Source organism: Aquitalea sp. ASV15 (assembly GCF_016429115.1).
GTDB classification, from domain to species: domain Bacteria; phylum Pseudomonadota; class Gammaproteobacteria; order Burkholderiales; family Chromobacteriaceae; genus Aquitalea; species Aquitalea magnusonii.
Genome location: NZ_JAELTZ010000016.1, coordinates 1 through 56,503, shown reverse-complemented (window position 1 = coordinate 56,503; position 56,503 = coordinate 1). Strand labels below are relative to the sequence as shown.

At 60.7% G+C, this 56,503-nt stretch carries 50 protein-coding genes (1 of these 50 cut by a window edge); 26 read left to right on the top strand and 24 right to left on the bottom strand.

Annotated features, from left to right (window positions below; all coding sequences use genetic code 11):
* Positions 1–2,276, bottom strand: partial view of an ATP-dependent Clp protease ATP-binding subunit ClpA gene (gene clpA, locus JHD64_RS09320; protein WP_059284673.1) — the 5' portion only. 4 nt of this gene lie to the left of the window's left edge; the window shows 2,276 of its 2,280 coding nt (coding positions 1–2,276); it begins with the start codon at positions 2,274–2,276; the stop codon falls past the left edge of the window.
* Complete coding sequence (clpS, locus tag JHD64_RS09315; RefSeq protein WP_059284672.1) at positions 2,276–2,584, bottom strand: ATP-dependent Clp protease adapter ClpS; 309 nt, start codon at positions 2,582–2,584, stop codon at positions 2,276–2,278. The genes clpA and clpS overlap by 1 nt, the downstream gene beginning before the upstream one ends.
* A 224-nt stretch (positions 2,585–2,808) precedes the next feature.
* Here clpS and JHD64_RS09310 point away from each other — a divergent pair, with 224 nt between their 5' ends.
* Complete coding sequence (locus JHD64_RS09310) at positions 2,809–3,012, top strand: cold-shock protein (RefSeq protein WP_045846595.1); 204 nt, start codon at positions 2,809–2,811, stop codon at positions 3,010–3,012.
* Positions 3,013–3,116: 104 nt separating this feature from the next.
* Here JHD64_RS09310 and mdtH read toward each other — a convergent pair whose 3' ends face one another.
* A complete protein-coding gene (mdtH, locus tag JHD64_RS09305) occupies positions 3,117–4,325 on the bottom strand; it encodes a multidrug efflux MFS transporter MdtH (protein ID WP_059284671.1) in 1,209 nt (402 codons plus the stop codon).
* Positions 4,326–4,413: 88 nt separating this feature from the next.
* Here mdtH and JHD64_RS09300 point away from each other — a divergent pair, with 88 nt between their 5' ends.
* The gene (locus JHD64_RS09300) at positions 4,414–5,298 is read left to right on the top strand and encodes a LysR family transcriptional regulator (RefSeq protein ID WP_199053068.1); all 885 of its coding nucleotides are present in this window, start codon (positions 4,414–4,416) and stop codon (positions 5,296–5,298) included.
* Positions 5,299–5,352: 54 nt separating this feature from the next.
* On the opposite strand, the gene icd is transcribed toward JHD64_RS09300, so the two are convergent.
* Both icd and JHD64_RS09290 read right to left on the bottom strand, forming a co-directional pair.
* Complete coding sequence (icd, locus tag JHD64_RS09295) at positions 5,353–6,597, bottom strand: NADP-dependent isocitrate dehydrogenase (RefSeq protein WP_059284669.1); 1,245 nt, start codon at positions 6,595–6,597, stop codon at positions 5,353–5,355.
* A gap of 212 nt (positions 6,598–6,809) precedes the next feature.
* On the bottom strand, positions 6,810–9,047 hold the full coding sequence (locus JHD64_RS09290; RefSeq protein ID WP_199053067.1) for an NADP-dependent isocitrate dehydrogenase: 2,238 nt from the start codon (positions 9,045–9,047) through the stop codon (positions 6,810–6,812).
* A 429-nt stretch (positions 9,048–9,476) separates the two neighbouring features.
* Here JHD64_RS09290 and JHD64_RS09285 point away from each other — a divergent pair, with 429 nt between their 5' ends.
* Together JHD64_RS09285 and aceK are read left to right on the top strand one after the other, a co-directional pair.
* On the top strand, positions 9,477–10,151 hold the full coding sequence (locus JHD64_RS09285) for a pseudouridine synthase (protein ID WP_199053066.1): 675 nt from the start codon (positions 9,477–9,479) through the stop codon (positions 10,149–10,151).
* Positions 10,152–10,201: 50 nt separating this feature from the next.
* Positions 10,202–11,971, top strand: coding sequence for a bifunctional isocitrate dehydrogenase kinase/phosphatase (aceK, locus tag JHD64_RS09280; protein ID WP_059284666.1), 1,770 nt, complete (start codon positions 10,202–10,204; stop codon positions 11,969–11,971).
* Between the two features lie 44 nt (positions 11,972–12,015).
* Here aceK and JHD64_RS09275 read toward each other — a convergent pair whose 3' ends face one another.
* From JHD64_RS09275 to mutS, 3 genes are all read right to left on the bottom strand, one after another.
* Positions 12,016–12,453: a hypothetical protein gene (locus JHD64_RS09275; RefSeq protein ID WP_199053065.1), complete on the bottom strand. Its 438-nt coding sequence runs from the start codon at positions 12,451–12,453 to the stop codon at positions 12,016–12,018.
* A 379-nt stretch (positions 12,454–12,832) separates the two neighbouring features.
* Positions 12,833–13,270, bottom strand: a complete 438-nt coding sequence (locus JHD64_RS09270; protein ID WP_110313113.1) for a hypothetical protein — start codon at positions 13,268–13,270, stop codon at positions 12,833–12,835.
* Positions 13,271–13,338: 68 nt separating this feature from the next.
* A complete protein-coding gene (gene mutS / locus JHD64_RS09265) occupies positions 13,339–15,888 on the bottom strand; it encodes a DNA mismatch repair protein MutS (RefSeq protein ID WP_199053064.1) in 2,550 nt (849 codons plus the stop codon).
* 265 nt (positions 15,889–16,153) lie between these two features.
* Between mutS and JHD64_RS09260 the strand changes: the two genes are divergently transcribed.
* The 4 genes from JHD64_RS09260 (at position 16,154) to ugpQ (ending at position 20,067) form a co-directional block, all read left to right on the top strand.
* A complete protein-coding gene (locus JHD64_RS09260) occupies positions 16,154–16,720 on the top strand; it encodes a GbsR/MarR family transcriptional regulator (protein ID WP_199053063.1) in 567 nt (188 codons plus the stop codon).
* Between the two features lie 6 nt (positions 16,721–16,726).
* Complete coding sequence (locus tag JHD64_RS09255) at positions 16,727–18,073, top strand: cytochrome ubiquinol oxidase subunit I (protein WP_199053062.1); 1,347 nt, start codon at positions 16,727–16,729, stop codon at positions 18,071–18,073.
* Positions 18,070–19,080 (top strand): cytochrome d ubiquinol oxidase subunit II, encoded by a 1,011-nt coding sequence (locus JHD64_RS09250; RefSeq protein ID WP_199053061.1) that lies wholly within the window; start codon positions 18,070–18,072, stop codon positions 19,078–19,080. The genes JHD64_RS09255 and JHD64_RS09250 overlap by 4 nt, the downstream gene beginning before the upstream one ends.
* 231 nt (positions 19,081–19,311) lie before the next feature.
* A complete protein-coding gene (gene ugpQ / locus JHD64_RS09245; protein ID WP_199053060.1) occupies positions 19,312–20,067 on the top strand; it encodes a glycerophosphodiester phosphodiesterase in 756 nt (251 codons plus the stop codon).
* A gap of 18 nt (positions 20,068–20,085) precedes the next feature.
* Here the strand turns inward: ugpQ and JHD64_RS09240 are convergent, their stop codons facing one another.
* Positions 20,086–20,871 carry an ABC transporter substrate-binding protein gene (locus tag JHD64_RS09240; RefSeq protein WP_199053059.1) on the bottom strand — a complete coding sequence of 262 codons (786 nt, stop codon included), beginning with the start codon at positions 20,869–20,871 and terminating at the stop codon, positions 20,086–20,088.
* Positions 20,872–21,040: 169 nt separating this feature from the next.
* On the opposite strand from JHD64_RS09240, the gene JHD64_RS09235 reads away from it, so the two are divergent.
* Both JHD64_RS09235 and JHD64_RS09230 read left to right on the top strand, forming a co-directional pair.
* On the top strand, positions 21,041–21,487 hold the full coding sequence (locus tag JHD64_RS09235) for a MarR family winged helix-turn-helix transcriptional regulator (protein WP_199053058.1): 447 nt from the start codon (positions 21,041–21,043) through the stop codon (positions 21,485–21,487).
* On the top strand, positions 21,484–22,998 hold the full coding sequence (locus tag JHD64_RS09230; protein ID WP_199053057.1) for a DHA2 family efflux MFS transporter permease subunit: 1,515 nt from the start codon (positions 21,484–21,486) through the stop codon (positions 22,996–22,998). Before JHD64_RS09235 ends, JHD64_RS09230 begins: the two co-directional genes overlap by 4 nt.
* 68 nt (positions 22,999–23,066) lie before the next feature.
* Here JHD64_RS09230 and JHD64_RS09225 read toward each other — a convergent pair whose 3' ends face one another.
* Positions 23,067–23,858: an inositol monophosphatase family protein gene (locus JHD64_RS09225; protein WP_059286612.1), complete on the bottom strand. Its 792-nt coding sequence runs from the start codon at positions 23,856–23,858 to the stop codon at positions 23,067–23,069.
* A 141-nt stretch (positions 23,859–23,999) separates the two neighbouring features.
* On the opposite strand from JHD64_RS09225, the gene JHD64_RS09220 reads away from it, so the two are divergent.
* The 3 genes from JHD64_RS09220 to JHD64_RS09210 are packed head-to-tail and all read left to right on the top strand — an operon-like array spanning position 24,000 to position 26,132.
* Positions 24,000–24,764 carry an RNA methyltransferase gene (locus JHD64_RS09220; RefSeq protein WP_059286625.1) on the top strand — a complete coding sequence of 255 codons (765 nt, stop codon included), beginning with the start codon at positions 24,000–24,002 and terminating at the stop codon, positions 24,762–24,764.
* Complete coding sequence (locus tag JHD64_RS09215; RefSeq protein WP_199053056.1) at positions 24,742–25,677, top strand: DUF1853 family protein; 936 nt, start codon at positions 24,742–24,744, stop codon at positions 25,675–25,677. The genes JHD64_RS09220 and JHD64_RS09215 overlap by 23 nt, the downstream gene beginning before the upstream one ends.
* Positions 25,674–26,132: a flavodoxin family protein gene (locus JHD64_RS09210; RefSeq protein WP_199053055.1), complete on the top strand. Its 459-nt coding sequence runs from the start codon at positions 25,674–25,676 to the stop codon at positions 26,130–26,132. The genes JHD64_RS09215 and JHD64_RS09210 overlap by 4 nt, the downstream gene beginning before the upstream one ends.
* A gap of 133 nt (positions 26,133–26,265) precedes the next feature.
* On the opposite strand, the gene fnr is transcribed toward JHD64_RS09210, so the two are convergent.
* The gene (fnr, locus tag JHD64_RS09205) at positions 26,266–27,012 is read right to left on the bottom strand and encodes a fumarate/nitrate reduction transcriptional regulator Fnr (RefSeq protein WP_059285224.1); all 747 of its coding nucleotides are present in this window, start codon (positions 27,010–27,012) and stop codon (positions 26,266–26,268) included.
* A 112-nt stretch (positions 27,013–27,124) separates the two neighbouring features.
* Here fnr and hemN point away from each other — a divergent pair, with 112 nt between their 5' ends.
* Positions 27,125–28,531 carry an oxygen-independent coproporphyrinogen III oxidase gene (hemN, locus tag JHD64_RS09200; RefSeq protein ID WP_199053054.1) on the top strand — a complete coding sequence of 469 codons (1,407 nt, stop codon included), beginning with the start codon at positions 27,125–27,127 and terminating at the stop codon, positions 28,529–28,531.
* A gap of 123 nt (positions 28,532–28,654) precedes the next feature.
* Here hemN and JHD64_RS09195 read toward each other — a convergent pair whose 3' ends face one another.
* Together JHD64_RS09195 and hmpA are read right to left on the bottom strand one after the other, a co-directional pair.
* On the bottom strand, positions 28,655–29,125 hold the full coding sequence (locus JHD64_RS09195; RefSeq protein WP_059285226.1) for an Rrf2 family transcriptional regulator: 471 nt from the start codon (positions 29,123–29,125) through the stop codon (positions 28,655–28,657).
* 89 nt (positions 29,126–29,214) lie between these two features.
* Positions 29,215–30,438 (bottom strand): NO-inducible flavohemoprotein, encoded by a 1,224-nt coding sequence (hmpA, locus tag JHD64_RS09190; protein ID WP_199053053.1) that lies wholly within the window; start codon positions 30,436–30,438, stop codon positions 29,215–29,217.
* A gap of 264 nt (positions 30,439–30,702) precedes the next feature.
* Here hmpA and JHD64_RS09185 point away from each other — a divergent pair, with 264 nt between their 5' ends.
* The gene (locus tag JHD64_RS09185) at positions 30,703–32,658 is read left to right on the top strand and encodes a methyl-accepting chemotaxis protein (RefSeq protein WP_199053052.1); all 1,956 of its coding nucleotides are present in this window, start codon (positions 30,703–30,705) and stop codon (positions 32,656–32,658) included.
* On the opposite strand, the gene JHD64_RS09180 is transcribed toward JHD64_RS09185, so the two are convergent.
* The 5 genes from JHD64_RS09180 to JHD64_RS09160 all read right to left on the bottom strand — a co-directional run bounded on the left by JHD64_RS09180 (position 32,659) and on the right by JHD64_RS09160 (position 39,139).
* A complete protein-coding gene (locus JHD64_RS09180) occupies positions 32,659–32,937 on the bottom strand; it encodes a hypothetical protein (RefSeq protein WP_199053051.1) in 279 nt (92 codons plus the stop codon).
* Positions 32,938–33,216: 279 nt separating this feature from the next.
* Positions 33,217–34,932, bottom strand: a complete 1,716-nt coding sequence (betA, locus tag JHD64_RS09175) for a choline dehydrogenase (RefSeq protein WP_199053050.1) — start codon at positions 34,930–34,932, stop codon at positions 33,217–33,219.
* Positions 34,933–35,132: 200 nt separating this feature from the next.
* Complete coding sequence (gene betB, locus JHD64_RS09170) at positions 35,133–36,596, bottom strand: betaine-aldehyde dehydrogenase (protein WP_199053049.1); 1,464 nt, start codon at positions 36,594–36,596, stop codon at positions 35,133–35,135.
* A 265-nt stretch (positions 36,597–36,861) separates the two neighbouring features.
* On the bottom strand, positions 36,862–37,563 hold the full coding sequence (locus JHD64_RS09165; RefSeq protein ID WP_199053048.1) for a hypothetical protein: 702 nt from the start codon (positions 37,561–37,563) through the stop codon (positions 36,862–36,864).
* Between the two features lie 1,147 nt (positions 37,564–38,710).
* The gene (locus JHD64_RS09160) at positions 38,711–39,139 is read right to left on the bottom strand and encodes a helix-turn-helix domain-containing protein (RefSeq protein ID WP_199053047.1); all 429 of its coding nucleotides are present in this window, start codon (positions 39,137–39,139) and stop codon (positions 38,711–38,713) included.
* 157 nt (positions 39,140–39,296) lie between these two features.
* On the opposite strand from JHD64_RS09160, the gene JHD64_RS09155 reads away from it, so the two are divergent.
* The 3 genes from JHD64_RS09155 (at position 39,297) to JHD64_RS09145 (ending at position 41,229) form a co-directional block, all read left to right on the top strand.
* Complete coding sequence (locus JHD64_RS09155; RefSeq protein WP_199053046.1) at positions 39,297–39,614, top strand: hypothetical protein; 318 nt, start codon at positions 39,297–39,299, stop codon at positions 39,612–39,614.
* A gap of 30 nt (positions 39,615–39,644) precedes the next feature.
* Positions 39,645–39,887, top strand: a complete 243-nt coding sequence (locus tag JHD64_RS09150) for a hypothetical protein (RefSeq protein WP_199053045.1) — start codon at positions 39,645–39,647, stop codon at positions 39,885–39,887.
* A gap of 187 nt (positions 39,888–40,074) precedes the next feature.
* Positions 40,075–41,229 carry a GTPase gene (locus JHD64_RS09145; RefSeq protein ID WP_199053044.1) on the top strand — a complete coding sequence of 385 codons (1,155 nt, stop codon included), beginning with the start codon at positions 40,075–40,077 and terminating at the stop codon, positions 41,227–41,229.
* 617 nt (positions 41,230–41,846) lie between these two features.
* On the opposite strand, the gene JHD64_RS09140 is transcribed toward JHD64_RS09145, so the two are convergent.
* The 5 genes from JHD64_RS09140 to purU all read right to left on the bottom strand — a co-directional run bounded on the left by JHD64_RS09140 (position 41,847) and on the right by purU (position 44,908).
* On the bottom strand, positions 41,847–42,323 hold the full coding sequence (locus JHD64_RS09140) for a peptidylprolyl isomerase (protein ID WP_059285238.1): 477 nt from the start codon (positions 42,321–42,323) through the stop codon (positions 41,847–41,849).
* 158 nt (positions 42,324–42,481) lie between these two features.
* The gene (locus tag JHD64_RS09135) at positions 42,482–42,913 is read right to left on the bottom strand and encodes a GFA family protein (protein WP_199053043.1); all 432 of its coding nucleotides are present in this window, start codon (positions 42,911–42,913) and stop codon (positions 42,482–42,484) included.
* A gap of 63 nt (positions 42,914–42,976) precedes the next feature.
* A complete protein-coding gene (locus tag JHD64_RS09130; protein WP_199053042.1) occupies positions 42,977–43,351 on the bottom strand; it encodes a cytochrome c in 375 nt (124 codons plus the stop codon).
* Positions 43,352–43,452: 101 nt separating this feature from the next.
* Positions 43,453–43,848, bottom strand: a complete 396-nt coding sequence (locus JHD64_RS09125; RefSeq protein ID WP_199053041.1) for a hypothetical protein — start codon at positions 43,846–43,848, stop codon at positions 43,453–43,455.
* Positions 43,849–44,041: 193 nt separating this feature from the next.
* A complete protein-coding gene (purU, locus tag JHD64_RS09120; RefSeq protein WP_059285243.1) occupies positions 44,042–44,908 on the bottom strand; it encodes a formyltetrahydrofolate deformylase in 867 nt (288 codons plus the stop codon).
* A gap of 227 nt (positions 44,909–45,135) precedes the next feature.
* Between purU and JHD64_RS09115 the strand changes: the two genes are divergently transcribed.
* The 6 genes from JHD64_RS09115 to JHD64_RS09090 all read left to right on the top strand — a co-directional run bounded on the left by JHD64_RS09115 (position 45,136) and on the right by JHD64_RS09090 (position 52,507).
* Positions 45,136–46,389 (top strand): sarcosine oxidase subunit beta family protein, encoded by a 1,254-nt coding sequence (locus JHD64_RS09115; protein WP_199053040.1) that lies wholly within the window; start codon positions 45,136–45,138, stop codon positions 46,387–46,389.
* 10 nt (positions 46,390–46,399) lie between these two features.
* Positions 46,400–46,693 carry a sarcosine oxidase subunit delta gene (locus JHD64_RS09110; RefSeq protein WP_059285245.1) on the top strand — a complete coding sequence of 98 codons (294 nt, stop codon included), beginning with the start codon at positions 46,400–46,402 and terminating at the stop codon, positions 46,691–46,693.
* A complete protein-coding gene (locus JHD64_RS09105; protein ID WP_199053039.1) occupies positions 46,690–49,707 on the top strand; it encodes a sarcosine oxidase subunit alpha family protein in 3,018 nt (1,005 codons plus the stop codon). Before JHD64_RS09110 ends, JHD64_RS09105 begins: the two co-directional genes overlap by 4 nt.
* 19 nt (positions 49,708–49,726) lie before the next feature.
* Positions 49,727–50,383 carry a sarcosine oxidase subunit gamma gene (locus JHD64_RS09100; RefSeq protein ID WP_199053038.1) on the top strand — a complete coding sequence of 219 codons (657 nt, stop codon included), beginning with the start codon at positions 49,727–49,729 and terminating at the stop codon, positions 50,381–50,383.
* A gap of 112 nt (positions 50,384–50,495) precedes the next feature.
* Positions 50,496–51,467: a dipeptidase gene (locus JHD64_RS09095; RefSeq protein ID WP_199053037.1), complete on the top strand. Its 972-nt coding sequence runs from the start codon at positions 50,496–50,498 to the stop codon at positions 51,465–51,467.
* Between the two features lie 194 nt (positions 51,468–51,661).
* Positions 51,662–52,507, top strand: coding sequence for a glycine betaine ABC transporter substrate-binding protein (locus tag JHD64_RS09090; protein WP_059285249.1), 846 nt, complete (start codon positions 51,662–51,664; stop codon positions 52,505–52,507).
* A 34-nt stretch (positions 52,508–52,541) separates the two neighbouring features.
* On the opposite strand, the gene JHD64_RS09085 is transcribed toward JHD64_RS09090, so the two are convergent.
* The gene (locus JHD64_RS09085) at positions 52,542–53,474 is read right to left on the bottom strand and encodes an alpha/beta hydrolase (protein WP_199053036.1); all 933 of its coding nucleotides are present in this window, start codon (positions 53,472–53,474) and stop codon (positions 52,542–52,544) included.
* 611 nt (positions 53,475–54,085) lie between these two features.
* Here JHD64_RS09085 and JHD64_RS09080 point away from each other — a divergent pair.
* Together JHD64_RS09080 and JHD64_RS09075 are read left to right on the top strand one after the other, a co-directional pair.
* On the top strand, positions 54,086–54,619 hold the full coding sequence (locus tag JHD64_RS09080; protein ID WP_199053035.1) for a DUF5943 domain-containing protein: 534 nt from the start codon (positions 54,086–54,088) through the stop codon (positions 54,617–54,619).
* 15 nt (positions 54,620–54,634) lie between these two features.
* On the top strand, positions 54,635–56,503 hold a 1,869-nt coding region (locus JHD64_RS09075), incomplete at its 3' end, for an NADH:flavin oxidoreductase (RefSeq protein WP_199053034.1).

The window sequence follows — 56,503 nt, the reverse complement described above, 5'->3', positions numbered from 1 at the left end:
GCTGGTTCGGCAGCCAGGGTTTCCTGGTCGAATTGCAGCTCGACGACATCCTGCTCGTTGACAGTGACTGTCACCTCTCCGCCGTTGGACAGGCGGCCAAACAGCAGCTCGTCGGCCAGTGCCTTGCGGATGGTGTCCTGAATCAGCCGCGCCATCGGGCGTGCCCCCATCAGCGGGTCAAAGCCACGTTTGGCCAGGAAGGCGCGCAGCGCATCGGTAAAGTGGATTTCCACCTTCTTGTCGCTGAGCTGGTGTTCCAGCTGCATCAGGAACTTGTCCACCACCTGCATGATGATCTGCTCATCCAGCATCTTGAAGGAGATGGTGGCATCCAGCCGGTTACGGAATTCCGGGCTGAACAGGCGCTTGATGTCGGCCATTTCATCACCGGCAGCCTTGGACTGGGTAAAGCCCAGTGTCGGCTTGGACATGGCTTCGGCACCGGCATTGGTGGTCATGATGATCACCACGTTGCGGAAGTCCGCCTTGCGGCCGTTGTTATCGGTCAGGGTGCCATGGTCCATCACCTGCAACAGTACGTTGTAGATGTCGGGATGGGCTTTTTCGATCTCGTCCAGCAGCAGTACGGCATAAGGATGCTTGCTGATGGCCTCGGTCAGTTGACCGCCCTGCTCGAAGCCGACATAGCCCGGAGGCGCACCGATCAGACGGCTGACCGCATGGCGCTCCATGTACTCCGACATGTCAAAGCGAATCAGCTCCACGCCCAGCACATAGGCCAGCTGCTTGGCCACTTCGGTCTTGCCCACCCCGGTTGGTCCGGAGAACAGGAAGGAGCCGATGGGTTTTTGCGGATTGCCCAGGCCGGAGCGCGTCATCTTGATGGCCGTGGCCAGGCTTTCGATGGCCTTGTCCTGGCCGAACACCACGTTGCGCAAATCGCGCTCCAGGTTTTTCAGCACATTGCGGTCATCCGTGGACACCGTCTTCGGCGGAATGCGGGCAATCTTGGCCACGATCTCTTCGATCTCGGACTTGTTGATCACCTTTTTCTGCCGCGACTTGGGCAGGATCTTCTGTGCCGCCCCAGCTTCGTCGATCACGTCGATGGCCTTGTCCGGCAGGTGACGGTCGTTGATATAGCGGGCCGACAGCTCTGCCGCAGTGGACAGCGCGGACTGGGTGTACTTCACGCCGTGATGGGCCTCGAAGCGCGATTTCAGCCCCTTGAGGATTTCCACGGTCTGTTCCACGGTCGGCTCGGCCACATCGATCTTCTGGAAACGCCGCGACAGGGCGTTGTCCTTTTCGAAAATGCCGCGGTATTCGTTATACGTAGTGGCACCAATGCAGCGCAGGCTGCCATTGGACAGCGCCGGCTTCAGCAGGTTGGAAGCATCCAGCGTACCGCCGGAAGCCGCACCAGCCCCGATCAGCGTGTGAATCTCGTCGATGAACAGGATGGCGTGTTCATCTTCGGTCAGTTGCTTGATGACGGCCTTGAGGCGCTGCTCGAAATCGCCGCGGTACTTGGTGCCAGCCAGCAGGGCGCCCATGTCCAGCGCATAAACGGTGGCCTTGGACAGGACATCGGGCACTTCGTTGTTGACGATGCGCCGTGCCAGCCCCTCGGCAATGGCCGTCTTGCCCACGCCGGCTTCACCCACCAGCAGCGGGTTGTTCTTGCGGCGACGGCAGAGGATTTGCACCGTGCGTTCCAGCTCGTGCTCACGACCAATCAGCGGGTCGATCTTGCCATCGCGTGCCTGCTGGTTGAGGTTGAGCGTGTAGTTTTCCAGCGCGCCACCCGGACCGGCAGATTGCTCTTCGCCCTCGGATTCGTTGTGTTGTTCGCGTGGCTCGGGCGGGTGTTGCGGCGAGCGCTGTTTGGTAATGCCGTGCGAGATGAAATTGACCACATCCAGCCGTGAAATTCCCTGTTGATGCAGGTAATACACGGCATGTGAGTCTTTTTCACCGAAGATGGCCACCAGAATGTTGGCGCCAGTCACTTCCTTCTTGCCGGAAGACTGCACATGCAGGATGGCGCGTTGAATCACCCGCTGGAAGCCCAGCGTGGGTTGGGTTTCGACCTCGGTTTCCCCCGGGACGGTAGGGGTGTGTTCGTCGATGAAGTCGCCCAGCTGTTTTTTCAGCTGGTCGAGATTGGCCCCGCAGGCGCGCAAAACATCGGCGGCGGAGGGATTGTCGATCATGGCAAGCAGCAAATGCTCCACGCTGATGAACTCGTGGCGCTTGCGCCTGGCGTCCATGAACGCCATATGCAGGCTTACTTCAAGCTCCTGGGCAATCATCAGTTTTCCTCCATTACGCACTGAAGCGGATGCTGGTGTGCTTTGGCAAATTGCGACACCTGTTCAACCTTGGTGGCAGCCACGTCTTTGGTATAAACGCCACACACGCCGTGACCTTGCGTATGGACTTGCAACATGACTTGGGTAGCCTTTTCCCTGTTCATGTGGAACAACTGCTGCAACACTTCCACCACAAATTCCATTGGGGTGAAATCATCGTTCAATAACAATACCTTATACATGGGGGGAGGGGTGGTCCTCACCCTTGACACCTCTTTGACGGCGTCGTTGCTGAACTGCGTGGACATGTCGACTTTCAGTTAAACCGCGGTTTACTTCAATTTTGGTTCCCCCAGACTTTTTTTCAAGGGGCGAGTGCGAATTCCTTTTGGACTTGACGCTATCACGATGGTTGCGTAGAAATGCTGTTCAGGTGCTTGGCTTAGCTGTTTGGCATTCCCGGATAAGCCGGAATGGACAGCAGGCTTTAAGTTGGTCGGCCTCACCAGCCATAGTCAATCAAGGAAGTAACATGTCAATTGGTACCGTTAAGTGGTTCAACGACGCTAAAGGCTTTGGCTTTATTACCCCGGATGAGGGTGGTGAAGACCTGTTTGCCCATTTCTCCGCCATCAATATGCAAGGCTTCAAGACCCTGAAAGAGGGTCAACGTGTAAGCTTTGACATCGTTAGCGGCCCGAAGGGCAAGCAAGCGTCGAACATCCAGGCTGCCTGATCAGGCAGAGGATGCGCCAGGATTGCCAGGTGCGCTGACCTGACCGGTCAACGTCCCGACAGCTTCAAACAGAACCCCGCCAACTGGCGGGTTTTGTTTTTTCATCAAACGGTACTGCTGGCACAGCGTATGCCGACTCCGGGGCGCAGCAACTGCCCCCAGAGTGCCAGCAAAGTGATGCTGCCCACCATGGCCAGGCTCAGCCAGGGTAGCGCCGGCAGCTGCCATTGGCGGGACATGTCCAGCAGCCACCCTCCTCCAACATAGCCCACAGCACCGCCCAAGGCCAGGCCAATCCGGCTGCAGCCCAGATAGCTGGCACGGGCATGCGTCTTGGCCAGACTGGCGACATAGGTTTCCCGCGCCGGTTCCATGATGATGGAGCCAAGAAAGAACAGGGCCAGAATGGTGAAGGCAGCCAGTGGGTGTCGCACGCCGCTCATGCTGGCCAGGCTGATGCTCATCAGTGCCAGGCCGATCAGCATGCGCTGCTCGCGTCGCAAATACCGCTCTCCCCAGCGTGCCAGCGGATAAAGCAGGCTGAGTGACAGGCAGGTTTCCAGCATATACATCCAGCCTACGGCCTGATAGCTGCCTGTCAGTTGCTTGATGGTGACCGGCACCAGCAGCATCACTTGTACCGCAAGCATGTAATAGCCGCTCAGGGTCAGTACAAAGCGCATGTAGCGCCTGTCGTGCAAGACGGTACGCATGGCGTGCCAGGGAGAGCTCTTGCCCGTGGCGACCCGGTACGGCGGCAGCAACAGGGCATTGACCAGGGCGGCCAGCATGAACATGGCGCAGCCTGCCAGACCCACCCAGCGAAAGTCGAATTGCAGCAGCCAGGAACCCAGCAGGGCGGCTGCCACCGCACCGGCGCTGTCCTGCATCATCAGGATGGCGTAGAAGTGTGGCCGCTCTGCGGGCCGTACCAGTTTGGCCACCAGCGCGGTGCGTGGCGGATCGAACAGGGTCCCGCCCAGACCGGAGAGCAGGCATGAGGCAAACAGCAGCCAGGGGGCATGAGCCAGTGCCATGCAGGCAAAGCCGGCGGCACGCAGCAGCATGCCGCAGACAATCAATGGCTTGGCGCCGTAGCGGTCGGCCAGCGAACCGCCGAACAGGCCCAGCCCCTGTTGCATGAACTGGCGCATGGCCAGTGCCAGGCCGACGACACTGGCACTCCAGCCTAGCTGATCGACAAAGTGCAGGCTGATCAGCGGAAAAACCATGAAGAAACCGAATATCACCAGCAGGTTGTCCAGCAGGATGAATGCCTTGCCCAGTTTGCGTGCCCTTTGTGCGGAAGCCATGTGCTCTCCTCATTCGAACAGCATTTTAGGGAGGCGGCCTGCTATTATGTAAGTCGACTTCTACTAATATTTCATATGCGATTTTCTTATGTCTGTGGCTTTGTCTGATCTGGAGTTATTGCTGGATGTGGCTGAGCTGAGCAGTTTCAGCCAGGCGGCGGCCAAGCGTGGCTGGTCGCAGCCACAGGTCAGCCAGCGCATCAGCCTGCTGGAGCAACAGTGGGATGTCCGCCTGTTTACCCGGCATCGGCGCGGTGCGGTGGCCACCAATGCCTGTCAGGCTTTTCTTGTCGCGGCGCGCCAGTCGCTTGCGGCTTACCGGCAAGGGCTGGAGGCCATGCAGGGCACTCCCAGTGTGCCGCGCATCCGGCTATCCTGCCTGCCATCGCTGACCTCGCCGGTGTTTGGCCCCTTGCTGATGAAGCTGGCGGATGCGCCGATGGAGATTCGTTGCAGCACCGACCATTCGCAGCAGATCATGCAAGACCTGCTGACCGGGCAGGTGGAGGTGGGCTTTGTGCTGAAATGTCCGGCCATGGCCGGCATCCAGATGGAGCTGCTGTGGCGCTCTCCCATTGTTGCGGTGGTGGCTGCCGCTCATCCCTTGGCGGGCCTTGGCGGGCCGCTGGCGCTGGCCGATATTGCCCGGCACCGTATTGCGCCGCAGTTCTGGGGAGATGAGTGCGAGAGCCTGATCCAGCAGATCCGCATGGTGCGGCAGCTGCCCAGCCCGATTCATGCGGTGCAGCCGGCCTCGGCCGCGCGTGAGCTGGTATTGCGCCATCATTTTGTCTCTTTCATGCCGGAACTGTCGATCAAGGCGGATCTGCAGGATGGCACCCTGGTCAGGCTGTGCCTGCCGGAGCTGCCGGCATGGCATTGGGAGGTGATGATGGCCTGGCGTGCCGGCAAGCGGGTGGATGCGACAAAAACGCGGGTGCTGGATGCGGCGCGCGCCTTGGTGGATGACTGAAGCGAACAAGGCCCGCTGGGGCGGGCCTTGTGGCGGGATGGGCCTGTTGCTGGCTTACATGCGGGCGATCATGGCGTCGCCAAAGCCCGAGCAGGACACTTCGGTCGCACCTTCCATCAGCCGGGCAAAGTCGTAGGTGACCTGCTTGTCGGCAATGGCGGCTTCCATGGACTTGATCACCAGGTCAGCGGCGGCGGTCCAGCCCAGGTGGCGCAGCATCATTTCCGCCGACAGGATGAGCGAGCCGGGGTTGACCTTGTCCAGCCCGGCGTATTTGGGCGCCGTGCCGTGGGTGGCTTCGAAGCAGGCATACTGGTCCGAGATATTGGCGCCCGGGGCAATGCCGATGCCGCCGACTTGCGCGGCCAGGGCATCGGAGATGTAGTCGCCGTTGAGATTGGTGGTGGCAATCACATCGTATTCGGCCGGGCGCAGCAGGATTTGCTGCAGGAAGGCATCGGCAATGGCGTCCTTGACGATGATTTCGCGGCCGGTTTTCGGATTGTTGAATTTGCACCACGGGCCGCCGGCAATCAGTTCGGCGCCGAATTCGCGGCGTGCCAGCGCATAGGCGGTATCACGGAAGTTGCCTTCGGTAAACTTCATGATATTGCCCTTGTGGACGATGGTGAGGCTGCTGCGGTCATTGGCAATGGTGTAGTTGAGCGCCGCGCGTACCAGGCGCTCGGTGCCCTCGACCGAGATGGGCTTGATGCCGATGCCGGAGCTGTCCGGGAAGCGGATTTTCTTCACGCCCATTTCATTTTGCAGGAAGGCGATCACTTTCTTGACGGCATCGGAGCCGGCTTGCCATTCGATACCGGCATAGATGTCTTCGGTGTTCTCGCGGAAGATCACCATATTGACCAGTTCCGGTTGCTTGAGCGGCGAGGGTACGCCCTGAAAGTACTGTACCGGACGTACGCACTGGTAGAGATCCAGCTCCTGGCGCAGGGCCACATTGAGCGAGCGGATGCCGCCTCCTACCGGCGTGGTCATCGGGCCCTTGATCGAGACCGCGTATTCTTTCAGTGCATCGAAGGTTTCCTTGGGCAGCCATTCGTCCGGCCCGTACAGGCGGGTGGATTTCTCGCCGGCATACACTTCCATCCAGTGGATTTTCTTGGCCCCGCCATAGGCTTTTGCCACGGCGGCATCAATGACCTTGATCATCACCGGGGTGATGTCGATGCCGATGCCATCACCTTCGATAAAGGGAATGATGGGGTGGTCGGGGATGGCTTGCCCCGGAATGATTTTCTGTCCTGCTGCGGGAACCTTGATATGGGATTCACTCATTGTTGTTCTCTCCTTGTCTGGGGTAAGGGGCTGCGGCTGTCCGCAGAGTCTCTCCACTCACTCAGCCTAGACCGTGGCGGGGCGCTTGCAGAGGATTATCAGACAAATTTTCTGGAAAATCGTTGGCAGGGCAAGGGCGGACAAAAAAAGCGCCAGGACGAATCCTGGCGCTGTGGGGGAGGGCATGCGCACGACAGTGCGCCAGTGCTGGCTTAGGCCAGGGCAGCTTTCAGGGCTGCGTTAAAGGTGGCGCTCGGGCACATCACGGCCTGGCACTTGGCGGCATCCGGCAGGTAGTAGCCGCCGATATCGGCCGGCTGGCCCTGTACGGCCTTCAGCTCGGCGATGATTTGCTGCTCGCTGTCTGCCAGCTGCTTGGCCAGCGGAGCGAACTGGGCTTGCAGTTCGGCATCTTCGGTCTGCTCGGCCAGTGCTTCGGCCCAGTAGCTGGCCAGATAGTACTGGCTGCCACGGTTGTCCAGCTCGCCGGTGCGGCGCGACGGCGACTTGTCGTTGTCCAGCAGCTTGCCGGTGGCGGCATCCAGGGTCTTGGCCAGGATCTTGGCCTTGTTGTTGCCGGTCTTGATGCCCAGTTCTTCCAGCGACACCGCCAAGGCCAGGAATTCGCCCAGAGAGTCCCAGCGCAGGTGGTTTTCTTCCAGCAGCTGTTGTACATGCTTCGGTGCGGAGCCACCGGCACCGGTTTCATACATGCCACCACCAGCCATCAGCGGCACGATGGACAGCATCTTGGCCGAGGTGCCCAGTTCCATGATGGGGAACAGGTCGGTCAGGTAGTCGCGCAGGATGTTGCCGGTGACCGAGATGGTGTCCAGGCCGCGGGCGACGCGTTCCAGGGTGAAGCGCATGGCGCGCACTTGCGACATGATGTGGATTTCCAGACCGCTGGTGTCGTGATCCTTCAGGTAGGTTTCCACCTTCTTGATCAGTTCCTTTTCGTGCGGACGGTACGGGTCCAGCCAGAATACGGCCGGCATGCCGGAGTTGCGGGCGCGGGTCACGGCCAGCTTCACCCAGTCGCGGATCGGCGCGTCCTTCACCTGGCACATGCGCCAGATGTCGCCGGCTTCCACGTTCTGGCTCAGCAGCACTTCACCGGTAGCCAGGTCGACGATGTTGGCCACGCCGTCTTCGGCGATTTCAAAGGTCTTGTCGTGCGAGCCGTATTCTTCGGCCTTTTGTGCCATCAGGCCCACATTGGGCACGGTGCCCATGGTTTTCGGATCGAAGTTGCCGTGCCATTTGCAGAAGTTGATCATCTCCTGATAGATACGGGCAAAGGTGGATTCCGGCATGACGGCCTTGCAGTCGGCCGGCTTGCCATCGGCACCCCACATCTTGCCGCCGTTGCGGATCATGGCCGGCATGGAGGCATCGACGATCACGTCGTTGGGCGAGTGGAAGTTGGTGATGCCCTTGGCGGAATCCACCATGGCCAGACGCGGGCGGTGTTCCTGGCAGGCGTGCAGGTCGCGGATGATTTCTTCGCGCTTGGTGGCCGGCAGGGTCTCGATTTTTTCGTACAGATTGGCCATGCCGTTGTTCACGTTCACGCCCAGCTCTTCGAACAGCTTGCCGTGCTTCTCGAAGGCATCCTTGTAGTAAATCTTCACGCAGTGGCCAAACACGATGGGGTGGGACACCTTCATCATGGTGGCTTTCACGTGCAGCGAGAACAGGATGCCGGATTCGCGGCAGTCTTCCATTTCCTGTTCGTAGAAGTCACACAGTGCCTTCTTGCTCATGAACATGGAATCGATGATTTCGCCAGCCTGCAGTGCCAGCTTGGGCTTGAGCACGATGGTTTTGCCGCTGTTGGTGGTCAGCTCCATCTTCACATCGCGCGCCTTGTCCAGGGTCATGGACTTTTCGCCGTGGTAGAAGTCGCCATGGTGCATGTGGGATACATGGGTTTGCGACCATTGCTTCCATTCACCCATGGAGTGCGGGTGCTTCTTGGCGTAGTTCTTCACCGCCAGCGGCGCGCGGCGGTCGGAGTTGCCTTCACGCAGCACCGGGTTCACGGCGGAGCCCAGGCACTTGGCGTAGCGGGCTTTCAGGGCGTGGTCGGCGTCGGTGGCGGGCAGTTCCGGGTAGTCGGGCAGGGCATAGCCCTTGGCTTGCAGTTCCTTGATGCAGGCGATCAGTTGCGAAACCGAAGCACTGATATTGGGCAGCTTGATGATGTTGGTGTCCGGGTTCTGGGTCAGTTTGCCCAGGGCGCTCAGGGTGTCCGGTACTTTTTGTTCTTCAGTCAGGTATTCGGGAAATTCGGCCAGTACGCGGGCAGCAACCGAGATATCTGCCGTTTCGACATTGATGCCGGCTGCGCCGGTAAAGGTACGAATGACCGGCAGGAAGGCGCTGGTGGCCAGCGCCGGTGCTTCGTCGGTCAGGGTGTAGATGATGGTCGGCTGCTTTGTGGGCATACTCTATCTCCAATGATTATTTTGACGTCAGAACGACTGCGCAAGGCGGCTTTCGCACACCGGGGGATGTTCCGCTAGGCGCGTGGAAAGGCACTGCAGCACGCGGGCGTTTTACCGGACTGCGCTAGGCAGGCTGTGCGTGGCAAATGGGCCCGTAGACTGGCGGGTGACTTTCGGAAATGAATTATACCCCTCAAATCTGCGCACTGTTTGTAAGTATCCGAACTTTGCCATTTCGACAAGAGAAACAACTGTTCGAATGTGAATTTTCCGCACCGGTGCTGTGAGCTGCACTCCACAGCATAGCCACTGTAACTGACAGGGATGCGAAGAGTTTGTTGCAGTTGCCTGCCGGGAAGGTCCGGCATGACCGCGCCAGTCACTCCTTGCTATCATCCGGCGCATTACTCGTTTACGGTTTGCCAGAAAATGTCCCAGCTCATCCTGTTCAACAAGCCTTATGGTGTCATCTGCCAGTTTTCCCGGCACGAGCTGCATCCCACGCTGAAAGACCATATCGCGCTTCCCGGCGTCTATCCGGCAGGCCGGCTGGATACCGACAGCGAAGGTTTGCTGTTGCTCACCGGCGAAGGTGCCTTGCAGCACCGCATCAGCGACCCGCGCTGGAAGCTGCCCAAGACCTACTGGGTACAGGTGGAGGGACGGGTGAGCGAGGCACAGCTGGAGGCCCTGCGTGCGGGGGTCGACCTGGGTGATTTTGTCACCCGGCCGGCGCAGGTGCGGCAGATCGAGCAGCCGGCGCTGTGGGAGCGCAAGCCGCCGGTACGTTTTCGCAAGACCGTACCGGACTGCTGGCTGGAAATCATCATCAGTGAAGGCAAGAACCGCCAGGTGCGGCGCATGACGGCCAAGGTGGGCTTGCCCACGCTGCGCCTGGTGCGGGCGGCCATCGGCCCCTGGCAACTGGATGGACTGCAGCCGGGTGAGCTGCGCAGCATCGAGGTGAATCTTGAAGATTTGCCGGCGCTGTCGCATGCTGAACGTCCGGGGCAGAGCACTGCCCCTGCCCGCAAGGGCAGCGTGTCAGGCAGCAAGGCGGGGCCGCAGCCGTCATTCCGCTTTGCCCGCAGAAACAAGCCATGAGTGCCTGTCGCCGGGTGTGATGGGCGCGGTGGCCATACCGAGGCCAGAGCATGCAGATTCCCGAGTATTACAATCCGGTGGCGCGTGATATCGCTCAGGCCCTGATCGATGGTTTTGACAAGCACTACCGGCTGTTTCGCAACTGCAATCGCCAGGCCAAGGGCTTGTTCGAGCGCGGCGACTGGCAGGGGGTGCAGCAGGCCATTCGTGATCGCATCCAGTTTTACGATGAACGGGTGGTGGAAACGGTAGCCCGGCTGCATGGGGAGTTTCATGCCGATCTGCTGGACGACGAAATATGGCAGCAGGCCAAGCTGTATTTCATTGGCCTGCTGACCAATCACAAGCAGCCGGAGCTGGCGGAAACCTTCTTCAACTCGGTGTTCACCCGCATGCTGCACCGGGATTATTTCAACAACGACTTCATCTTCATCCGGCCGGCCATTTCCACCGAATATATCGAGTCCGATCCGCCGTCCTATCGCAGTTACTACCCGGCCAGCAGCAGCTTGCGCCGGGTGATGCGGCAGATCATCGCCGACATGGGCTGGAGCCGCCCCTTTGTCCGTCTGCGCCGCGATCTGGCGCTGGTCTTGCAATACGCCAATGATTTCTTTGCCGGCGCCTGGCCGCATGCCGAGGCCAATCTGCAGATACAGGTGCTGTCCTCCCCGTTTTACCGCAACAAGACTGCTTATATTTTCGGCAAGGTGGTCAATGGCGGGTTGAGCTATCCCTTTGCCGTGCCGGTATTGCACGCTGCGAGTGGCGGCCTGTATCTGGATACCGTGCTGTTGGAGCCATGGCGTATCGGCGTGCTGTTTTCCTTCAGCCGCGCCTACTTTCTGGTGGATATGGAAGTGCCCTCCGGCTATGTGCAGTTTCTGCGCAGCATGCTGCCGGGCAAGACCAAGGCCGAGCTTTACACCATGCTGGGTTTGCAGAAGCAGGGCAAGAACACCTTTTACCGTGATTTCATGCAGCATCTGCAGCATTCCAATGACCAGTTCATCATTGCACCGGGCATCCGCGGCCTGGTGATGCTGGTGTTCACCCTGCCGTCGTATCCCTATGTGTTCAAGCTGATCAAGGATGTGTTTGGCGGCCCCAAGGAAATAGACCGCGACACGGTGAAGCAGAAGTACCGGCTGGTGAAGCGGCACGACCGGGTGGGACGGATGTCGGACACGCTGGAGTTTTCCAATGTCGCCTTTCCGCGCAGCCGTTTTACCCAGGAGCTGCTCGAGGAGCTGCGCAGCCTGGCACCTTCGATGATGGAGGAGGGGGAGGACAGCATTGTCATCCGCCACCTGTATATCGAGCGGCGCATGAAGCCGCTGAACCTGTATCTGATGAACTGCGATGAGCAGGAAAAAGAGCGGGTGATCCGTGATTACGGCCTGGCCATCAAGGAGCTGGCTGCCGCCAATATCTTTCCCGGCGACATGCTGTTCAAGAACTTCGGGGTCACCCGTTATGGCCGGGTGATCTTCTACGATTACGATGAAATCGAATATCTGACCGATTGCCATTTTCGCCAGATACCTGAAGCGCCTAATCCGGAAATGGAACTGTCCGGCGAGGTCTGGTATCCGGTGGCGCGCAACGATGTCTTCCCCGAGGAGTTCGGCACCTTCCTGCTGGGCGACCCGCTGGTGCGCAAGACCTTTTTGCAGCATCACCGCGACCTGTTGACGCCGGAATTCTGGCAGCAGCGTCAGCAGCGCATCCGCGCTGGCTATATGGAGGATTTCTATCCGTATCCGGAAGAAATGCGCTTTGTGCATGCACAGGCGCGGCGGTGTGCCGGGCGCAACTGAAAAAGGGAAGCCGCGGCTTCCCTTTTGCATGCCTGTGTCGAGTTTCAGCCGGCATGGGCTGCCTTGAGCTGGGGATACTCTTCGAAATAAGCCAGTGGACCGGCTGAAGTCAGGCCCAGGCAGAAACGGCGGCTGGCGGGGAAGGCATGTTCGGTGCTGCAAGCCTGCAGCAGCTCGAACAGGCTGCTCAGTTCCAGGAACAGCTCGCGCAGGTAATGGCTGTTTCTCAGCCACAGACGGATTTGCCGGGCCTGTGGGTGTGGGCTGAGCAACTGCACTTGCCCGTGCTGATCACTGCCCAGGCAAATGGCGGGAGGGATGTGTATGCCGCGGCTCACCAGTTCGAGACGGGCTTGCCGTCCCAGGCTGCCCAGCAGGGTTTTGGCTTGCAGCCGCAAATTGTCACTCAGGGTGGCGGGCGGCAGCGCCTGCCCTTTGCTGATGGCGGATGTAGCCTGGCGGGGGGATTCGGTCAGCGGCATGTTCTTGCTCCAGAGGGATGGGATACCTTGATGGTAGAAGGGCAGGCCGGATGGGGAGTCTGATGATTGCTACAGAATTTTCTCTTTGATGAGTCGTAAATTCCGTGCGCTTGGTGGGCTGGCATGGTGCTGCCAAGAATGCAGGGGAAGCGCTTTTCTCTGCCGTGTGCCGGCAGCACCCTGTCTTGTTGGCTGGGTAAACCGCGAGGTGACTTTGTCGGGCAAGGGCGGGGGGGATCAAGGCGGGCAGCTTGCGCAATGCAAGGCTTGTCTGGAGAGGCGTGGTGTGGCCGGGGTGGTGGCAGAGCCGTGGCACATCAGCTGTTCAGCAGCCGGGGGGGACGGATGTCTCCCCCGGTCCGCTAACTGAATGCACAAACTATTGTGGGTAGGGACTGCACGCATGGTCCTCGAAATAAGCAATGGGACCGGCACTGGTCAGACCGATATGAAAGCAGGATGTCTCGGGGAAGATTTCACCTGCGGCTTCGGCGGCACGCACCAGCTCGAACAACACTTCCACTTCTTTGAACTGGCTGGACAGCTTGGCATTGTCAGTGAGCCAGCTGAGGATTTCATCGGATTGGGGATGGTTGTTTTCCAGGGTAAGGCTGCACGCCGGACAACTGACCAGACTGATGGCAGGCGGCATGCTGATCTGACGTTCCACCAGTTGTTCTTCCGCGAGGCTGGCAAACTTGGCCAGTTGCTTGTTGGCGCGCTCGCGGATGGCTTGAAGGGTGATGCTGCCATCATCTCCAGTGTGTCCAAACAGGCGAACAAACCCCGGGTTGCTGGCAGTGCTCTGCGACGACATAGTGCTTACTCCTGTTCTCTGCGTGTCATGATTTTTTCATCATAGATGATGCTTGTCATTTTGCTGTATCAATTCAGCAGTTTTTTCACTTGATAGAGAAAGTCGAGTGCCTGACGCGGGGTGAGCTCGTCCGGGTTGATGTCTTGCAGCATGTCCAGCGCCGGATTGGGCTCGCTTTCCACGCTGTTGGCCATGGCCGGCGGTGCGCTGAACAGATCGGGCTGGACGCGGGCGGCCGACTGGTTTTCCAGCTCGACGAGATAGCGTCTGGCCTCGCGGATGACCTTGGGCGGCACCCCGGCCAGCTGGGCCACCGCCAGGCCGTAACTCTGGCTGGCCGGGCCTTCGTCCACATGGTGCATGAACACGATGCGGTCCTTGTGCTCGACGGCAGACAGATGCACATTGGCCACGGCCGGGTATTGCTCGGCCAGGGTGGTCAGCTCGAAATAGTGGGTGGCGAACAGGGTGTAGGCGCGGCTTTTTTCGATCAGCGCCTTGGCAATGGCCCAGGCCAGCGCCAGGCCGTCGAAGGTGGAGGTGCCGCGGCCCACTTCGTCCATCAGCACCAGCGATTGCGCGCTGGCGTTGTTTAAGATATTTGCCGTTTCGGTCATTTCCACCATGAAGGTGGAGCGGCCGCCGGCCAGGTCATCCGAGGCGCCGATGCGGGTGAAGATGCGGTCGATCTGGCCGATGACGGCGCGCTCGGCCGGCACGAAGCTGCCGATGTGCGCCAGCAGGGTGATCAGTGCATTCTGCCGCATATAGGTGGATTTACCGCCCATGTTCGGGCCGGTGATCAGCAACAGCTTGCGCTCGTCGCTGAGGCGGGTGTCGTTGGCGATGAAGCGTTCCACCTCGGCTTCCACCACCGGGTGACGCCCCGCGATGATTTCCAGCCGGGTGTCGCTGACGAACTGCGGCTCGACATAATTGTTGCTGCTGGCGCGTTCGGCAAAGGCGGCCAGCACGTCCAGCCCGGCCACGGCCTGGGCGATCAGCTTGAGGTCGGGAATATGCGGTGCCAGCTGGTCCAGCAATTGTTCGTACAGCTGTTTTTCCAGTGCCAGCGAGCGGTCCTGTGCCGACAGGGCCTTGTCTTCGAATTCCTTCAGTTCCGGCGTGATGTAGCGCTCGGCATTTTTCAGGGTCTGGCGGCGGCGGTAGTCGTCCGGCACCTTGTCGCCCTGGGCGCGCGAGACTTCGATATAAAAGCCGTGCACGCGGTTGAATTCCACCTTGAGGGTGGTGATGCCGGTGCGCTCTTTTTCACGGGCTTCCAGCGCCAGCAGGAAGTCGCCGCAGTCGGTCTGGATGGCGCGCAGCTCGTCCAGGTCGGCATTCAGCCCGTGATTGATCACCCCGCCATCGCGCAAAAAGGTGGCCGGTTCCGGCAGGATGCTGGCTGTCAGCAGGCTTTCCACCGGTGAGTTGTCCGGCAGCAGCCGTGCCAGTTCTCCCAGCAGCGGGGCGTCCAGGCGGCTGGCCAGCTGCTTGGCACCGACCAGGGCCTTGAGCGAGTCACGCAGCGCGGCCAGGTCGCGCGGGCGGGCGCTGCGCAGGGCGATGCGCGCGGTGATGCGCTCGATATCGGCCACTTCGCGCAGCTGGGCGTGGACATCCTGATGCACCGGCAGCAGGGCGCGTACCGACTCCAGGCGGCGTTGCAGCTTGGCATGCTGGCGGATGGGGTGGTGCAGCCAGTGGCGCAGCAGACGGCTGCCCATGCTGGTGGCGCAGCTGTCCAGCAAGGAGGCCAGCGTGGGCGAGGGTTCGCCGCGTATGGTTTCGGTCAGTTCCAGATTACGGCGGGTGGCGGCGTCCATGCGGATCAGCTCGCCGGCATCTTCCACTGCCAGCTGGGAAATATGCGCCGGGTTCACGCTCTGGGTGGATTTGACATATTCCAGCAGCGCGCCAGCAGCCCCTACCGCGACTGGCAGGGTGTCGGCCCCGAAGCCAGCCAGGTCGTGGGTGCCGAAGTGGCGAGTCAGCGCCAGTTGGGCGGATGCGGTATCAAACTGCCACGGCGGCAGCTTTTTGCGCGGGCAGCTGACCTGTTCGAAGATGTTCAGGCCGCTGTCGTCCGGCAAGACCAGCTCGGCCGGTTTCAGCCGCTCCAGTTCGCTGGCGAATTCTTCCACGCCGGTTTGCATGATCTTGAATTCGCCGCTGGCCATGGACAGCCAGGCCAGGCCCAGCGTGCCCTTGTGCATGTTTACCGCCAGCACCAGGTTGTCGCGCTTGTCGTCCAGCAGGGCGGCGTCGGTCAGCGTGCCGGGGGTGACGATGCGTACCACCTTGCGCTCCACCGGGCCTTTGGCCAGTGCCGGGTCGCCAATCTGCTCGGCAATGGCCACCGATTCGCCCATTTTCACCAGCCGCGCCAGATAGCCTTCGGCGGCGTGGTAAGGCACCCCGGCCATCTTGATGGGATTGCCACCGCTGGCACCGCGGGTGGTGAGGGTGATGTCCAGCAGGCGTGCCGCCTTTTCCGCATCCTCATAGAACAGCTCGTAAAAATCGCCCATGCGGTAGAACAGCAGCTTGTCGGCATGCTGGTTTTTCAGGGCAAAGTACTGCTGCATCATCGGCGTGTGCTGGGGCGTGCTCATGGGCGTGGTGCTCTTGTCGGTATGGGGTGCAGATGACAACGCCCCGCTTGGGCGGGGCGCTGACATGAAAGGGCGATTTTACCGTAGCGGGGGCCGGGTGTCAGGCGGCAGTCGTCCGGCTTGGGCGGGATGGCGGGGTGTTGCTGCTTTGGTCTGTGCTGATTGGCAAGCCCTTTGGTCAAGCAAACTGTGCATTGACTGGCGCTAATTGATAAAAGTATGATCTTTATCAAAGTTTCAGAAATTACTGAAAATTGAGGAAGTCATGAATGCAACCCCTTTAGTTCAGTCCTTTGTCTCGCATTTCGGCGAGATGGGCAGCCGCTGGGGCATCAATCGCACCGTCGGTCAGATCTATGCCCTGTTGTTTGTTTCCGAGAAGCCGCTCAATGCCGACGAGATCGCCGAGCGGCTGAGTTTTTCCCGTTCCAATGTCAGCATGGGCCTGAAAGAACTGGAGTCGTGGCGGCTGGTGAAGCTGCAGCACTATCCGGGTGACCGGCGCGAATACTTTTCCACCCCGGAGGATGTGTGGGCCATCTTCAAGACCCTGGCCGAGGAGCGCAAGAAGCGCGAAGTGGAACCCACGCTCACCATGTTGCGCGGGGCGATGATGGAGACGGCCGGCAGCGAGGCCGACCGCCATGCCCAGGCGCGCATGAAAGAGATGTACCAGTTGATCGAGCTGGTCACCACCTGGTTTTCCGACATCCAGCACATGGATGTGGAAACCCTGCAGCGGCTGATGAAGCTGGGCTCGCAGGTGCAAAAAGTACTGCAGTTCACCCAGTCGCTGAGCAAGCTGACCGGGCGTGATACGGAAAGGGAGTAAGCCATCATGGAAGTGGATGCCTTAACGCTGGCGCGGGCCCAGTTTGGTGCCAATATCAGTTTTCACATTCTGTTTCCCAGCATCAATATTGCCTTGGCCTGGGTATTGTTGTTCTTCAAGCTGCGCTATCTGCGCACCGGCAAGCAGGCGTGGATGGATGCCTATGGCTTCTGGGTGAAGATCTTCGCGCTGTCCTTCGCGCTGGGTGTGGTCAGCGGCGTCACCATGAGCTTTCAGTTCGGCACCAACTGGCCGGGCTATATGCAGACAGTGGGCAATATTGCCGGCCCGCTGCTGGCTTATGAAATCCTCACGGCGTTTTTCCTGGAGGCGGGCTTTCTCGGCATCATGCTGTTTGGCCGGCCACGGGTGTCCGAGCGGGTGCATACCTTTGCCACGCTGCTGGTGGCCTTTGGCAACAGCTTGTCGGCCTTCTGGATCATCGCGCTCAATTCCTGGATGCAAACCCCGGCCGGCTTTGTGATGAAGGATGGCCGCGCCCATGTGAGCGACTGGCTGCAGGTGATCTTCAATCCGTCCATGCCTTACCGGCTGAGCCACATGCTGCTGGCTTCCGGTCTGACCGTGGCATTTCTGCTGGCCGGGTTGTCGGCTTACCGTCAACTGAAAGGGGATCGCAGCGCGGGCAATGGCGTGGCGCTGAAAACCGGAGTGCGGCTGGCGGCGCTGCTGATTCCCTTGCAGATTCTGGTGGGCGATGCGCATGGCCTGAATACCATGGAGCACCAGCCGGCCAAGCTGGCGGCCATCGAGGGCATCTGGCATACCGAAAAGGGCGCACCACTCTTGCTGTTTGCCCTGCCCAATGCCGAGACCCAAAGCAATGATTACGCCGTGGGTATTCCGCATCTGGCCAGCCTGATCATCAAGCATGATCCGGACGGTGAAATCCGTGGTCTGAACGAATTTGCCCAGCACCCGCCGGTGGCCAAGGTGTTCTGGAGTTTCCGCGTGATGGTGGGCATGGGGGTGTTGATGTTGCTGACCGCCTGGTTTGGCGCCTGGCAGCTGCGCCGGGACAGACCAGCCGCCCGGCTGGATCGGCGGCTGCTGTGCTGGCTGGTGGCCATGACGTTTGCCGGCTGGGTGGCCACGCTGGCTGGCTGGTATGTCACCGAGATCGGCCGTCAGCCCTGGCTGGTGACCGGGGTACTGACCACGGCGCAGGCGGCCGGGGCAGCCACCAGCAGCATGGTGGCCGGTTCGCTGGCAACCTATCTGGCACTATATGCCGGCTTGCTGCTGGCTTATATCTCGGTGCTGTTTCATCTGGCCAAAAAAGCGGCAGGACAGGCTGATGCCGCCGTGGCGCTGAAGGAGGTGCAGGCATGAATGCCGCTTACTGGTTGCCGGTGATCTTCGCCGGATTGATGGGCCTGGCCATGCTGGTGTATGTGGTGCTGGATGGTTTTGACCTGGGGGTGGGCTTGTTGCTGCCGCTGGCGGACGATGCCGGCAAGGACCGCATGGTGGCCAGTATCGGGCCGTTCTGGGATGCCAATGAAACCTGGCTGGTGCTGGGGGCGGGGCTGTTGCTGGTGGCCTTCCCCCTGGCACATGGCGTGGTGTTTGGCGCACTGTACATTCCGGTGTTGCTGATGCTGGTGGGGCTGATCCTGCGTGGGGTGGCCTTCGATTTTCGCGTCAAGGCGCGTGACCCGCACCGGCCGTGGTGGAATGCCATCTTTGCTGTTGGCTCCTTGCTGGCCTCGCTGGCACAGGGGGTGATGCTGGGGCGTTATCTGACCGGTTTTGCCGAAGGGTGGCTGCCGTGGCTGTTTGCCTTGCTGGTGGGGGCCGGGCTGAGCGCGGCCTATGCCTTGCTCGGCGCCTGCTGGCTGATCATGAAAACCGATGGCCCCCTGCAGGCCAGGGCCATCGGCTGGGCGCGCCATAGTGTGGCCGGTGCTGCGCTGGCGGTATTGCTGGTGTCGGGCGTGACACCGCTGGTGAATCCGGCGATTGCCGGCAAATGGTTTGCCCTGCCGCAGTTATTCCTGCTGCTGCCCCTGCCGCTGCTGACCGTGGCGCTGTTTGCCTTGCTGCACCTGTTGTTGCCACGACTGGCGCGACGTCAGGCACTGGGCAATGACCGTTATTGCTGGCTGCCGTTTGCCGCCACGGTAGGCATTGTGTTGCTGGCGTTCTGGGGGCTGGCTTACAGTGTGTTTCCGCAGGTGGTGATCGGGCGCATGGATATCTGGCAGGCCGCCAGTGATCCGGAGGCGCTGTGGATCATCCTGTGGGGCGCCTTGCTGGTGTTGCCCTGCATCATCGCTTATACCTCGTTTGCCTACCGCGTGTTCTGGGGCAAGGCCGACAGCCTGAGCTACCAGTAAGCGCCGGCATGGTCTGTCCGGACCCGGCTTGCCATGGTGCAGGTCGGGTTTTGTCATGCATGCGTCACATCGGCGACGGATAATGCGCGCCTTTTGCCGCTTTAATGCAAGATGGCACAGGCTGGCCAGGCAGGATCTGCCGCCCGGACCCATGTGGTGGCAGCGCGCCCTGCCTGATGCATTGCGCACAGGGGGCCGGCGACCATTCAACCGTATTGATGGAGAGAATCGATGTCCCAGCAGCAGCTGCGAAGCCCCTGGCCTTATCCCGCCGTGGTGGCACACCGGGGTGGTGGGGCCATGGCCCCGGAAAATACCCTGGCCGGTTTTCGCGCCGGCATTGCTTATGGCTACCGCGCTGCCGAATGCGATGTCAAGCTGTCGGCGGACAATGTCTGCTTCCTGTTGCATGACGATACCGTCGACCGCACCAGTAATGGCCAGGGTCTGGCTGCTACGCTGGAGATGGCCAGCCTGGCGCAGCTGGATGCCGGAGCATGGAAAGGCGCGGCTTTTGCCGGTGAGCCTCTGCCCACTTTTGCCAATGTGGCTGCTTATTGCCGTGCACAGGGCATGCTGCTGAATGTGGAAATCAAACCCTGTCCGGGACGTGAGGAAGAAACCGGCCGGCTGGTGGCGCAGGAGGCGGCACGCCTGTGGGCGAGTGCGGCGGTGCCGCCGCTATTGTCATCGTTCAGTGCCGAAGCCCTGCGCGCGGCACAGCTGGCGGTGCCGGAGCTGCCGCGTGCCTGGCTGGTGGAAGAGGTGCCGGCCAACTGGCAAGTCATGTTGCAGCAGATGGACTGCATTGCCCTGCATTGCGATCACCGCAGCCTGACGCGCGCGCAGGCCGCCGCCATCAAGGCCGCGGGTTACCAGCTATTGTGCTACACGGTGAATGATCCGGCGCGGGCGCGGGAAATCATGGCCTGGGGTGTGGACAGTGTCTGTACCGACCGCCTGGATCTGTTGGCCCCCGCCTGCTAAGCCGGGCTTTGCGGCCGATCAGAAATTCATCATCTGCTGCGCTTCTTCGCGGCTGAAATACTTGCGGAATATCTTCAGCATGCTGCCATCGCGGCGCATGCTGTTGATGATTTCGCGCCAGCGTTCCTGCTGTTCCGGCGCAATGGTCTTGCGCGACATGATCAGCCCGTGCGGGGTGGGCTGGTCGTTGGTTTCCATGATGTGCACCAGCTTGCTGACCTGGTATTTGTCCAGATCAGAATAATCAAACGGCTCGATGATGATGGCCTGGGTGCGCCCCTGGCGCAGGTTCTGGTACAGGGTGTCGTAGTCGTAGCTGCCGATCAGCCGCCCCTGGTGATCCAGCGCGTCTACCAGCTGGTTGATGGTGTCGCTGTAGCGAAAGCTGAGAATTCCCCCCAGCTTGAGATCACTGCGGGTTTGAAAATCTGCCAGATTCTGTACGGCGGCATCCTTGCGCACGATCAGGCTGTATTTGTCGGCGAAATACCAGGCAAAAGCAGCAAAACGCTCGCGTTCCTCGTTGGTGATGCCGGACAGGCTGAAGTCCAGATTGCCGGTTTCCAGCAATTTCCAGATGCGCGAGCGTGGCAGCAGGCTGATTTCCACATGGCAGCCGCTGCGGCGGATCAGCTCGTCCGCCACGTCCTTGTCGATGCCGCTGCGGCTGCTGGCGTTATACAACAAGCCATGTTCGTGCAGGGCCAGGGTATAGCTGCGGCTGCAATCCGGGCCGGCAGCCTGCGCCAGTGGCGGCAGGCAGAGCAGCAGGCCAAGGGCCAGGCGCAGGAAATTAGGGGACATGCAAGGCTCCGCGAACTGTTTCAACTGTCAGGATAGCAGATGACGAATGCAGCCACGTTACGCCGGCCGAGCCGGGAGTGTCCAGGTGTCTGCTGACAGGTCAAGGTGGATTGCCGGGTATTATTTGCTTCATTATAATTAGCAAGCTAATTATTTGATGGAGCAGGACATGAGTCAGTCGCATCAGGAAGTGGCCGAGTTGCTGGGCGCGGTTCCCAAAGCCTGGCGGGCGCTGCTGGACCAGCGGCTGCGGCCGTATGGCTTTTCCCAGGCCACCTGGCAGGTCTTGCTCAAGCTGGGCCGTGCGGGCGAGCCCTTGCTGCAAAACGAACTTGCCGCCCGTGTCGGCATCGAACCGGCCTCGCTGGTGAGGCTGCTGGATGTGTTGCAGGCCGATGGCTGGATTGTCCGCCAACCGGATGAACAGGACCGGCGTGCCAAGCGGATTTGCCTGACGGCCAAGGCGCAGCAGCTGTCCGGCGAGCTGCTGCAGGTGGCGGATGCACTCAAGGCCGAGCTGCTGGGCGGGCTGGATGCGCAGGAATTACAAATCTGCATCAAGGTGCTGGCACAAATCCGTGCCGCTGCCGAACAGGCACAGGAGCCAGGCGCTTGAGCCAGCGTGTGCTGGTTACCGTGGCGGTGATGGCGGCCACGGTGATGCAGGTGCTGGACACCACCATTGTCAACGTCGCCCTGCCGCAGATGCAGGGCGAGCTGGGTGCCACATCGGACCAGATCAGCTGGGTGCTGACCAGCTATCTGGTAGCCAGCGCCATCTGCATGCCGCTGACCGGCTTTCTGACCGACCGGCTGGGCCGGCGGCGCTATCTGCTATTGTCGATCAGCGGTTTTGTGCTGGCCTCCATGCTGTGCGGCGTGGCGCTGAACCTAGGGCAGCTGGTGGCCTTTCGCCTGCTGCAGGGGGTGTTTGGCGCAGCGCTGGTGCCCTTGTCGCAGGCCATCATGGTGGACAACTATCCGCGCGAACAGCGTGGCAAGGCCATGGCCATCTGGGGCATGGGGGTGATGGTGGGGCCGATTGCCGGGCCCACGCTGGGCGGCTGGCTGACCGATATGTTCGACTGGCGCTGGACCTTTTTCATCAATCTGCCGGTGGGGCTGCTGTCGCTGTTGCTGGCACGCCAGGTGCCGGACACGCCACGGCGCGAGCGTGATATCGACTGGCTGGGCCTGTTGCTGATTTCACTGGCCATTGGCGGCATCCAGTATGTACTGGACCGTGGCAATGGCGATGACTGGTTCGCCAGCAAGGGCATTGTCACGGCGGCCGTGCTGGCCATGGTCGGCGCGGTGGGTTTCATCTGGCGCGGGCTGTCCAGCGCGGCTCACCCGCTATTTGACCTGCACATGTTCAAGGACCGCAACTTTGTGGCCGCCAGCATCGTCATCGCCGCGCTGGGCCTGTCGATGTACGGGGCGATGGTGATCCAGCCCATCATGCTGGAAGGGCTGTTTCACTACCCCACGCTGGATACCGGCCTGATCATGGCGCCGCGCGGCCTGGCCAGCCTGGTGAGCATGATGATCGTCGGCAAGCTGATTGGTCGGGTGGACTCGCGCTACCTGATCGGCAGCGGGCTGGTGATTGGCGCCTGTGGCACCTGGGTGTGTACCCACTACAACCTGGACACCAGTCCCTTCTGGTTTGCCTGGCCGGTGCTGTTGCAGGGCTTTGGCCTGGGCATGATTTACGTGCCGCTGTCGGCCATGGCCATGTCCACCCTGCCGGCACGGCTGTCGGCCGAGGCCGCCGGGCTGTTCAGCCTGTTGCGCACCATGGGATCCTCGGTGGGCATTGCCATTGTCAGCACCGCTTATTCGCGCGGCGAGCAGTCGGCCTGGAATGCCATGGTGGGACAGTTCAATCTCTACAATCCCTGGTTGAGCGATTATCTGGCGCGCATGGGCAAGACGGTGGTGGATGGCGCAACCGCCACTCAGCTGGCGGCCGAGTTGCAGCGTCAGGCGCTGATGGTGTCGATTGTCGATGTCTACTGGCTGATAACCTACAGCTTTCTGGCCATGCTGCCCTTGTTGTTGCTACTGCGACCGCGCAAGGCCGCTGCGGATGCGCCCGCGGTGGAAGTGGTGATGCATGAATAGCCGGCGGCGAGTGGGCAATAAAAAACGGCGACCTGAGGGTCGCCGTTTTGCTGCCTGCATTCAGGCGATTACTTGTTCAGGTGCGGCGCAATGGTGGCCAGCAGCTGGGCCAGCACCTTGGGGTTGGCGGCCACGATGTCGCCGGATTCCAGCCATTCCTGTTCGCCGCTCAGGTCGGTGACGATGCCACCAGCCTCTTGCACGATCAGGCTGCCGGCAGCGATGTCCCACGGCTTCAGGTTCAGTTCCCAGAAACCGTCCACACGGCCGCAAGCCACATTGCACAGGTCGAGCGAGGCAGCGCCTTCGCGACGTACGCCGGCGGTCTTGCCCAGTACATCCTTGAGCATGCCCAGGTACTGGTCGATATAGCTTTGGTCGGATACCGGGAAACCGGTGGCGATCACGCATTCATTCATCATGAAGCGCTTGGAAACACGGATGCGGCGGTCGTTGAGGAAGGCGCCAACACCGCGCGAGGCGGTAAACAGATCGTTACGGCTGGGGTCGTACACCACGGCCTGCTGTACCTGGCCCTTGTGTGCCAGGGCGATGGAAATGGCGTATTGCTGATGGCCGTGCAGGAAGTTGGTGGTGCCGTCGATGGGGTCGATGATCCACTCGTATTCGGAGGAGCCCACGCCTTTGGCGCCGGACTCTTCTGCTAGAATGGCGTGCTTGGGGTACGCCTCAAGAATCATGTCGACGATGGCCTGCTCGGCAGCGCGGTCCACATCGGTCACAAAGTCATTGTGCTTTTTCTTTTCTACGCGAATGGTATCGAGGTTAAGCGACGCGCGCTGGACAACACTGCCAGCACGGCGAGCGGCTTTAACCGCGATATTGAGCATCGGATGCATTGACGGCCTCTAGAACGGATAGCAGATGTCAGCCAACACGGCTCGACATCTGACGGTAACAATCTGGGTTAAGGAACAAAAAAAGCCGACGCGAGTGCGCGGGCTTTTTGATATGCCCGCTATTTTAATGTGAAACCGCTGATGAATAAACCCCAAGTACCTGATTTTCTGAAAAACATTCGCATCGTGTTGGCCCGGCCCAACCATCCGGGCAATATCGGCTCGGCCGCACGCGCCATGAAAACCATGGGTCTGACCCGGCTGTACCTGGTGGAACCCAAGGTGTTTCCCAGCGATGAGGCCAATGCGCTGGCCTCCGGTGCGGTGGATGTGCTGGAGAGCGCCACCGTGGTGGCGAGCCTGGCGGAAGCGCTCAGCGACGTCACCGTGGCCTGCGCGCTGACCAGCCGCCGCCGCGAGCTGACCACCCCGCTGTCCACCCCGCGCGAAACCACGCCGGAACTGGTAGCCCGCGCCCGTGATGGCGAGCAGGTGGCGCTGGTATTCGGCAATGAAACCTTCGGCCTGTCCATCGAGGAAGTGGAGCAGTGCAACCGCCTGGTCACCATCCCCGGCAATCCGGATTACTTCTCGCTCAACCTGGCGATGGCGGTACAGGTGATGACCTACGAGCTGTTCAGCCATACCGGTGTTGACGTGGAATACCTGCGCCCGGAAAGCGAAACCGCCAGCCTGGGCGAGGTGGAAGGCTTCTGCCAGCATCTGGACCAGACCATGGAAGCCATCGGCTATTACCGCCGCCGCAACAGCGAACGGCTGATGCGCCGCATGCGCGCCCTGTTCAACCGGTCCGGCATGCTGCGCGATGAAGTCGACATCCTGCGTGGCCTGATGAAACAGATCCAGCGCGTGGCAGATGGCCATGAGCACGACGGCACGGCCTGAACGCAGCTTTCATCTGCCTTACACGCAGCCGGCGCTGCGTGATCTGGCTTTCCTGCTCACCTCGCCTGCGCCCTGGGAGAGTGGCAGCAATCTGTCACCCGCGCAGTTGCTGGGGGAGCAGGGAGAGGATCTGCTGCAAGCCTTGCAGCAGGATCCAGGCCCGCTTGAGCACTGGCTGGCGCAACAGCCATGCCAGCGGCTTGGCCATTATGCCGAGCGCCTGCTGGCTTTCTGGTTCCGGCTGGCGCCGCATATCGAACTGGTGGCGGCCAATGTGCCGGTGCGCGATGCCGCAGGCCGCACCATCGGCGAATTCGATTTTCTGATCCGGCTGCATGGCGTGCCGCTACATGTGGAAACCGCCAGCAAATTCTATCTGCAACTGGGGCATGGCGCGGACACGCTGGTCGGCCCCAGCCTGCGCGATGCCTGGGTGCTCAAGGCCGCCAAACTGCAGGAACAACTGCAACTGGCCAGCCACCCTGCCGCCGCCCGTGTCCTGCCGCCGGGCTTTGCCGGCTGTGCCAGCGCGGCACGCCTGGCCGGCTGGTTCTTCTACGCCGACCGGCCGGCCATCCCGGCCGCACCGCTGAGCGCAGATCAGCTGCAAGGCTGGCTCAGCCCGCTGCAGCAGCCCTGGCCAAGCACAAGCGCAGGATCGCGCTGGGTGTGGCTGTCACGGCTGGGTTGGCTGGCTCCGGCGCGGCTGGCGGAGGAGGGGGTGCGCGAGCAGGACAGCCTGCGCCAGGAACTGCTGCAGGCTGCGGTGCCGCAGCTGGTGGCCGAATTGCTGCCGGTGGGGGATGGCTGCTGGGAGGAAGTGGCGCGCGGCTTTGTGGTGCCGCCGGGCTGGCCGCAGCAGCAGCGGCTGCAGGATTTGCTGGCCAGCATAGACCGGACTCTCCACCGATGAAGCAACTGCTGATTGTGTATGCCAGCCAGACCGGCCACACCCTGCAACTGGTCGACGCCTTGTGTCAGCCCTTGTTGCCGCTGTGCGCGGAACTGCACATCCACCGCCTGCCCGCGGCTGAGGCCGGGCTGGATGACTTGCTGGCTGCAGATGCCATCGTGCTGGCTACGCCGGAGAACTTCGGTTATATGGCGGGGAACGTGAAGGATTTTTTTGATCGCACCTATTACCCGGCGCAGGGAAAGACCGAGGGGCTGCCCTATCTGATGCTGGTGTCGGCCGGCAATGACGGACTGGGCGCGCTACAGGCCATGCGGCGCATTGCCTGTGGCTATGGCTGGAAGGAGGTACTGCCGCCCTTGCTGGCGCAGGGTGAGGTTTTGCCGCAACACCGGGAGCGCGCCATGGAGTTGGGCGAGCTGCTGGCTGCAGGCATGCTGGTGGGGCGCTGGTAGGGCTGGGCGGGCGGCTAGGTCGCCCGGACTAGGTCTTCAGACGAATTGTCGGCCACGCCAGTACTGCGCACTATGCAAAAACACCGCAGGCTGCTGGCAAGCAGGGCTGCGGTGTGCCGGATGAGCGCTAGCGTCAGACGCCGTTGGCGTGGGTGCAGCCGGCGATCAGGTCCTTGAGGGCATCGGCCTTGATCAGCTGGATGTGCTTGTGATCGACACTCAGCCAGCCTTGCTGCTGGAACTTGGACAGCGTACGGCTGACGGTTTCCAGTTTCAGGCCGAGGAAACTGCCGATTTCCTCGCGGCTCATGCGCAGGATGAAATCATTGGCGGCAAAACCGCGGGTGGACAGGCGCTGCGACAGGTTCAGCAAGAAGGCGGCCAGGCGTTCTTCCGCCTTCATGTTGCCCAGCAGCAGCATGACGTTCTGGTCGCGCACGATTTCGCGGCTCATCAGCCGGAAAAAGTGGTGCTGCAGGCTGGGAATGTCGCGCCCCAGGCTTTCCATGCGGTTGAAGGGCAGTTCGCAGACTTCGCTGTCTTCCAGTGCAATGGCATCGCAGCCATGCACATTGGAAGAAATGCCATCCAGGCCCATCAGCTCGCCGGACATCAGAAAGCCGGTGACCTGCTCGCGACCGTCCTGGCTGGCGACGCTGGTTTTGAAGAAACCGGTACGCACCGCGAACAGGGACTTGAAGCCCTCGCCGCTGCGGAACAGGTATTCGCCGCGCTTGAGGCGGCGGCTCTGACGGATCACGGCGTCCAGCTGCGTCATTTCGTCGCGGTTCAGTCCGATGGGCAGACAGAGTTCGCGCAGGCTGCAGTTGGAGCAGGACACCTTCAGTGCGTGAATAGTGTGTTGGTTTTGGTCAGACATCGAGTGTTTTGTACAACCCTGTAAAGAAGCTTGACCCTTGTCAAAGCGGAATTCACACGTTTTCCGCAAATTTACCAGTCCACCTGACGTTTGACTATCAATACCCGACGACATGCACACCACCCATCCGTTTTCGCCCACCCACTGTGAGTTCGACCGAGCATTGATCGAACGTCTTGATGGCTCTGGCCCAAGATACACTTCTTACCCGACTGCCGACCGTTTTACCCCGGCCTTTGGGGAGAAAGACTATAAACACTGGCTGAAGCAACGCCACCTGGGCATGCATCAGAACGCAATATCATTGTACGTTCATATACCGTTCTGCAACACGGTATGTTACTACTGCGGCTGCAACAAGATCATTACCAAAGACAAAAGCCGCGCCGATCGCTATCTCGACTACCTGGAAAAAGAAATCAAGCTGGTGGCCGCCACACTGGGCTGCCGCGAAAAGCTGATCCAGCTGCATTTCGGTGGCGGTACCCCCACTTTCCTGTCCGATGAACAGCTGGACCGGCTGATGGGCATGCTGCGTACTCACTTCGATTTTTTGCCGGAGGGAGAATATTCCATTGAGATTGATCCGCGCAAGGTGGGGCGCGAGACCGTGCACCATCTGGCGCGTCTGGGCTTTAACCGCATGAGCGTGGGCATCCAGGATTTCGACCCGCAGGTGCAACAGGCGGTAAACCGCGTGCAGAGCGAGGCCGAGACGCTGGAAGTGATCGATGCCGCCCGCGAGGCCGGTTTCAAGTCGGTCAGTGTGGACCTGATCTACGGCCTGCCGCTGCAGACGCGGGAATCGCTGAAAGCCACGCTGGACAAGGTGATTGCCATTGGCCCGGACCGGCTGGCGCTGTACAACTATGCCCACCTGCCCACGGTGTTCATGCCGCAGCGGCGCATCAACGAGGCAGACCTGCCGGCGGCCAGCACCAAGCTGGACATCCTGCAGGACGCGGTAAAAAGCCTGGCGGATGCCGGCTATGTCTTCATCGGCATGGACCACTTTGCCAAGCCGGAAGATGACCTGGCCATCGCCCTGCGCCAGGCACGCCTGCAGCGCAATTTCCAGGGTTATTCCACCCATGCCGACTGCGACATGATCGGCCTTGGCGTGTCGTCCATCGGCAAGGTCGGCCCCTGTTACAGCCAGAATGAAAAAGACCTGGACAGCTATTACGCTGCACTGGACGAGGGACGTCTGCCGGTGATGCGTGGCATGGTGCTGGATCAGGATGACATCCTGCGCCGTGGCATCATCCAGGCGCTGATGTGTCGCTTCTCCTTGTCGGTGGAGGCCGTCGAGCAGGTGCACGGCATCAATTTCGCCGAATACTTTGCTGCCGAACTGCCGGCCATCCGCGAATATCACAAGCTGGGTCTGCTGACTTTTGACGGCGATTTCCTGATGGTCGAACCGAAAGGGCGCTTCCTGATTCGCAATATCGCCATGCTGTTTGACCGCCACCTGCGCGAGCGGGAAACCAAGGCACGCTATTCCAAGACCATCTGACCCCACGCTGATTGCTGTTTTTCCAAGGGGAAACCCTGAAAAAAAGCCTGAAAAAAAGCCCGCTGACCGCGGGCTTTTTGTTTGAAAAGTGATGGTTTTTTACAACAAATCACGCTGTCCGGCTCAGTCTGCCGCCGGGCTTTCCGGCGAGACGGGCTGATTTTGCTGGCGGTGCAGCCGAATAATCGCCTCTCCGGTGGGGCTGGCGACGATATCGCGCAGGGAATAACCATCCAGCACCGTGAAAAAGGCTTGCAGGCCGACGTCCAGCGCCGACTTGAGACGGCAATCCTGGCGCAAGGCGCAAGGGGGCGTGGCGCAGTCGATCAGCGCGGCATTGCCCTCCAGGGTGCGGATGATGCCGCCCAGCCGGTAATGCTCGGGCGGCTGCGCCAGCGCCAGCCCGCCACCCTTGCCACGGCTGTTGTTCAGCCAGCCTTGCTGTCCCATGAAATGCACCACCTTGACCAGATGGTTGCGCGATACGGCAAAGCGCTCGGCGATTTCGCTGATGGTGACGGCCTGTTCGCGATCGCGGTGGGTCAGATACATCAGCACGCGCAATGCCAGATCGGTGAAACGGTTCAGTTGCATGGGCAAAAAGGGTAAGGGCGGTGCCGCGCAGGATACTCCGCACGGCCCACCCTCACAATGCGCTGGGACAAAGCTGCTGCAAGGGGCAATCAGTCGCTGGCCATGGCATTGGAGCCGAATACTTCCATGTGGATGCGCGCGGCCTCGACCCCGGCCCCCCGCAACTGGCGCTGCTGCTGCTGCATGAAGCCTACCGGGCCGCACAGGTAGTAGTCGGCATCCGCCAGCAGGGCATGCTCGCGGATGGCCGCGGCATCGATGCGGCCGGCGCGCTGGTAGTCCTGGCCCAGCCGGTCCATGTCTTGCGGGCATTCATAAAACACCGTGCTGTTCAGCTGCGGGTGTTGCGCCGCCAGCTGGCCGACTTCCTGTTTCATGGCATGGACCCGGCCATGGCGGGCAGCGTGCAGGTAGCGGATAGGCCGCTGGCTGCCGCTGGCCAGCAGATGCTTGAGCATGGACAGCAGCGGGGTCTGGCCGACGCCGGCGCTGATCAGCACCACCGGAGTGTCCCGCTCCTGATGCAGCACGAAATCACCAAATGGCGGCGATACCTGCAGGATGTCGTTCTCTTGCAATGCCGTGTGTAATTGACCTGACACCTTGCCGGCCGGTGCCTCATCCCGCTCGTCCTCACGCTTCACCGAAATGCGCAGCCAGTCCTGGCCCGGTGCATCGGACAGGCTGTACTGGCGCGGTTGACTCAGGCCCCATTCCGGAATGAAGCGCTGTACCGACACATACTGGCCGGGCTGGAAGGCGGGCAGGGCGCCACCATCGGCCGCTTGCAGATAGAAGGAGGTGATTTCGCTGCTCTCCGGCTGTTTTTTCACCACCTTGAACGGTCGCCAGCCGCTCCAGCCACCAGGCTGGGTGGCGGCACGCTGGTACAGGCTGTTTTCCAGATTGATCAGCAGGTCGGCCAGTTGCTGATAGGCGGCGGCCCAGGCTTCCAGCAGGCTGTCCGGCGCGGCCTCTTCGCCCAGCACCTCGCGGATGGAGGCCAGCAGATGCTTGCCGACAATCGGGTAATGCTCGGCGCGTATGCCCAGGCTGGTGTGCTTGTGGGCTACCCGCTCCAGTACCGGCAACAGCACTTCCGGTGCATCGATGTGCTCGGCATAGGCGGCTACCGCCATGGCCAGGGCCTGCTGTTGCTGGCCGGCATGCTGGTGGCCCTGATTGAAGATGTTTTTCAGCTCCGGGTTGTGCTGGAACATGCGTTGGTAAAAATGGCTGGTCAGCAGCACGCCATGCTGCTTCAGGATGGGGGCAGTGGCTTTGACTTGCTGGCGGGTGGCGCTGTCTAACATGAGGGTTCCTTATGATGTAGAAAAAATGCATCTTTTCTGGCGAACTGCATGGTGCCGGACAGATTGTGTGGTGCTTAAAGATGTAAAAATAATACATCTTTAAGGGTGTGTTGTCATCAGCGCGCTGAAAAGTATGAGGTGGTGAATAATTTTGCTGAAAACCACGGCAGGATGCGGTGTGGCGAGATTTTACGCCTATAAATGAAGGACTTGCCCACCCTACAAAAGATACAGGGCAAGGCCAATATTCCAGAGGAGTTGTCCATGTTCCGTCTTGTCGCGCGCTGGATGCAGCGCTTGAGTTACCCCACGCGCTTTGCGGTGATAGGGGCTGTTTTTGCCATCGCACTGTTTTATCTCACTTATGGTCTGTATCGCAGCAACCAGGACAATGTCGATTTCTCCAGCAAGGAAGTGGTCGGCGTGCAGTATCTGCAGCCGGCGATGAGCTTGTTGCTGGCCTTGGAGCAGGAACAGGCGCAGCGGGCCGCCGCCGACAAGGGCGCTGTGTCGTCCGCGCTGGAGGCGCAATGGAGCACGCTGCAGCAGACGCATCAGGCGCTCAATGGCCAGCTGGGGCTGGACAAGGGCTGGACTGCGCTGGACGGCGCGTGGCAAAAGCTGAAAGGCACACCGGGGCTGGCGAACTACCAGGCCGTGGCAGACAGCTTGCTGGATCTGATCGGCCTGGCCAGCGATCAGTCCAACCTGACGCTGGACCCGGACATCGATACTTTTTATCTGATGGATGCCGTGACCGTGCAGTGGCCCAACTGGCTGAATCGCAGCACCCAGGCCAATGCCCTGTTGCTGCAGGCCAAGGGGCAGCCACTGGTCGGCACCGCGCGTGATCAGGCGGTTGGCCTGGCACCACTGATCAGTGACAGCCTGCAAAACCTGCAACATGACCTGGCCAAGGCGGTGGCCTATAACGCCACGGTCAAGGCCAGCCTTGCCGGCAGCGACGAGAAGCTGGCGGCGCAGTCTGCCGTGAATGCCGCTGCACTGGACAAGGCGATTGCCGGACAGGCCGTGGCAGGCAGTGGCTTGCCGGCCGCCACGCTGGATGTGGCCACGCATTTCCAGCAGGCCACCCTGCAGCAATTGGGCAGCCTGCTGGAGGCGCGCATCGCCCGCATCCAGTGGCAGCGCGATGTCTATCTGGCTTGCGCCGCCTTTGCCTTCCTGTTGTCTACTTATCTGTTCATTGCCCTGTATCTGTCGATTACCGCCCAGCTGGGAGGGGAGCCGTTTTATGTGCAGAGCGTGGTGGAACAGATTGCCACTGGCCGGCTGGATACGCGTATCGATCTGCAAGACAAGGACGAAGCCAGCCTGCTGGCGGCCATCCGCCAGATGCGCAACCAGTTGCGCGAAACCGTGCAGCAACTGGTGGAAACATCACGCCAACTGGATGGCGCGGCCCACGATGTGGCGGATGGCGCCAGCCAGGTGGCCAGGAGCAGTGACCGCCAATCCGAGGCAGCCTCCAGCATGGCAGCGGCGGTGGAGGAGCTGAGCACCAGCCTGGCGGTGAGCGCCGAGCGTTCGGTCGAAGCGCATGAGCTGTCGTGTAGCGCGGTGGAGCAGTCTGGCACCGGTGCCGCGGTCATCCAGGGGGCGGGGCGTAGCATGGACAGCATCGTGCGCGAAATCTCCACCGTGTCGGACACCATCCAGGTGCTGAGCAAGCAGTCCGAATCCATCGTCGGCATTGTCGATGTGATTCGCGATGTGGCCGACCAGACCAATCTGCTGGCACTCAATGCCGCCATCGAGGCCGCGCGTGCCGGTGAGCAGGGCCGTGGTTTTGCCGTGGTGGCCGATGAGGTACGCAAGCTGGCCGAGCGCACTGCGCAGTCCACCACGGAAATTGGCGGCATCGTGCAGCAGATCCAGGGCACGGCACGTCATGCTGCCGGCAATATGACCGTGGGCATGCAAACCGTGCAAAGCGGCCAGCAACATGCCAGCGATGCTGGCGCGGCCATCATCACCATCCAGCAGCAGATCGACCAGCTGCAGCTGGTGGTGGCGGATATCCAGAACTCCCTGAGCGAGCAGAGCCATACCAGCCAGGTGCTGGCTAAAAATGTGGAACAGGTGGCGCAGATGTCGGAAGAGAACAGCCGGGCAATGAAGGTGACTGCGGAGACGGTGGATCAGTTGAAAAACCTGTCGGAAGACCTCAGCGTGCTGGCCGGGCGTTTTACCGTGTGATCAGAAGCCGGGGTAACAAGGCAAAGGCCGCTGGGAAGCGGCCTTTGTCATGGTGGGGTGGCAGGAAAAACTGCCCGGTGTGTCGTCCTCGCTGCGGGACTCGACAGCCAGGGTTGCCGGGGATGGGTCGAGCCAGTCCAGCTCATCCAGCTCGGCCAGCATGGCCAGCATGGCCTGACGGGCGTTCTGGCGTTGGCCGGAGCGGCTGCTGCGGTGGGCGCCGCCCTTTTTCAGCAAGGGCGAGCAGGCGTAGGGATTACGCGGTTTCAGGGTGTGCATTTTCAATCTCCATGAAGACGGCTGCAATGCAGCCGCTAAACCCCTTCTCGCTTTCATTTAAGAAAGCGAGGCCCCCTTACAGGGTAAGGGCGGGGGGATAGGGAATAGATGGAAAGGCTGCGGAATCAGTCACTTCATCGAAAGGCCCGGCTTTGCCGGGTCCGGTGAAATCGTACCAAATTACTTTGTCAGCAGCCTGAACAGCTGCCATGCAGCCGCTGTCTGGCATTGTAGAAAGTGCGGCGGCGCAGTCAAGCGCCGCCTTGGCTTTTCACCACATCAATGTGCGGCAGGCACGCTGGCCGTCGGCCAGGGAAAGTCCGCCGTGCCCATCAGCCGTACCGGCTGCGTGCCTGCGGTGAAATAGGAGGCTTGCGAGCGTGGCAATGGCGTGCGGCCGCGAATGGCATCGGCCAGCTTTTCCGCCATCATGATCACCGGCGCATTAAGGTTGCCGGTGGTGACGCGCGGCATGATGGAGGCATCCACCACGCGCAAGCCCTCCACGCCGTGTACCAGTCCGTCCTTGTCCACTACTGCCATGTCGTCGTAGCCCATCTTGCAGGTACAGGACGGGTGTAGCGCGGTTTCGGCATGTTCGCGCACGAAGGCGTCGATTTCGGCATCGCTCTGAATCTTCATCCCCGGCTTGATTTCCTCGCCACGGAATTCGTCAAACGCCTGCTGGGCGATGATTTCCCGCGTCAGCCGCACCCCTGCGCGGAACTCCTGCCAGTCCACCGCATGCGCCATGTAATTGAACTGCAGCAAGGGTTTGACGCGCGGGTCGCGGCTGGCCAGCCGCACAAAACCGGTGCTGGGCGAGCGCATGGAGCCGACGTGGCACTGGAAGCCGTGTGCCTTTACCGGATTGCTGCCGTCGTAATTCATGGCCAGCGGGATAAAGTGGTATTGCAGATTGGGCCAGGCAAATTCGCTGCTGCTGCGGATGAAACCACCGGCTTCAAAGTGGTTGGTGGCGCCCAGGCCGGTGCCGTTGAGATACCACTCCACGCCGATGGGCGGCTTGTTCCACCACTGCAGCGCCGGGTAGATGGAAACCGGTTTGGTGCAATGGTATTGCAGATACATTTCCAGATGGTCTTGCAGGTTCTCGCCCACACCGGGCAGGTGTACCACGCTGCTGATGCCGTGTTGTTTGAGCTGGTCGGCATGGCCCACGCCGGAGCGTTGCAATAGCTGCGGGCTGGCAATGGCACCGTTGCAGACAATCACCTCGCGCCGCGCCTCGGCCTGTTGCAGGCTGCCGCCTTGCAGATAGCTCACCCCCACGGCGCGGTTGCCGGCAAAGCGGATCTGGTCGGCCAAGGCGCGGGTTTTCACCGTCAGGTTGGCGCGGCTGCGCGCCTGGTCCAGATAGGCCAGCGAGGTACTGCAACGGCGGCCGGATGGTGTGGTGGTGCGGTCCATCGGCCCGAAGCCTTCCTGGCGGTAGCCATTGAGGTCGTCGGTGCGCGGGTAACCGGCCTGCTCGCCGGCAGCGATAAAGGCATGGTAGAGCGGGTTGTTGTCTGGCCGTGGGGTGGTGACATGCAGCGGGCCGTCGCCGCCGTGGAAGTCATTGGCGCCCTTGTCGTAGCTTTCCGCCTTGCGGAAATAGGGCAGGCAGTCCAGATAACTCCAGTTTTCCAGCCCGCTGTTTTCCGCCCAGCCGTCAAAGTCCAGCGCATTGCCGCGGATATACACCATGCCGTTGATCAAGGACGAACCACCCAGCCCCATGCCCCGGCCCTGGGTCATGATGCGGTTGCCCATGTGGGGTTCCGGCAGCGTGGTATAGGCCCAGTTATAGGTGGTGCCTTGCAGCGGGTAGGCCAGCGCCGCCGGCATCTGGGTGCGCCAGTCCAGCCGCCAGTCCGGGCCACCGGCTTCCAGCAGCAGCACGCTGACATCGGCATCTTCGGTGAGGCGGGCAGCCAGCACACAACCGGCGGAACCGGCCCCGACGATGATGTAATCGAACTGTTGCGACATGGGTACTCCTTGCGACGGATGGTTCAGGCCAGACAAGGGCAGGCCGTGCGGTCTGCCCTTGTCGTGTGGAGAACAGGGTGAGCCATGGGGGCGGCAGACAAAATAAGGCAGAGCCCCTGGTGCAAGGCGCGCCGACGCAGGCAGTACAAGCAGTACGGCAAGGCGGCGCAACGCTGCAACAGGCGTTCTGCTGGCAGCACTCAGGCGTAAGGACTGGCCACCCCGGTCAGCTCCACATACACGCTCTTGCGCTGGGTGTAGCAGTCGATGGCAGTGAGGCTGTTTTCATAGCCCAGGCCGGATTCCTTATAGCCACCAAACGGCATTTCAATCGGCGTGATGTTGTAGTTGTTGATCCAGCACACCCCGGCTTGCAGCTTGGCCACCACGCGGTGGGCGCGTGCCAGGTCGCGGGTGAACACCCCCGCCGCCAGCCCCAGCCGGCTGGCATTGGCGCGCTGGATCACTTCGGCCTCGTCGTCGAATACCAGCACCGACATCACCGGGCCAAAGATTTCCTCGCTGACAATGCGCATGTCGTCGCGGCACTGGTCGAAAATGGTGGGGGCGATGAACCAGCCTGCTTCGCAACCGGGCACGATCACGCGCTGGCCACCGGCCGCCAGTACCGCGCCTTCGCTCTGGCCGATGTCGATGTACTTGAGCACGCTTTGCGCATGGCTGGGCGATACCTGCGCGCCCACCTGGGTGTCCGGGTGCATCGGGTCGCCAATCTTCAACAGTGCGGTGCGCTCCTTCAGACGCTGCATGAAGGCGGCGTGAATGCTGCGCGCCACAAACACGCGGGTGCCGTTGGTGCAGATTTCGCCCTGGGTGTAGAAGTTGGCCAGCATGGCGGCGGACACCGCCTGTTCGAGGTCGGCATCGTCAAAGATGATCAGCGGCGACTTGCCGCCCAGCTCCATGGTGACGCGCTTGAGCGTGCCGGCGGCGTCTTTCATGATGGCCTTGCCGGTGTCCACCGAACCGGTGATCGACACCTTGGCCACGCGCTCGTCGGCAATCAACTGCCGTGCCACGGACGAGCTGCCCTGGATCACGTTGAACACCCCATCCGGCACGCCTGCTTCGCTGTAGATTTCCGCCAGCAGGGCCGCGCTCATCGGCGTCATGCCGGAGGGCTTGTAAATCATGGCATTGCCACAGGCCAGCGCCGGGGCGGATTTCCAGCAGGCAATCTGGATGGGGTAGTTCCACGCGCCAATGCCCAGGCACACGCCCAAGGGCTCGCGCCGGGTATAGGCAAACGCACCCTTGAGCGGGAAATGCTCGCCGTGAATACCAGCGGCCATGCCGGCAAAGTATTCGATGCAATCGGCACCGGACAGCACATCCACCGCCTCGGCTTCCTGAATCGGCTTGCCGTTGTCGCGCACTTCCAGCTCGGCCAGCTCGCGATTGCGCGCCCGCAGAATGCCCACCGCCTTGTTCATGATGCGGCCACGCTCGGCCCCGGTCATTTCGCTCCACACGGCAAAACCGGCTTCGGCGCTCTGAATGGCCTGCTCGGCCTCGGCCGCACCAGCCTGCTGCACCTTGCATAGCAGTTCGCCATTGGCCGGGTTGAAGTTGTCGGCCAGCGGCAGGGCCGGATTATCGATATAACGACCGCCGATATAGCTTTTCAGGATGCCATCTTGCACGTTGTCTTCCTTAGTGTTCTGGGTAGGCGATTGCCGATGATGGCACTGATTTAGCCATCAGGCAGGGAAGCTTGCGTGTCAAAAGCCGACACGGGGGCGGATTGTGGCGACATGCAGCCGCCTGTGCACAGGTGGCATCGATGATGGATGGATAGGGCGAGCGCGGTCAATGCGCAGCCAGGCAGCGCGTGGCGCGGCGGCGGCCCGACCCGGCGGATGCTGCCGCAGCCATTGCCTGATGGCCTGGCATCGCGTGGTGACAGTCTCAGGTGATCTTGGCTTGCCCGGCTGGTGCCGCCTCCACCCGCCACGCCTGCTTTTCCATGCGTTTTGCCAATTGCTGGTAGCAGGCGCTGGCCAGTCGCAGCAGCTCGGCGTTATTGCAGGCCAGGCCGTCCGGTCCGGCAATACGCTGTGCCAGTGCCTCCAGCGGCGTGGCCTGGCTGTCGAGCGCCACCACACGGCCATGTGCATGGCGGCGCGGGTGGCTGGCGGTGTAGTTGAGGGTCAGCAGCCAGTGGCTGTATTGCCAGCCAGCCCCCTGCTGCAGTACTGCTTGCAGCACCGCATGGCTGATTTGCTGCCCGGCCTCGGCGGCCATGGCCAGCGCCTGTTCCCAGCGTGGGGCATCCGGTGGCCGTTGTTGCAGGGCGGGTAGCACTTGCCGTTCCAGCCATAGGCGCAGCTGGCGGGCGGCGGGGCGCTTGCTGAGGCGCAGTGCGCGTTGCAGGGCGGGGGCTGGCCAGCCGCATTGCGGGCTGTCGTGTTGCGACAGGGTGAGGGCGCAGCTGGGGGATTCGGCCAGTTGCTGTTGCAGGAATTGGCCTAGCCGGGGTGGGGAGAGGGCGAGGATGTCGTCGGCCAGCAGGCAGCAGTGGCCGTGGTGTTGCAGCACCCGCAGGGGTTTGCCTTGGTAGTACAGCGTCAGGGGTGGGGCCTGGGGGATGTTGGGGTCGGGATGCGTCATGGTGCTGCCCTCCGTTGAACAATGAAGGCTGCCACGCACGCATGCAAACGCGGGTGGCAGGCCAAAGCGGGGTTGGCGAACCGGAAGAATCACCACAGAACCGGCAGACCGTATAGGTCTCCCCGCCTGGCCTGCCATTGGAGGGGGCAGACGCAAGCAGAAAAAGCCGCTTTGACACGGCTTTCCCGGTAATTCTTATCAGGTCGCCAAACCTGGCTGCGTTTGTAAACGCAACGGGACAAGGCTAATCAGCAGCACCGGGGACAGCAAGGGTAGAGGGGGCGGGAAACACTGGCAAGAGGTGCAGGTAAGGGGCTGGCAGCGGCTGCTGCGGAGGATGGTTTAAGGGCCGCTTCCGCGCGGCGGACCGGGAGACGGGTTTGCTTGCGACGTAAATATCGCCAGGGGACGAGAGCGGTGATTTGCTTTTGTTGTTGGTTTTTGTCTTGGTTTTATGTTGTTGAAAACAGGCTTTGCATCCGCTCACGCGGATGATTTTTTGTCTTGCCGCTTCCGCGCGGCGGACGGGAAAGAGGGCTTGTGTGGCCAAGCCCTCCTTCACCTCCAAGGCCACCCCACAAGCATGGCCTGCGGCTGCCCGCCGGGACCTGACCGCGGCGAGGCGCGCCTGAACTCGCGATTTGCTAACGTCAAATCGCTCAGACAGGGCAGGCGCTTAAGACCTCGCCCCGGCCACCCGTCGGCATGCTTGACGGGGCCCGTGGGCACGTTGGTGCGGTAGGAAAGGCCGGGAGAGATGGGTGACTTCGTATGCCAAAGCCAAAATATGAAGGATGGACTTCTGCTTTCGACCCTGAGCAGCCATCTCAGATGTGTCCACAGAATTACCGGAGATCGGCCAAGCCGGTCTTCCTTCTCGTCAATCCTTAGCTTCAGCTCAATGCTACATACCAGCCATTTGGGGTCATTTTTAGCGCAAAAATCTGACTCGTGTTGCCACCCTTTTCTTAAACTCGTCGATCAAGGTGACCACGTCTAGGTCAGCTGAGAGCTCATCAACTCCAAGGAAGGTCCCTGGAAATTCATCGGACTGGGAGTGTTCAAATCTTGAATTAGTCATCATTATCTCAACGGTTGTGCAGTCTCCTGGGCTAGATATTCATTCAGTTAGTTAACCACCATCGGGCTATGGTTTGTTCTTGTCATTGAACAACCGCTCTATATACGGCATAACGCCCATGACAGCCGCACCAGCTACAGCCCCAAGGCCAAGCAGCGAGGTATTAGTGATCAGGTTGCGTGCTGTAATCCAACTTTCGGCATCCTTCTTGATCTCCTCTTCTGATGGTGTATCCAGCACAACTTCATAGCCTTGTAACGTCAGACTTTTTACCCGGTCATCCACCACTTTGAATAACTGCCAGGGCTCAAAGCGGAAGGCTTTGGACGCCTTGAGGATATTTTCCAGTGTGCAGGCGCGGCCTAGCTCCAGCCTGGCCCACGTGGATTGCGTCATGCCCGCCACGTTGGCAGCCACTTGCTGGCTCACCTCGCGCAGCTCCCTTTCTTCCGCAATCACGGCACCAACTACAGATGAGTAGGTAATCTTTTTCACGGGGTACTCCTGTTATTGCCTTGAAATGATCTTACAGGGTTGCTAGCCAAAAAACAATCAATAACCCACTTGACGGGTTATTATCCGCAGAGTAATCTTTGGGTCATTCAATGACTATGTTGTACGACAAATAATTAACCTTTAGGGATAAGATACGATGAAACAACTTGTGGATATCGCAACCAGCAAGGCACTGATGCACTGGATGCAAAGTCAGTTTGAACAGTACGTGGAAGTGAAATCGGTAAAGCTGGATAGCCGGGCGGCCAGCTGTGTCGTGAGCTTTAGGCCTCATGGAGAAAGCGAGCAGGTAGACCTGACCATTGCGCCTTACGCATTGGTGAAGAATGAACAGGGCTATCAGTTCAAGGCAGAAGGGGTGCAGTGCTCCCGGATATGGTTGGAGCGTCTGATGAGCAACTATCTGGTCGGGAAGGAATACCCGGTACCCGTCATCCTGGCCAGGTTGATCTGATCCCCCTTGCTACAAGACCCGGGAGCAGCCATGAAATTGATACTGATTTTATTTTTGCTGATAGTGTTGCTGATTATCGGATTCAGCATTGTTGCCGCAGTGATTGCCTGGTTGGTGTTGAAGTGGGTTTGTATTGTGGCATTTGTTGCAGGTTTTACTTTATTGGTCCTGACAACAGGTAATTTTGAACTAAGTTTTTTTGTAGGAGTTGCTTCAGCACTAGCTGCATTATTCTTAGTATTTAAAAACAATGATAGAGCTAAAGAGCCTTAATGTGTTACTTTTTAGCATGTAAATATGCCACTTTTCTTTTCAGTTGAGTAATAAATGATGTGTTGTCTCCGTGATTTTACCATTTACTTCTAGTGGAGATCTAAGTGAGATTGATTTGTGTTGTTGTGCATTAATGTTTTTAAAGTAAAATTATGTTTCTTTTTAAGAAAAACTTGAAGGGTGAAAAATGAATAATGCTGAAATGTTAGAAGAAATTTTCAAAGTAATTGGCAAGATTCCTGACGTCGCAAAAAACAGTGATACGTTCAAGGAATTAGCCAAAAATCTGCAAGAGTTAAAGCAGATTCTTATTGAAAAGCGTGCACCGCGATTGGCAGTTGTTGGTCGACGTGGCGCAGGGAAAAGCTCTCTGTTTAATGCCCTTGTTGATGAAAAAATTCTTTTAGAAGGTGAGTTGGATACTACAAAAGAATGCCTCTGGCAAGAGTATAAGTTGCAAAATGGTGGCACAATTGATTGGATGGATACCCCGGGGCTTGGCGCTGAGCAATTCAAAATAGAGCGTCTGAAAATGCTTCAGGATCAATTTATTGAAAAACGTCCTGATATTGTCATTTTTATTCACAAGGCATCAGAAGTTGACTCAGAAATTGATGCAACTCTTGATGATTTGAGAAAAATCATGGAATGTACCGTGGTGAATGGTGAGGCTTCAAAAATGCTGGTAGTACTAAATCAGGTTGATGCACTCCCATCACCAAAAGACATTGAGCCTCCTTATGCATTAACAAAGCGAGAAAAAATTTCTGCTTTGACAGAAAAAATGATGGATCATTTGAACAGAAAATCAATTATATTTGAAAAAACAATCCCTGTGGCATCGTATTTTGATGAAGAATGTGATTTGCGCTTCAATATGGGTGTGCTTGCCATCGAGATTAGCAGAATCGTTCCAACCGAAGCCATGCTTGAAGCGTCTGCCAGTTTAAAATATAAGCAGTTGAGGGAAGAGGTTGCTAATAAAATTATAAATATATTTTCTCTAGCTGCTGCAGCTATAGCGGCTCTTCCTATGCCGGTTGCTGACATCGTTCCTCTTACTGCATTGCAAGCGCTAATGGTTTCTACAATTGGCTATCTCGGAGGAAAAAAACTTTCGGAGCTGGATCTTAAAGAGTTTTTTGTTTCGCTTGGTTTGTTGGTAGGTGTTGCTACCACGGCTAGGCAGCTTGCAAAAATACTTTTCCCTGTCCTTGGTGAAGGTATTTCTGCTGCGGTGGCGGGGGCTACGACTAAAGGCATTGGTGCGGCCGCTGTGTCTTATTTTATCAATGGGGAATCTATGGATGTTGCGAAAAAGAAATTCAAAAAACTCAGTTAACATAAATTCTCTAAATTGAGAATACTAAGATACAAGTAGGGAGTGTGTCCGGAATTTGGTGCAAACCAGCCGTTACGTACTCCCTTATTGAGGGGGAACTTCGGCCGAGCTTGAGACCTTGGCCTCATATCTCGGGAATGGGGGCTCCTGGCCGATAGCAGTCATGCTAACACATTGACATAATTGCTTGGCCTGAGTCCGGCCCCCACCTCATCACTTTTCACGACCGCAAGCATCACCCAACGAAAACCATTCCCCTCAGCGCAAGCCGACGCAGACGGGCCGCCCCTGTCCGCACACACCTGCCCGCTATCTCTGCCGTCCATACCGGCGCAGCAAAGGTCCGCGCGGCGGGGGCGTTGTCCTTTCCTTTGATGCTGCTGTTGATGGATAGGGCCGGATGGTAATCCCTGCCTGCGGCTGATGATTTGCATGCCGCTGCGGGGCGGTGGATGGCAAGGCGGGGAGTGTCGGTGCGGTGGGAAATCGACGGATTGCCGCGTGGTGGCCGGCTATGCGGCATTGAGTTCAGTCTACGCACTATCCTGTCTGTCACGGCGCTGCATAAACAAAGCCCTCCGCAACGGGAGGGCTTTGACAGTCAGACAAGGGGAGGATCAGTGCTGATGGCCGTGCTCGCCATGGACATGCTGGTGGGCAATTTCCTCGGCGGTGGCTGCCCGCACATTCAGCACGGTGATGGCAAAGCGCAGGGTCTTGCCGCACAGCGGGTGGTTGCCGTCCAGCAAGACGGTGGGGCCCTTGATTTTGGTGACAAAGTAGTAGCGCGGCTGGCCATCCGGGCCAAGGCGCTGGATCTGGCCGCCTACCTTGATGCCGGGCGGGAACTCGGCCTTGGGCATGGTGGTGACCAGGGCTTCGTCGCGTTCGCCAAAGCAGTCCTCACTGGCCAGTTCCAGCGTGGTCTGAAAGCCGGCTTCCTGGCCTTCCAGTGCGGCTTCCAGCTTGGCGAACAGATTGTCGTAATCGCCATGCAGGTAGGAGACGGGGTGCTTGCCATCGTCGTAAACCTGGCCTTGGCGGTCGGTCACTTTCATGCGCAGGGTGACGGCGCTGTCTTGGGTGATTTTCATGGTGGGCAATGGCTAATCAATGGGGCTGGGAAGGTTGGCAGTTCGGCGCCGGGGTGTCAACCTGCAGGCCGGTCGGCCTGTGCCACGGTGGTGGATGGATGCGCTGCCCTGATGGCTGGATACACCTGGTTCATTCCGCCAAGTTAATCTCGCCTGATTCAGGCGGCTGAGGCGCAGATCCGGACGTCCGGAAACCACAGCGCGCTCCAGCGGGCGGTTTTCTCGCTGCCTGCCAATAGCCTGGGCGACACGGATACCGGTATGCCCAGCGCTGCGGTCTGTTGCAGTGCTGCACAATTCACCGTGCCATACCGGCGGTTGCCGTCCTGATACAACACGCCAATCAACACTCCGCAGCGGCTACACAGCAGGAAGTCTGCCAGCTGGCTGCCGTGCCGGTATTTCACCATGAAGTCTGCATCGCGCACCTCCAGCTGCATGCTGCCATGCGGGTCGGAGAGATAGGATGCGCCATGCTTGCGACAAAAATCGCAATCACATGCCCTGGGTGCATAGCGGTCAGGCGACTGTGTCAACGCAATGGCAATGTGGATGTTGCCGCAATGGCAGGCTCCGGTCAGTGTATGCATGGTCTTCTCCATCAGGCATGGTGCTGGATTATCTGCCGCTGGCAGATCGGCAAGCCTGTCTGGTCACTTGCCGATGATGCTGCGCATGTAGTCATTGACATCACGCAAGTCCTGCACCGTCCAGTGATGGGGTGCCAGCTTGATGCCATTGTCCCTGAGGGTTTTCGGGATCAGATCGCCATTGGGGCGCAGGATGATGGATGAAACAATCACACCGGGATAGTCCGTGAGGCGTTTTTTGAAAGCTGCCGTGGTCAGGTCCGGGGTGGGTGGGCTGCTTTTGGCCGCCAATGGCCCGCGGCCATTGGCCTGCGCGCCATGGCAGATGGCACAGCGGCTCTGGTAAAGGTTTTTCCCGTTACTGATGTCGGCGTATGCCGCTGCGCTCAGCAAGAGCAGCATGGCGGATAAAGCAAGCAGGCTGATTTTTGTCGGCATGGTTTACCACTCCTGGCGTTGTGGCTGGCAGGTCTGCATTGGCATGTCCTGCCGCCGGGGGCGGTGGTGAATCATGCTGTTATTCCCTGTCGTGGGCACCCTCATCGCGATGCCTCCGGCTGCAGCAAGAAGGTTTTCCTGTGCTGGCCATCGCGCTCTTCCACTTCGGCATGCTGCATCAGGGCGGATGATTGCAGGATGGGGCCGGCTACGGCAAACAGCCGTTGAGGGTCGGGGCCGAACAGGTAGAAAAAGCCTTCGTTGCCATCCAGATGAAATTCGCTTTCGCCGAGTTCGCCTACCCGGGCATGCTGTAGCGCCCGTTGCAGCCGCTGTTCCAGCTGGTGAATGCGGGTACTGTCGGCGGGATAGAAATCAAACCTTACCGTGATGGCCAGTGGCGGGCTGAGCGGTGTTGCCGCATGGGCCATGCCACCCGTGTACAGGGCTGCAGCGAGCAGGGTGAGCCGGGCATATGTTTTCCAAATGGCTGCCATACAGGTCCGCTTGAGCAAGATGAAGGCGCGCAGCATCGCCGCTGTCGCCAGCGATGCTGCGCGCCGAAACGCCCAATTTAACACGATGTCATGACTGGTGCAGCCGCTGCGGCGCAGCGCCTTGTCGCATCGGGCCGGGAGCCGGCTGCTGGTGTCCGGGTCCTGGCTGTTGCAAGCCGCACCCGCAGCACTTCTAGCGCAGCACCACCGTGCGGTTGTCATTGAGGAACACCCGGCGTTCCAGGTGGTAGCGCACGGCGCGGGCCAGCGCCTGGCATTCCATGTCGCGGCCGGTGGCCTGCAGGTCTTCCGGGGTGCAGGCGTGGTCTACCCGGTCCACCACCTGTTCGATGATCGGGCCTTCGTCCAGGTCGTCGGTGATGTAATGCGCCGTGGCGCCGATCAGCTTGACCCCGCGCTCATGCGCCTGCCAGTAGGGGCGGGCACCCTTGAAGCCGGGCAGGAAGGAGTGGTGGATGTTGATGGCGCGGCCGGCCAGCAAGGCGCTGGTGGCGCTGGATAGCACCTGCATGTAGCGCGCCAGGATCACCAGCTCGGAGCCGGTTTCCTTGATCAGTGCCAGCACGGCGGCTTCCTGCTCGGCCTTGTTGGCCGGGCTGACCGGCAGGTGATGGAAGGGCAGGCCGTAGGCTTCGGCAATCGGGGCCAGGTCGCGGTGATTGGAAACAATGGCGGTCACGGTCATCTCCAGATCGCCCATTTTCTGCCGGTACAGCAGGTCGTTCAGGCAGTGGTCCAGCTTGGACACCATGATCAGTACCCGCGCCCGCTCGCGGCGGTCGTGCAGCTGCCAGCGCAAATCCTGATAGTGCTGGTTCATCTCGGCCATGCCGGCCGCCAGCCGTGACTGGTCGAAACTTTCCGCTTGCGGGTGGAAGACGCAGCGCACGAAAAAGCGCTGGCTGCTGGGGTCGTCGAATACCGCCAGCTCGTCGATATAACAGCCCTGCGACTCCAGCAGGGCAGAGAAGCGGGCAACCTGGCCGGAGGCGCTGTGGCAGGTAAAGCTCAAGACATAAGACGGGGTGGTGGCAATCATGGCTGGTCTTCCCTTGTAGTACAGGCGTGTTGCCTGCGGTGTGTGCGCTAACCCTAAGGCCTGTCTGGTCGCGGTGCTGGCTTGCAAACGCCGGATTTGCGTCGATTTCAGACATGTCGCGCGGTGTCGGCTGTGGGCAAGTGCTTGTCCTTTTCAGCCAAACGGGGCAGGGGCCAGGCCGGGAGAATGGGCCTTGTCCGAATACATCCACCCCGCTGGAGCCGCAGATGGCAAACCGATACTCCCTGTGGAGCCTGATCAAGAACGGGCTCAAGCATCATGAAAGCTGGCAGCCGGCCTGGAAAAGCCCGCAGCCGAAGAAACAGTACGACGTGATCATCGTCGGCGGTGGCGGCCACGGCCTGGCCACGGCCTACTACCTGGCCAAGGAACATGGCATCAAGAATGTGGCCGTGCTGGAGAAGGGCTATCTGGGCGGCGGCAATACCGCACGTAACACCACCATCATCCGTTCCAATTATCTGTGGGATGAGGCGGCGCACTTGTACGAACACGGCCTGAAGTTGTGGGAGGGCCTGTCGCAGGACCTCAACTTCAACGTGATGTTCAGCCAGCGCGGCGTGATGAACGTGGGCCACACCCTGCAGGACATGCGCGACATCGAACGCCGCGCCAATGCCAACCTGCTCAATGGCGTGGACGCGGTGGTGATGACCCCGCAGGAAATCAAGGACATGGTGCCGCTGATCGACATCAGCCACCGCACCCGCTACCCCATCATGGGCGCCAGCTTCCAGCCGCGTGGCGGCGTGGCACGGCACGATGCGGTGGCCTGGGGCTTTGCCCGTGGCGCGTCCGAACTGGGCGTGGACATCATCGAGCAGTGCGAAGTGACTGGCCTGATCATCGAAGGCGGCCGCATCAAGGGCGTGAATACCAGCCGTGGCGACATCATGGCCGACCGTGTGGGCTGTGTGGCGGCGGGTAATTCTTCGGTACTGGCCAAGATGGCCGGGCTGCGCCTGCCACTGGAAAGCCACCCCTTGCAGGCCTTTGTGTCCGAATCCATGAAGCCCTGTATCGACACCGTGGTGATGTCCAACGCAGTGCACGGCTATGTCAGCCAGTCCGACAAGGGCGAGCTGGTGATCGGTGCCGGTATCGACAGCTATCTGGGCTACGGGCAGCGCGGCAGCCCGCATGTGATCGAACACACCGCCGCCGCCATCATCGAGATGTTCCCGTCCTTCTCCCGCGTGCGCATGAACCGCCAGTGGGGCGGCATTGTGGATGTGTCGCCGGACGCCTGCCCCATCATCAGCAAAACCCGCATCAAGGGCCTGTATTTCAACTGTGGCTGGGGTACCGGCGGCTTCAAGGCCACGCCGGGCTCGGGCAATGTGTTTGCCCACACCATCGCCCATGACGATCCGCACCCGCTGAACCGCGCGTTCTCGCTGGACCGTTTTGCCACCGGACATCTGATCGACGAGCACGGCGCAGCGGCCGTGGCTCACTAGGGAGAGGCTTATGTTGGTGATTACCTGCCCGTACTGCCAAGAGGCAAGGGAAGAAGAAGAATTCAGCTACGCCGGCGAAGCCTATATCGCCCGCCCGGCGGTACCGGAAGAAGTGGACGACGCCACCTGGGGCGACTACGTGTTCCACCGCAAGAACCCGCGTGGCTGGCACTGGGAGCAATGGCAGCACGTGGCCGGCTGTCGCAAGGTGTTTGCGGTCAAGCGCCACACCGTCAGCTATGAAATTGCCGGCAGCTGGACGCTGGCCGACGGCAAGGCATTGTATGAGGAGGAACAAGCATGAGCGGCTATCGCATCCATCGCCCCGGCGAGCGCATCAATCGCCAGAAGCCGCTGAGCTTTGTCTTCGACAATGTGCAGTACAAAGCCTTTTCCGGCGACACCCTGGCCTCGGCCCTGCTGGCCAACGGCGTGCGTCTGATCGGCCGCAGTTTCAAGTATGGCCGGCCGCGCGGCATTGTCGGCTTTGGTGCCGAAGAACCCAATGCGCTGATCCAGCTGGAAACCGGCGCGCATACCGTGCCCGACCTCAAGGCCACGCAAGTGGAGCTGTATCAGGGCCTGCTGGCCGGCAGCACCACCGGCTACCCCTCGCTGGACTTCGACCTCAAGGGCCTGCTGGGCAAGTTTGGCCGCTTCATGCCGCCGGGCTTCTACTACAAGACCTTCATGGAGCCGGTGAAAGCCTGGCCCTTCTATGAAAAATTCATCCGCAAGGCCGCTGGTTATGGCCGTGCGCCGACCGAAGCCGACCCGGAAAGCTACGACCACCTGCATCACCATATCGATGTGCTGGTGGTGGGCGGCGGCGCTGCCGGCCTGTGGGCCGCCACGCTGGCCGGCCGTGCCGGGCTCAAAACCCTGCTGGTGGACGAGCAGGCGGAAATGGGCGGCTGGCTGCTGACCGAACGCCGCAGCCGCATCGACGGCCTGTCCGGCATGGACTGGGTAAACCAGCGCCTGGCCGAACTGGCCAGCCTGCCCAATGTCAGCGTGCTGCCGCGTACTACCGCCTTTGCCCTGCACGACCTCAACCTGGTACAGGCGGTGGAGCTGCTGCAAGACCACCTGCCGCTGACCGAGCGCAATGCCGCGCTGCCGCGCCAGCGTCTGCACAAGATTCGCGCTCATCAGGTGATTCTGGCCAGCGGTGCCATCGAACGCCCGCTGGTGTTCGGTTACAACGACGTACCGGGCGTAATGACTGCCGCCGCCGGTCACAGCTACCTCAACCGCTACGGCGTGGCGGTGGGCCGCGAAGTGCTGGTGCAAACCCAGAACGATGCCGCTTACGAAGCCGCGCTGGACCTGGCGCTGTCCGGCGTCAAGGTGACGCTGGCTGATGCCCGGCAGGGCGGGGCGGCGGCATGGCGTCAGCAAGCCCTGAAAAATGCCGGTGCCGAATTGCTGTTGGGCCACGGCATTGCCAAGGTGCTGGGCGACAAGAGCGTGACTGGTGCGCAGCTGGTGAAGCTGGATGGCCGCAACAATCAGGTGATTGGTTCCGGCCCGCGCCTGAGCGTGGATACCGTGCTGTCCTCCGGCGGCCTGACTTCCACCGTGCATCTGTTCTGCCACAATGGTGGCCGTCCGGTGTGGAATCAGCAGCAGCTGTCCTTTGTTTGCCCGGATGAAGGCCGCGAAAACATTGCCTGCGTCGGTGCCATCACCGGCCGCTGGGAATTGTCCGACGCGCTGAGCCAGACCCACGCTGCGGTGGCCGCCCTGTTGCTGGGCCATGGCCGTGGCAGCAGCGGCAAGGCGCCGACGGTGGCCAGCGAAGAAGTGGCCGCGCCGCGTGCCATCTTCCGTCTGCCGGACGGCAAGCCGGAAGGCCACGGGGCCAAGGCTTTTGTCGACTACCAGAACGATGTGGCCGCCGCCGACATCCACACGGCCATTCGCGAAAACTACCGCTCCATCGAACACGTCAAGCGCTACACCGCGCTGGGCTTTGGTACGGATCAGGGCAAGCTGTCCAATATCAACGGCTTTGCCATCGCCGCCGAAGCGCTGGGCAAACCCATTGCCGAGGTGGGCACCACCACCTACCGGCCGTCCTACACCCCGGTGACTTTTGGTGCGCTAGCTGGCCCGCACGTGGGTGAAACCTTCGATGCCCGCCGCTACACCGCCATGCATGCCAGCCATGATGCGCGCAAGGCCGAGTACGAAGTGGTGGGCCAGTGGCTGCGCCCCTGGTACTTCCCCAAGCCGGGTGAAGACCTGCACGCTGCGGTCAACCGCGAATGCCTGGCCACCCGTAACAGTGTGGGGGTGATGGATGCCTCCACCTTGGGCAAGATCGACGTCAAGGGCCCGGATGCGCGTGAATTCCTCAACCGCATCTACAGCAATGCCTGGAGCAAGCTGGACCCCGGCAAATGCCGCTACGGCCTGATGCTGGACGAAAACGGCATGGTGATGGACGACGGTGTGACCGCCTGCCTGGCAGACGACCACTTCCACATGACCACCACCACCGGCGGTGCTGCCCGTGTGTATAGCTGGCTGGAACGCTGGCACCAGACCGAATGGCCGGAGCTGAAAGTACGCTTCACCACCACCACCGACCACTGGGCCACCGTGGCCGTGGTGGGGCCGAACAGCCGCAAGGTGCTGCAAAAGCTGTGTACCGACATCGACTTCGACAAGGACGCCTTCAAGTTCATGGATGGCCGCAGCGGGACCGTGGCCGGGCTGCCGGCGCGGGTGTTCCGCATCAGCTTCTCCGGTGAACTGGCCTACGAAATCAATGTGGATGCCAACTATGGCCGCTACATGTGGGAAGAAGTGATGAAGGCGGGTGCCGAGTTCGACATCACCCCCTACGGCACCGAAACCATGCACGTATTGCGGGCCGAGAAGGGATTCATCATCGTCGGTCAGGACACTGACGGCTCAATGAGCCCGAACGATCTGGCCATGAGCTGGGCAGTGGGCATGAAGAAGCCGTTCAGCTTCCTCGGCAAGCGTTCGCTGCTGCGCTCGCACACCGCAGGTGAAGGCCGCAAACAGCTGGTGGGCCTGCTGCCGCTGGACCCGAAAGTGGTGCTGGCCGAAGGCGCGCAGATTCTCAGCAATACCGATGACACGGTGCCGGCTGCCATGCAGGGCCATGTCACCTCCAGTTATCACAGTGCCTTCCTTGGCCGCTCCATTGCCATGGCCGTGCTGAAGGATGGCAGCAAGCGTGAGGGCGACACGGTGTTCGTCTGGGCGCATGGCAAGAGTGTGCCGGCGCAGGTGGTGCCGTCAGTGTTCGTGGACAAGGAAGGGGTGCGTCAACATGCCTAAGCAAGGTTTCCAACCATTCATGGAGTCGCCGCTCCAACACTTCAAGCTGGATGCCGAGGCGCAACCGCGCCGTGCCGATGGCCGCATCTGGTGTAACGAGCTGCCGCATCTGGGCTATGCCGTGCTTCGTGGGGATACCGCTGAAGCCGGTTTTGCCCAGCTGGTGGAGCAGGTCACCGGCCTCGCCCTGCCGCTGAAAGCCGGGGCAGTCAGCCACGGCCCGCAAGGCGTGCTGATGTGGACCTCGCCGGATGAATGGCTGCTGGTGAGCCATCGCCAGCGTCTGGCTGACTGGACGGCGCAGCTGGATGCCGGTTTTGCCGCGCAACAGCTGTTTGCCCAGACGGTGGATTCCAGCGGCGGCCTGACCCTGGCCTGGCTGGGTGGGGCCGAACACATCACCGTGCTGCGTCATCTGGGGGTGTACGACTTCGAATCCATCCCGCTGGGCCACATGGTGAGCACCGTGCTGGGCAAGGCGACGGTGCAGGTGATCCGCCTGGATACCGACGGCGTGTTCGTGCTGTTCCGCCGCAGCTTTGCCGACTATGTGTGGCGTCTCTTGCGCCGTGCTGCCCAGCCCTACGGCTTTGCCGTGTGCCAGCTGGAAGCGCGTAGTGACCATCCGCTGTTTGCCCAGCTGGCTGCGCCCAGGCCTAGTCTGATTCTGGCTTGACCCCTCGCAGCAGTCATCCCGATGGATGGCTGCTGCACATTCTTTTACCGGCGGCGCGCCGGGCAGTCCGCCGCGGCCGCTGTTTCAACCATTGCTGTTGGGGAGTACGTGTATGACGACGCTACATCAGGACGCGCTGGTGATTGACGGGCTGATCATTGCCAAATGGAGCCGCGAGGTATTCGACGACATGCGCCGTGGCGGCCTGTCGGCGGCCAACTGTACCGTGTCGGTGTGGGAAGGCTTTCAGGACACCGTGGCCAATATCGCGGAGATGAAAAAGCAGATTCGCGACTACAGCGACATCCTCACCCTGGTGCGGACCACGGAAGACGTGCGCCGCGCCAAGGCCGAGGGCAAGACCGGCATCATCCTGGGTTTCCAGAACGCCCACGCCTTTGAAGACAATCTGGGTTATATCGAAGCCTTTGCCGACATGGGCGTGCGCGTGGTGCAGCTGTGCTACAACACGCAAAACCTGGTGGGCACCGGCTGCTACGAGCGCGATGGCGGCCTGTCCGGCTTTGGCCGCGAAGTGATCAACGAGATGAACCGCGTGGGCATCATGGTGGATCTGTCGCATGTGGGCGGCAACACCTCGCGCGAGGCCATTCTGGAATCCAAAAAGCCGGTGTGCTACTCGCACTGCCTGCCGTCCGGCCTGAAGGAACACCCGCGTAACAAGAGCGATGAAGAACTGCGCTTCATCGCCGACCATGGCGGCTTCATCGGTGTCACCATGTTCCCGCCCTTCCTCAAGCGCGGTATCGAAGCCACGGTGGACGACTATGTCGAAGCCATGGACTACATCATCAACCTGGTGGGTGAGGACTGCGTGGGCTACGGCACCGACTTCACCCAGGGCTATGACAAGGGCTTCTTTGACTGGATCACCCACGACAAGGGCCGTCATCGCCGCCTGACCAACTTTGGCACCATCCTGAATCCGGAAGGCATCCGCACCATTGGCGAAACACCCAATCTGACCGCTGCCATGGAAAAGGCCGGCTGGTCCGAGAGCAAGATCCGCAAGGTGCTGGGTGAAAACTGGCTTCGTGTCTTTGCAGATGTCTGGGGGCGTTAGTGTTTGAGCGGGGTCGCAAGGCCCCGCTTTTTTTCGCCCCACGGCCCTCCCTGGCCGCCCGGTATCAGCAAGCCATCACAAGAACCCTGCGCCGCAAGGCAGCGGGCATGCAGTCGCAACAACAGGTGCCTGCGATATGTGGCAGCCCTGTGCAGTTCATCCTTGATTCAACCTGTCTATCTGTGGAGAACGTAATGCTGAAACGACACTTTCTTGCCCTGTTGCTGGCTGGTCTGGCCCTGCCATTCTGTAGCCAGGCGGCTGACAAGCCCACCATCAAGATCGGCTATGTGGAAGGCTGGTCGGATAGTGTGGCCACCACCAATGTGGCGGCCAACATCATTCGCAACAAGCTGGGTTATCCGGTGGAAATGGTGCCGGTAGCCGCCGGCATCATGTGGCAGGGCGTGGCGCGTGGCGACCTGGATGCCACGCTGTCGGCCTGGCTGCCCACCACCCACGAGGCGTATTACAGCCAGTTCAAGGACAAGGTGGTGGACGTTGCCGTCAACTATCCGGGCGCCAGGATCGGCCTGATCGTGCCTGATTATGTGCCCGCCCATTCCATTGCCGACCTCAACGCCAACAAGGCCGCCTTCCAGGGGCGTATCGTCGGCATCGATGCCGGTGCCGGCGTGATGAAGAAAACCGAAGAAGCCATCAAGAAATACCAGCTGGACTACACCCTGCTGCCCAGCTCCGGTACCGGCATGGCGGCCGAACTGGCCCGCTCCATCAACAGCAAGAAGGCCATTGCCGTCACCGGCTGGATTCCGCACTGGATGTTTGCCAAGTGGAAGCTGCGTTTCCTGGATGATCCGCAGAAAGTCTATGGCGAGGCCGAGCATGTCGACAGCGTGGTCCATCCCGGCCTTAGCACCAAGGCACCGGAAGTGGTGGCCTTCCTGAAGAAATTCCGCTGGAAGCCGGAAGAAATCGGCAAGGTGATGCTGGATGTGGAAAACGGTGCCAAACCGGCGGCCGCCGCCGATGGCTGGGTCAAGGCCAATCCGGCCAAGGTAAACGAGTGGACGCATTGACGCGTATTGATGGCAGGCGGCCGGCCACTGCCGGCTAGCCACTGTCGAAATTGCTCAGCAAACGGCTGCCAGGCCGAGTGGCTTGTTCGCCGGCCTGGTGCTGCCGTGCGGCGGCTTGCGCTGGCGCACGGGACAGCGCGGCATGCTGTTCCAGCCAGTTGGCCAGCAAGGGCCAGATTTCGTTTTTGGCATTCTTGGAGAGCAAGAGCCGGTCGTGGCTGTAATCTTCCAGAAAGCCATGTGCGCGGTCGCACAGCACAAAGCGTTTATCGTGGCTGGCAAAGCTTTGCAGCAAGTGCCGGCATCCGTCAGGCGGCGAGATGAAACAATCGCCACCACCGGCCAGGGCCAGTACCGGCAGGCTTTGCTGGCCCAGTGCCGCCAGGTAGTCGAAACCATCCGCGCTGCGTATTGCACCGCGTAGATTCCAGCGACACCACTGCCGCAACAGCAGGCTGCTTTCCGCCTCGCTGGCCACCGTGGCCCAGCGCGGTGAAATCTGCTGCCGCAAGGGCAGCAGCATGGACATCAGCCTGATCTGCCATTGCGGCCACCAGGGCCGGCCGGTGCTGCTGGCCTGTGCCGCCAGCAATAACAATCCTGCCAGCCGGCTGCAGTCGGCTCCCTGGCGCGCCAGCCACAGGCTGGCGATCAGCCCTCCGCCGGAATGTCCCAACCAGAATGGCCGTTGCGGGGCGCATTCTTCCTCTACTGCCCGCAGGATGGCGACCACGTCCTGCCCGGCAATGGTTTCAAAATTATAGGGATGGCGTGGCATGGCGCTGCTGCCGTGGCCGCGCCAGTCAAACAGCCAGCATTGCCAGCCAAGCGCCGCCAGATGGCGGGCCAGCGGGGTACAGCTGCGCTGATTGGAAAAGGTGCCGTGCGACAGGATGAGGGGAGGGCAATCACGGTCGCCTATCCGGCTGATGAACAAGCGGGTGCCGTCGTCGGTAATGGTATGCATGGGCTGGACCAGGTGTAGGGGTGCAAGGAGCCGGCAAGGCCGGGCTGGTTCATGACCGTTGAATATGCCCGGATTGCTGGCCGGCTTGGACTGGCCGAATTTGCTGGCGTTGGCCCCAGTCACCCGCTTATTGCGCAGAACTGTGGCGATACAGACTCAGGGCACTGGCCAGACTGGCCAGGGTGGCGGCACCGTTATGCAGTGCCAGCAGCATGGTTGGGCCGGTGGTGGGATGGTGGCCGCGGTGGCGGCAATGACATAGCGCAAGCGTGTTGTCGGGCCCATGGCGGGCGCTTGCTGCAGGGGAAAGGTAAAAGTGGCGGCATGGCCGAGCGGGCTGGTGCCGCGGCCTGTGCAAGCTGCTTGGCAACATTCAGCTTTTGTCCGGATGCCGGCAAGCCGTGTCCGGCGCTGTTTGGCGGTTTCCTGTTCTTTGTTAGAGCAATAGCGCTTGCCACGGCCAAGGCTGACGGTCGTGGCTTGTCCGGGAGCGACCGGCTGGTCGGTATGGGGCAAATACCTGTCGCAAGCGCTGAATCGCCGCTGCATGCCCTCCGGCACCATGCAAGGCAATGGCGGACAGACTCGCCCATCTTGCTCAGGAGAGTGGCATGCAACCTCAACTTCCCATCGACGTCGATGCCGACACCGGCGTCTGGACCACCAACGGCCTGCCCATGCTGTATGTGCCGCGCCATTTCTTCATCAACAACCATCTGGCCATCGAGGCGGCACTGGGCCGCCGGGTGTATGCCGATTCGCTGTACGAAGCCGGTTATCGCTCCGCCCATTTCTGGTGCGGCAGCGAGGCGCAAACCCACGGACTGACCGGCATGGCGGTGTTCGAACACTATCTGTCCCGCCTGTCGCAGCGTGGCTGGGGTCAGTTCAGCTTTATCGAGGCCGATGAAACCACCGGCAATGCCAGCATCCGCCTGGACAACTCCTGTTTCGTGCTGGCGCAGGGCGTGGCCGGTGCACCGCAGAGCGAACACATGGCCTGCTACCTGTTTGCCGGCTGGTTTGCCGGTGCCATGGACTGGGTGGGCGAAAACCTGGGCCATGACTACCGCACCGTCAGCCGCGAAAGCCAGTGTGCCGGCCTGGGGGCCGACTACTGCATTTTCACCGTTCATCCCTTGTAAGCCGGGAGTCGCCCCATGCGCTATCCGCACCTGTTTGCGCCCATTACCCTTAACAAGCTCACGCTGCGCAACCGCGTGGTGAGCACCGCGCATGCCGAGGTGTATGCCGAGCCGGGCGGCCTGCCCGGCGACCGTTACATCCGCTATTACGAAGAAAAGGCCAAGGGCGGCCTGGGCCTGGCCATTTGTGGCGGTTCCAGCCCGGTGTCCATCGACAGCCCGCAAAGCTGGTGGAAATCGGTGAACCTGGCCACCGACGCCATCATCGACCCGCTGGCGCGGCTGGCCGAGGCCATGCATCGCCACGGCGCCAAGATCATGATCCAGGCCACCCACATGGGCCGCCGCTCCAGTTATTACGGCGAGCACTGGCCGCATCTGGTCAGCCCGTCCGGCATTCGCGAACCGGTACACCGTGGCAATGCCAAGGTGATCGAGCAGCATGAAATCCGCCGCATCATTGCCGACTTTGCCCAGGCTGCGCGCCGGGTAAAGGCCGCCGGCATGGACGGCATCGAGATTTCAGCTGCCCACCAGCACCTGATCGACCAGTTCTGGAGCCCGCGCACCAACTTCCGCACCGACGAATGGGGTGGCAGCTTTGAAAACCGCCTGCGTTTTGGCGTGGAAGTGCTCAATGCGGTGCGGGCGGAAGTAGGCCCGGACTTTTGTGTTGGCCTGCGCATGTGCGGCGATGAATTCCACGAAGACGGCCTCAGCCACGATATGTTGAAAGACATTGCCGCCGCCATGTCGGAAACCGGGCTGATCGACTACCTGTCGGTAGTGGGGTCCGGGGCCGACACCCACAACACCCTGGCCAACTGCATGCCGCCGATGGCCTTGCCGCCGGAGCCCTTTGTGCATCTGGCTGCCGGCATCAAGTCGGTGTCCAAGGTGCCGGTGATGCACGCGCAAAGCATTCGCGACCCGGTGCAGGCCGAGCGCATTCTGGCCAGCGGCATGGTGGATATGGTGGGCATGACCCGCGCCCATATTGCCGACCCGCATCTGGTGATCAAGATCCGCGATGGCAAGGAAGACCAGATCCGCCAGTGCGTGGGCGCCAACTACTGCATCGACCGCCAGTATCACGGCCAGGACGTACTGTGCATCCAGAATGCCGCCACCAGCCGCGAAGCCACCATGCCACACGACATTGCCAAGGCCGACAAGCTGCGCAAGGTGGTGGTGGTGGGGGCCGGCCCGGCCGGGCTGGAAGCCGCCCGCGTGGCACGCGAACGTGGCCATGAAGTGGTGCTGTTCGAGAAACAGCCGCAGGTAGGCGGGCAGATCGTACTCGCCGCCAAGGCCCCGCAGCGCGAACAGATGGCCGGCATCGTGCGCTGGCTGGACATGGAAACCCAGCGTCTGGGGGTGGATCGCCGTCTGGGCGTGGCCGCCGACAAGGCGATGATTCTGGCGGAAAAGCCGGACATCGTGGTGCTGGCCACCGGCGGTATTCCCTATACCAGCCAGGTGCCGGACTGGGGCGTGGATGAAGGCATTGCCGTCAGCAGCTGGGACATCCTGTCCGGCAAGGTGGAACCGGGCAAGAACGTGCTGGTGTATGACGCGGTGAGCACCCAGGCCGGTTTTGGCGTGGCCGACTTCCTGTCCAGCCGTGGCAGCACGGTGGAAATCGTCACCCCGGACGTGAAAGTGGGCGACGACACCGGCGGCACCACTTTCCCCATTTTCTACCGCCGCCTGTACGCGCAGGGCATCATCCCCACCCCCAATTTCTGGCTGGACAAGGTGTATGCCGAGGGCGACAAGAAAATCGCCGTGCTGCGCAACGAATACACCGAGGCGCTGGAAGAACGGGCGGTGGATCAGGTGGTGATCGAAAACGGCATCCTGCCCAATGACAGCCTGTACTGG

Excerpts from the sequence above, each read along its gene's own strand:
- JHD64_RS09100 (WP_199053038.1), top strand. The coding sequence starts at position 49,727 with ATGGAGTCGCCGCTCCAACACTTCAAGCTGGATGCCGAGGCGCAACCG.
- JHD64_RS09290 (WP_199053067.1), bottom strand. The coding sequence starts at position 9,047 with ATGCCCACAAAGCAGCCGACCATCATCTACACCCTGACCGACGAAGCA.
- aceK (WP_059284666.1), top strand. The coding sequence starts at position 10,202 with ATGCAGATTCCCGAGTATTACAATCCGGTGGCGCGTGATATCGCTCAG.
- JHD64_RS09235 (WP_199053058.1), top strand. The coding sequence starts at position 21,041 with ATGAGTCAGTCGCATCAGGAAGTGGCCGAGTTGCTGGGCGCGGTTCCC.
- purU (WP_059285243.1), bottom strand. The coding sequence starts at position 44,908 with ATGATTGCCACCACCCCGTCTTATGTCTTGAGCTTTACCTGCCACAGC.
- clpS (WP_059284672.1), bottom strand. The coding sequence starts at position 2,584 with ATGTCCACGCAGTTCAGCAACGACGCCGTCAAAGAGGTGTCAAGGGTG.
- betA (WP_199053050.1), bottom strand. The coding sequence starts at position 34,932 with ATGTCGCAACAGTTCGATTACATCATCGTCGGGGCCGGTTCCGCCGGT.
- JHD64_RS09285 (WP_199053066.1), top strand. The coding sequence starts at position 9,477 with ATGTCCCAGCTCATCCTGTTCAACAAGCCTTATGGTGTCATCTGCCAG.
- JHD64_RS09130 (WP_199053042.1), bottom strand. The coding sequence starts at position 43,351 with ATGCCGACAAAAATCAGCCTGCTTGCTTTATCCGCCATGCTGCTCTTG.
- JHD64_RS09180 (WP_199053051.1), bottom strand. The coding sequence starts at position 32,937 with ATGCACACCCTGAAACCGCGTAATCCCTACGCCTGCTCGCCCTTGCTG.
- JHD64_RS09255 (WP_199053062.1), top strand. The coding sequence starts at position 16,727 with ATGGAAGTGGATGCCTTAACGCTGGCGCGGGCCCAGTTTGGTGCCAAT.
- JHD64_RS09215 (WP_199053056.1), top strand. The coding sequence starts at position 24,742 with ATGAGCACGACGGCACGGCCTGAACGCAGCTTTCATCTGCCTTACACG.
- JHD64_RS09195 (WP_059285226.1), bottom strand. The coding sequence starts at position 29,125 with ATGCAACTGAACCGTTTCACCGATCTGGCATTGCGCGTGCTGATGTAT.
- JHD64_RS09225 (WP_059286612.1), bottom strand. The coding sequence starts at position 23,858 with ATGCATCCGATGCTCAATATCGCGGTTAAAGCCGCTCGCCGTGCTGGC.
- JHD64_RS09150 (WP_199053045.1), top strand. The coding sequence starts at position 39,645 with ATGAAATTGATACTGATTTTATTTTTGCTGATAGTGTTGCTGATTATC.
- JHD64_RS09185 (WP_199053052.1), top strand. The coding sequence starts at position 30,703 with ATGTTCCGTCTTGTCGCGCGCTGGATGCAGCGCTTGAGTTACCCCACG.
- JHD64_RS09165 (WP_199053048.1), bottom strand. The coding sequence starts at position 37,563 with ATGACGCATCCCGACCCCAACATCCCCCAGGCCCCACCCCTGACGCTG.
- JHD64_RS09125 (WP_199053041.1), bottom strand. The coding sequence starts at position 43,848 with ATGGCAGCCATTTGGAAAACATATGCCCGGCTCACCCTGCTCGCTGCA.
- JHD64_RS09090 (WP_059285249.1), top strand. The coding sequence starts at position 51,662 with ATGCTGAAACGACACTTTCTTGCCCTGTTGCTGGCTGGTCTGGCCCTG.
- JHD64_RS09115 (WP_199053040.1), top strand. The coding sequence starts at position 45,136 with ATGGCAAACCGATACTCCCTGTGGAGCCTGATCAAGAACGGGCTCAAG.
- fnr (WP_059285224.1), bottom strand. The coding sequence starts at position 27,012 with ATGTCTGACCAAAACCAACACACTATTCACGCACTGAAGGTGTCCTGC.
- JHD64_RS09275 (WP_199053065.1), bottom strand. The coding sequence starts at position 12,453 with ATGCCGCTGACCGAATCCCCCCGCCAGGCTACATCCGCCATCAGCAAA.
- JHD64_RS09095 (WP_199053037.1), top strand. The coding sequence starts at position 50,496 with ATGACGACGCTACATCAGGACGCGCTGGTGATTGACGGGCTGATCATT.
- JHD64_RS09310 (WP_045846595.1), top strand. The coding sequence starts at position 2,809 with ATGTCAATTGGTACCGTTAAGTGGTTCAACGACGCTAAAGGCTTTGGC.
- JHD64_RS09080 (WP_199053035.1), top strand. The coding sequence starts at position 54,086 with ATGCAACCTCAACTTCCCATCGACGTCGATGCCGACACCGGCGTCTGG.
- JHD64_RS09135 (WP_199053043.1), bottom strand. The coding sequence starts at position 42,913 with ATGCATACACTGACCGGAGCCTGCCATTGCGGCAACATCCACATTGCC.
- JHD64_RS09300 (WP_199053068.1), top strand. The coding sequence starts at position 4,414 with ATGTCTGTGGCTTTGTCTGATCTGGAGTTATTGCTGGATGTGGCTGAG.
- mutS (WP_199053064.1), bottom strand. The coding sequence starts at position 15,888 with ATGAGCACGCCCCAGCACACGCCGATGATGCAGCAGTACTTTGCCCTG.
- hemN (WP_199053054.1), top strand. The coding sequence starts at position 27,125 with ATGCACACCACCCATCCGTTTTCGCCCACCCACTGTGAGTTCGACCGA.
- JHD64_RS09250 (WP_199053061.1), top strand. The coding sequence starts at position 18,070 with ATGAATGCCGCTTACTGGTTGCCGGTGATCTTCGCCGGATTGATGGGC.
- hmpA (WP_199053053.1), bottom strand. The coding sequence starts at position 30,438 with ATGTTAGACAGCGCCACCCGCCAGCAAGTCAAAGCCACTGCCCCCATC.
- ugpQ (WP_199053060.1), top strand. The coding sequence starts at position 19,312 with ATGTCCCAGCAGCAGCTGCGAAGCCCCTGGCCTTATCCCGCCGTGGTG.
- JHD64_RS09110 (WP_059285245.1), top strand. The coding sequence starts at position 46,400 with ATGTTGGTGATTACCTGCCCGTACTGCCAAGAGGCAAGGGAAGAAGAA.
- JHD64_RS09220 (WP_059286625.1), top strand. The coding sequence starts at position 24,000 with ATGAATAAACCCCAAGTACCTGATTTTCTGAAAAACATTCGCATCGTG.
- mdtH (WP_059284671.1), bottom strand. The coding sequence starts at position 4,325 with ATGGCTTCCGCACAAAGGGCACGCAAACTGGGCAAGGCATTCATCCTG.
- JHD64_RS09105 (WP_199053039.1), top strand. The coding sequence starts at position 46,690 with ATGAGCGGCTATCGCATCCATCGCCCCGGCGAGCGCATCAATCGCCAG.
- JHD64_RS09145 (WP_199053044.1), top strand. The coding sequence starts at position 40,075 with ATGAATAATGCTGAAATGTTAGAAGAAATTTTCAAAGTAATTGGCAAG.
- JHD64_RS09155 (WP_199053046.1), top strand. The coding sequence starts at position 39,297 with ATGAAACAACTTGTGGATATCGCAACCAGCAAGGCACTGATGCACTGG.
- JHD64_RS09085 (WP_199053036.1), bottom strand. The coding sequence starts at position 53,474 with ATGCATACCATTACCGACGACGGCACCCGCTTGTTCATCAGCCGGATA.
- JHD64_RS09210 (WP_199053055.1), top strand. The coding sequence starts at position 25,674 with ATGAAGCAACTGCTGATTGTGTATGCCAGCCAGACCGGCCACACCCTG.
- JHD64_RS09270 (WP_110313113.1), bottom strand. The coding sequence starts at position 13,270 with ATGTCGTCGCAGAGCACTGCCAGCAACCCGGGGTTTGTTCGCCTGTTT.
- JHD64_RS09240 (WP_199053059.1), bottom strand. The coding sequence starts at position 20,871 with ATGTCCCCTAATTTCCTGCGCCTGGCCCTTGGCCTGCTGCTCTGCCTG.
- icd (WP_059284669.1), bottom strand. The coding sequence starts at position 6,597 with ATGAGTGAATCCCATATCAAGGTTCCCGCAGCAGGACAGAAAATCATT.
- JHD64_RS09260 (WP_199053063.1), top strand. The coding sequence starts at position 16,154 with ATGAATGCAACCCCTTTAGTTCAGTCCTTTGTCTCGCATTTCGGCGAG.
- JHD64_RS09140 (WP_059285238.1), bottom strand. The coding sequence starts at position 42,323 with ATGAAAATCACCCAAGACAGCGCCGTCACCCTGCGCATGAAAGTGACC.